The sequence below is a fragment of the candidate division TA06 bacterium genome (genome assembly GCA_004376575.1).
Taxonomy (GTDB): domain Bacteria; phylum Hydrothermota; class DG-26; order E44-bin18; family E44-bin18; genus E44-bin18.
This window is the reverse complement of sequence record SOJN01000142.1, coordinates 1-57,671: the sequence shown is the minus strand read 5'-3', so window position 1 is coordinate 57,671 and position 57,671 is coordinate 1. Positions and strand designations below refer to the sequence as shown.

Below are 57,671 nucleotides of genomic sequence, written 5' to 3'. Positions count from 1 at the left end.
TAGGGTACCAGTACAATCTAACATTCTCGTCACCTGTAATGCTGTGCACTCCAGTAGGTACTGCAGGTGGTGTGTAGTCAGGCTCATGGACCTCCCAGCAGCACCCGCCCACAAGAAGAGCAATTGTCAGTATTAAGATTGAGACTCTCATTTTTCCTCCTTTGTGCTCCATCCGTTCTCTTTCTCCCCTCCCAACGTCAGATAGAACAAGTTTCGTGCCAGACCGGTGGGCTAGAAGTAACTGTTTGTTATGCAATACGTTAGCTCCATGACCCGTCCTCGACACTGACGCTGTCTGCACAATTGATGTGAAAAGTCCAATCGATGAGCACTAAAAGTGTGAAAATCCCGGTGTTTGTTCACTCCGGGGTCAGATCTTACACGTGCCGTACGCTGTACGCAAAACATAAACCCGGGACACTATAGGGGCTCGGCCTGCCCGGGGCGTTCCACGGCCTCCTCCGAAGCCGCCTACGCTTCTCGACCACCCAATCCCAACAACCAGCTTCGGCCGCCAGGGCCAGAGCCCATCGGAGCCACCCGGGCGGAGATGGGCCACCTGTCCGTCAGCGCCGAAGTCAGAAAAGGCGAAGCCAGTCGTAGCTGAAAAAGATCCACACTGTCGGTAGACAGGGCAGGATATTTTTCATCCTGAGGGAACCCGAAGGATCCCCTCCACGCCTGTCCCACACAACCACATTGAGCGAAAACTGGGCGAAGAAGGGCAAGCACGTCTTGCTTGCATAGAAGGGTGCATGGGGACAACCCTAGATTTTCGCCTTTCGACCTCGCTCGGGCCTCAGGGCTCTTTACAACGACCTGTGTAGGGGCAAGGGTTCCCCTGCCCAGAAAGATGGGCGCGGCAACCGCGCCCCTACAAAAACAGATTATCAACTAACATACTTCAAATGAAAATGCAAAGTGCAAAAATCAAAAAGTCTAAAGGAAAACCCATCGGGAGATTGCTTCTTCGCCCTGACGGGCTCATCGCAATGACAGGAGGGGGGCGTCCTTCGTAATAGGTGGATTGCTTCGTCGCCCCTGCCTGCCCCGTTTCTCACGGAGTGAGATACACGGGGCCTGCTTGCCCGGGCCGTTCCACGGGGGCATCACCAATTGCTGGATTTTTTGGGCAAATAGACTTGACACGCCCATATGATTAGAGTATAAATGTATTTCCCTATCTTATCATTTGACAAGAATCGATTCCTGAAGAGCTCCGGACACATTCAGTTCCGGGTGTTTTCACCGCAGGAAGCAAACAGATGAACTCAGCGGACGTTACAGCAATACTGAAAAAACACGAAGGGAAGCGGGGTGAGCTCATCTCAATTCTGGAAGACATCCAGAAAAAATATGGCTACCTTCCCGAAGCTGCATTGAGAGCAGTGTCCGAAAGAACAGGTCGTTCCCTTACGGAAATATATGGGGTCGCCACATTCTACAGATCCTTCAGTCTGCAACCCAGGGGCAAACACATCATATCGGTGTGTCTGGGTACCGCCTGCCATGTCCGCGGCGGACCCATGATAGCTGAAGAATTCCAACGCCAGTTGGGGATCTCTGCCGGCGAAACCACCAGAGACAAGGAGTTCACACTGGAGACAGTCAACTGTCTTGGCGCGTGTGCCCTCGGACCTATCGTTGTCATCGACGGTCACTACTTCTCCAATGTTGGCAGGGCTAAGGTTAAGCGAATACTGAAGAAAGCTCGGGTCGGCTTGGACAAGGTCCAGGTAGCGACTGACCGACGAGTTTTCCCGATCGAAGTCAGTTGCGCAAGATGCAACCACAGCCTGATGGATCCGACTCACCCTATCGACGGTCACCCGTCAATAAGAGTCACCGTCTCTTTTGGACAAAAACACGGCTGGCTCAGGCTGTCTTCCCTGTATGGCAGCTACGCCATCGAATCCGAGTACGAAATCCCGATGGATACGGTGCTTAACTTTTTCTGTCCGCATTGCCATACTGAGCTTGTTGGTGCTTGGAACTGCCCGGATTGTGGTGCGCCCATGATACCGATGATTGTTCGAGGGGGCGGTATGATACAGGTCTGCTCCCGGCGTGGGTGCAAAAGTCACATGCTGGACATAGCAGAAACTGATTCGCAATCCTATGGTGATGACTCCACTTCTTCGGACAAATAGCTGATCAGACAGACAAGGAACTGGCCGTCTATGGAAAGACTCAGCTCTATCGATGACCTCAAAGCGCTCAGAGCACTTCTTGTGGCCGGGCGAGACCCGAGCATCCCCGTCATAGTCATTTCTGCTGGGACCTGTGGACAGGCGAGCGGTGCAAATGATCTAATCCGCATAGCAAAAAGGGAACTTCTGGCGAAGAAGCTGACCGAAAAAATCCATCTTCGAATCACTGGCTGCCACGGCTTCTGCGAAACAGAACCCTCGGCGCTCATCGAACCGAGAAGGACTTTCTACCCGAACATAGATTCCGATGACATGGGGCGGATTGTCAAAGCTGTCGCTGCCGGAGATGTAATCGAGGACCTGTTGTACAAGGACCCGGAGACGGGCAATCCGGTAGAGAAACAGGACGACATCCCCTTTTACAAGCGGCAGGTGCGGACCATACTTTCTCGCAATGAGAAAGTCGACCCGATCCGCATCTACAACTATTTTGAGAACGGGGGCTATTCTGCACTGAGCAAAGCCCTTACCAAAGGGAGCCCCGAATGGGTGCTCAATCAAGTCAAGGTGTCGAAACTACGGGGCCGAGGTGGTGCTGGTTTTCCTACCGGCTTGAAGTGGGAGCTACTGGCCCAAGCTCGAAACGGTGCGCGCAAGTTCTTGGTATGCAACGCAGATGAGGGTGACCCCGGGGCCTATATGGACAGGAGCGTGCTTGAGGCCAACCCGCACAGCGTGATAGAAGGAATGTTGATAGGCGCATACGGGACCCGTGCTACGGAAGGCGTGATATACGTCCGCAACGAGTATCCTCTGGCAATCAAGCATCTCGTAATCGCGCTCCGCCAAGCGTGTGACCTGGGCCTTTTGGGTGAGAACATACTTGGGACACAGTTCTCTTTCAACATAAGGCTTGTCAAAGGAGCTGGTGCCTTCGTCTGCGGCGAAGAGACTGCCTTGATGAGATCTATAGAAGGAGTCAGGCCTGAGCCGCGGCAAAGACCTCCCTACCCCGTCGAGAAAGGCATCGATAGCAAACCCACTGTGATCAATAATGTGGAAACATGGGCCAACATCCCACTGATAATATCGAATGGTGCAAAGCAGTTCGCCAAGGTAGGAACTGAGAACAACACGGGCACCAAGATTTTCAGCCTGGTCGGCAAGATCAGAAATACCGGTCTCGCCGAGGTTCCAATGGGAATTACCATCGGAGAGATCATATACGATATAGGTGGTGGTCCCTCTGGTAAAGCCAAAATCAAGGCGGTCCAGACAGGCGGCCCATCTGGTGGCTGCATCCCGGCAAGCAGGTTCGACCTACCAATAGACTATGACAGCCTTACAGAGGCAGGGTCGATCATGGGGTCCGGTGGCATGATTGCCATGGATGAGAACACGTGTATGGTCGATGTCACGAAATACTTCATGAGCTTCCTGAAGGATGAATCATGTGGCAAATGCTTCACCTGTCGCAAGGGGACACAGAGGATGTACGAGATTCTCGATGACATATCAAAAGGAAATGCAACCGTTGAGAAACTCGATCTTCTAGAGGAACTTGCTCAGGCTGTGAAGGACACATCCATGTGCGGGCTGGGGCAATCAGCCTGCAATCCAGTGTTGTCAACGCTCCACTACTTTCGGGACGAATACATTGAGCATATCAAAGACAAGCGCTGCTCGGCGGCCGTGTGCAAAGAGCTGGTGGGGGCCCCATGCCAGTCCACATGCCCCGTGGGCACTGAGGCCTGGCGTTACATTGCTCATATACAGCGTGGCGAATATGAAGAAGCCTACCGGGTTATCAGAGAGCCAAATCCTTTCCCTTCTGTCTGTGCGCGGGTCTGCCACCATCCTTGCGAAGATAAGTGCCGCGCGGGCACCAGCGGAGGACAGGCCATCGCGATTCGTGCTCTGAAACGCCTTGTCACTGACCGGATTGACCCTGCCACGTACAAGCCAAAAAAGCTGACCAAGACTGAACAGAAGATGCCGCAGGTAGCCGTAGTGGGCTCAGGTCCAGCCGGTCTCAGCACCGCCCACTACCTTTCTCTCCGCGGATACAAGGTGACTGTCTTCGAGGCAGAGGACCGGCCAGGCGGCATGCTGCTTAGCGGTATCCCGGGGTACCGTCTTCCCCGGGAAGTCTTGCGTAAGGAGATCGATTCACTAATCGACGAAAACGTGACCCTGAAGGCTGGTACTGCCCTGGGTCGCGACATGACTATTGACAGCCTCTTCGACGACGGCTTCAAGGCAATCTTTCTGGCCCTGGGCGCACATAAGAGCCGGCGGATGGATATCCAAGGCGAAGATCTCGAGGGTGTCTATCCAGCCATGCAGTTCCTGAAAGCATTCAACCTCCGCGGCAAGAAACTGGCCAAGGGACGCGTGGGAGTAATTGGAGGCGGCAACTCCGCGATAGATGCGGCTAGGGTGGCGCTCCGGCAGGAAGGTGTCGAAAGTGTCACCGTTATTTACCGGCGAACACCTGAAGAAATGCCTGCCTTCGAAGAGGAGGTCGAGGCTGCCCAGGACGAAGGAATCGAATTAAAGACCCTGCTCTCTCCCACCAGGATTTGCACCAAGAATGGCCATCTGAGCGGAATGGAATGCATCAGGAATGAACTGGGCAAGATCGATTCAAGCGGGAGAAGAAGACCTGTTCCTGTGCCAGGAACAGAACACACCATTTACTTAGATACCCTTATCGTAGCTATCGGCGAACAACCTGATGTTCAGTTCATATCTGCCATGGGTGTTGAGATAAACAAACGGGGGACGCTTCATGCCGATCCCGAGACCCTCGCCACGAGCCGGCCGGGGGTATTCGCTGGCGGAGACGTGGTTACCGGGCCGAATACTGTCATTGATGCAATCGCCGCTGGAAAAAAGGCTGCTGTAGTGATTGACAGATACCTCCGGGGTGAGGAGCTGAGGGTACCTCCGAAGGTTCACCTTCCGGAGTTCTACCTGGAGCCAGCCACAATCACCGAGGACGAATTGGCTCAGGCCAGAAGGGCAAAGCCCTCCACTCTCCCAGCAGAATCGCGGAGGCAGAGCTTCGAGGAAGTAGAAAAAACACTTTCAATTGAAGATGGACTCAAGGAGGCAAGAAGATGCCTCAGGTGCGATCTGGAGTTCACACAGCAAGAAGAGGAAACAGAGGGCCTGACAGGAGGAGAAGAACAGGCTTGATCACCCTAAAAATAAATGGATTGGATGTTTCAGTCGAAAAAGGGGCAACCCTCCTGGAAGCGGCTAAATTCCTGGGTTTTCCCATACCTACTCTATGCTACATGGAAGGGCTTTCACCCTACGGTGCATGCCGCCTCTGTGTGGTGGAGATTGGAGAAGGGCCTAAGGCTAAGCTCGTGTCGTCTTGCACTTACCCGGCTGAGGAGGGGCTCAAGGTTCGGACTGCCTCGGTACGAGTCCTGAAAGCTCGCAAGATGGTCCTTGAACTCCTTCTGGCATCGTGCCCGCAGTCGAAGACAATACAGGACCTGGCTTCGGCCCACAACGTGCGCCAGCAGCGCTTCAGGCAGGAGCACGAAGACTGCATCCTTTGCGGACTTTGCGTGAGGATGTGCGAAGAACAGATGATGGGGAAGGCCATCGGCTTTCGTGGGCGTGGTGAAAACAGAGACATAGGTACGCCTTTCGATGTCCGGTCAGAGGAATGTCGACTCTGCGGTGGATGTATGTATGTCTGTCCAGCCTGCCAGCTCAGGTGCACCTTTACGGACCCAGAAAAAGCCATATGCGGGGCTTGTGCCAATCTGAGCCCGCCATGCGTGGAAAAGGAACAGTTCGACGATATGATGTGCTACATGGACCCATGTGTAGCCTGCGAGATAAAGAAAACTGAATCAAAGGAAAGGAGTTGACCACCATGTCACTGTCCAGGATAAACTCTTCGGCCGCAACTCTCACAAAGAACAGGACAGAGGATTCAATAACGCCCATATCCGGGATGTGCGTAACCTGCGTGGATGGCTGTATAGGCATGTGCGAGATAGGTAAATCCGCATACAGGGGCCACGAGGTAATCTATCCGCAGCCGTTTGGCGTGATTACTACAGCCTCGGAGAAGGTGTATCCAGTTGACTACTCCCATTTCAACATAATGGGCACTGCTGTTGGAGCACACGGTATTGAAGCTGACAGTGACAAGGCAATCTTCCCGGCAGTCAATCTCGAGGTAGCATTCGGTCACGACAAGGGGATTAAGTTCCGTCTCCCATGGGTCATCCCCGGTCTCGGCTCCACCAATATCGCAAAGAGCAACTGGGATGGATTGGCAATTGGGTCAGCGCTTGCAGGCACAGGGCTAACCATAGGTGAAAACGTGGTGGGTATGGACCCCGAGTCAGTGATTAAGAAGGGCCGTGTTGTGGATACGGTCGATCTGAAGTACCGTGTGAAGCTCTACAAGGACCATCAGCGCGATGGCTACGGAGCAATCATCTTGCAGGCCAATGTCGAGGATACACGACTTGGCGTGCAGGAATATGGCATCCAGAAGCTCAAGGTTGAGTGCATAGAACTGAAGTGGGGTCAGGGCGCCAAAGATATCGGTGGCGAGGTAAAGATAACCAACCTGGAAAAAGCTCAGATGCTCTATGAACGGGGCTACGTGGTCCTGCCTAATCCCACTGACCCGGATGTGATCAAGGCATTCGAGCGCGGAGCGTTCAAAGAGTTCGAGCGGCATTCACGCGTGGGCATGGTCTCCGAAGAGTCCTTCGCAAAAAGGGTGGAAGAACTTCGCGAGGCAGGAGCAAAGTATATCTTCCTGAAGACTGGCGCTTATCGACCGGCTGACCTGGCAAGGGCTGTCAAGTTCGCATCCAAGTACAAGATCGACCTCTTGACCGTTGATGGTGCAGGCGGCGGCACAGGTATGAGCCCGTGGCGGATGATGAATGAGTGGGGAGTGCCGCCAGTCGAGATACATTCGCTCGTGTACCAGTATACCAAGAAGCTCGCTGATAAGGGTGAGTACGTGCCCGCACTGGCAGTGGCCGGTGGATTCACCTTTGAGGACCTGATCTTCAAGGGGCTGGCCATGGGTGCACCGTTTGTGAAACTCGTTGGCATGGCTCGTTCCCCCATTGCAGCGGCAATGGTAGGCAAGACAATTGGGCAAACCATCGAGCAGAATCTGGTTCCAGTCTACATAGAACGTTTTGGCAACACCAAGGATGAGATTTTCGTTACCGCCAGTTCCCTGCGCAAGGAACTGGGAGATAAAGAGTTCGAGAAGATTCCTACGGGTGCACTCGGCCTGTACACATACTACGAACGTCTGGCTCAAGGACTCCGCCAGCTTATGTGTGGCAGCAGAAAATTCGCCCTGGAGCACATATCGCGCGATGATATTGCGGCGCTGACCCGGGAAGCTTCTGAGATAAGCGGTATCCCATACGTCATGGACCTCGACAAAGGGGAAGTCGAGAAGATACTTGGCAAGTAGCTTTTTCTCATAGCCCTTCCTGATACTACACAGTGAACAGGCAGGCCCCACAAACTCTATAGTGTTGCCATCTACGGCACCGTGCTATTTTCGTAGCTTCCCGTGGAGCGAATGGGCTCAAGTACCCGGTACTTGACATAATCAAGATGATTGGTGAATATGTACATGCTTGGAGGGTATACTCTCACAGGAGGAGATTATGGAAAAGAAGAGTAGCCTTTATGAAAATGTAGTACAGCAATTCAATAAAGCCGCGGACTTGATGGGACTTGATAGAGATATCTGCAAGATCCTCTCAAAGACCACCAATGAGATAACCGTCAACTTCCCGGTGAGAATGGACGATGGTCGTATCGACATGTTCACAGGCTACAGGGTACAGCACAATGCCGCACTCGGTCCCTTCAAGGGCGGCCTGCGGTACCATCCTTCCGTCAACATAGATGAGGTGAGGGCCCTGGCCACGTGGATGACGTGGAAAGGAGCGCTGACCAACATACCGTTCGGCGGAGCAAAAGGTGGCATCCAGTTTGACCCATCGAAGTGCTCACAAACAGAACTTGAGCGGATAACCCGGCGGTTTACCTTCGCCTTGGGTAGCAATATCGGCCCAGAGTACGATATTCCAGCACCGGACGTCAACACGAATGCCCAGATCATGGCCTGGATACTGGACACATATCTATCGACAATGCCTCCGCTTGAGCGGAACCGTTCTGCCCACGTGGTCACCGGCAAGCCAGTTGAATCGGGTGGAAGTCTCGGTCGTGACAAGGCGACCGGCCAAGGCATCGTGTTTCTAATAGAGCAGTGGGCAGAAGACCACGGACTGAAGCTGGATGGTACTACCTACATACTTCAGGGTTTCGGAAACGTGGGCTCATGGGTAGCCCGGCTCATGAAGCCACACGGCTCAAAGCTCGTTGCTGTCGAAGACTCCAGTGGTGCGATATCCAATGCGGATGGGATTGACCCTGACAGGCTCTTTGAATATGCCTGCAGGAGTAACCAACTTGTCGCAGGCTGCCCTGAGGTTGAACCTTTAGACCACAAGACTTTCATCAGCACGAAAGCCGATATCTTCATACCTGCTGCGCTGGAGAATCAGATTACATCTGAAACAGCACCACTATTAAACGTCAAACTGGTCGCTGAAGGAGCCAACGGTCCGACTGATCCAGATGGTGACAGGGTACTGCAGGACAAGGGAATAGCGTTGATACCAGACATCCTCTGCAACTCTGGAGGCGTTATCGTCAGCTACTTCGAGTGGTTGCAGAACAAGCGTAGTGAATTCTGGGAGTTGGGAGACGTAGATAGTAAGCTGCACAGAATAATCATAAATGCCTACGAACGGGTCCGTGATAGGGCGGAGAAGCTCGACACTGACTGGCGTACAGCCGCCTATGTCGTTGCCCTTTCGCGCCTGGAGACTGCCTACAAGAAGCGCGGGATCTTCCCCTGATGCTGTTCGGATGCAATCAATCGACTCCTTGTTTTCGTATGCTGAAGCAAACAGAGGGACCGGCACTCCCGGTTGAGCACCAGGGAGAATGTTACTTTTTGCCGTTGACTAGTCACAGTCAGGCTGATAACCTATTGTCAGGAAGATGTTTCCCAAGGGATTGAGTACCCACTGGTGCGAAGTGAGATGAGTCACCAGAAATATCTTGATCTGGAATGAGAAAAAAGCACTCAAAGTTGGTTCCTACAAAACCCGCAGGCAATAAGACCACTGAGGACTTCAGAGCTCTATCCCATCAGATACTCCACTATGCAAGCCGGGGTGTCCCCAGGATCAACTTTCTCGAGGGTGTCTCAAAAATGCTTAAGGACTTCTCCGGGTGTGATGCCGTTGAGATCCGCCTGAAGGATAATGAAGATCCGATCCGTTTTGAATTCATGCGGCGGACAAACCGGTCGTTCAACTTCGAGATCATGCGCTGCGTACAGCATGAAGATGGCACAATCACCTGCCCGGTCGAGGGCGGGTCAAACGACTCTGAGCGTCTGTGCGGAGACATTATGTGTGGACGTGTTAAGCCCTCGCTCCCGTTTTTCACAGATAAGGGCAGTTTCTGGTCGGGCGAAAACGGGCTTTCTTCGACTTCTCGTCGAAACCACGGACCAGAACTCGGTGGAAGTTACAGCTCGATCACCATTATCCCCCTTTCGGTGGCCGATGAAAATATCGGGCTTCTGCAATTGAAAAGCAAGAAGCCGAACTACTTCATACAATCTGAGATAGAAGCCTATGAGCGAGTTGCGCGAAACCTTGGAGTAGCGCTCATCTACCAGCGTGCCCAGGCAGCACTGCGCGAACGTGTCAAGGAGCTGACCTGTCTTCATGGTATCGCCCAGGTGTCTGCCCAGCCTGATATATCGCTCCACGAGATTCTCGAGAGAATCGTCCAGCTCCTTCCTCCTGCGTGGCAATATCCTGAAATCACTTCCGCAAGGATAACCGTTCATGGCCGCTCGTACTCAACATCTAGTTTTAAGGATTACCCTCAGAAAGAGACAGCAGATATCATTGTACAAGGCGAAAAAAGGGGTGTGGTGGAAATCGTCTATTCGCAGAAGAAGCCCGAACTAGATGAGGGACCATTTCTCAGAGAGGAACGGAGACTCATCGACGCCGTGGCGAAGCAGGTTGCGTTGATCGTCGAGCGCAAAAAGGCAGAGGAGGATAGAGTACATCTTCAGGATCAACTCAGGCATGCTGACCGTCTGGCAACAATTGGACAGCTCGCAGCCGGTATTGCGCATGAACTAAACGAGCCACTGGGGACAATTCTTGGGTTCGCTCAACTCACAAAGAAGTCGTCTGGACTATCCGAACAGACCAGACAGGACATTGAAAGAATAGAGATGGCCTCTCTACACGCCCGGGAGGTCATAAGAAAACTGATGATGTTTGCACGACAGATGCCATCGAAAAGAACAAAGGTGAATTTGAACAGTCTTGTGGAGGACGGCCTGTACTTTCTGGAGTCGCGGTGCGTGAAGGAAGGAATTAAATTCGTACGTGTGCTTTCACCCGGGCTCCCTGACGTGACTGTCGACCCAGCGCAACTGCACCAGGTTCTGGTGAATCTTGCTGTCAATGCAATACATGCTATGCCGGATGGTGGCAAGCTTATAGTGCAGACAGCAAGTTCTGAGGATTACGTGTCGCTCATAATAGAAGACACAGGCACAGGCATGACTAAAGAAGTACTCAAACAGATATTCATCCCGTTCTTCACGACCAAAGACGTAGGTCAGGGAACGGGTCTGGGCCTTCCTGTAGTCCACGGCATTGTAACCTCGCATGGCGGTTCTATCAAAGTTGAAAGCAAGCCGGGCCAAGGTGCACGATTTGAGGTTCAGCTGCCAGTTGCTGAACTGGAAGACACTGAGGAGAGTGACCAAAATGACGACCGCTGCTGAAAAAGAACGTTTGCTGGTCGTTGATGACGCCAAGGACACCCTGGAAGTACTCAGAAGGAACCTGGAATCACAGGGTTATCAGGTCTTCACTGCACCGGGCGTGGCTGAAGCACTCAAGATCCTGGAAGGCACGCATATCAACCTGGTCATCACAGACCTCAAGATGCCTAAGGTAAGTGGTCTTGATCTGGTAAGGCATGTCAGGGAGAACCTGAGAAACACCGAAGTGATGATGATAACGGGTTATGCGACAGTGGAAGGGGCAGTCGAGGCTGTCAAAACCGGAGCTGAAGAGTATCTACCCAAACCTTTCACAGAAGAAGAGCTTTTTTCAGCAGTCCGCCGAGCGCTGGACAAACTGCACGCCCGAATGGCCGGAGAGAAGGATGCGCGACAGGCCCGGCCTGCCCGCCACGGCCTGATTGGAGAGTCAGAAGTAATGCTTAAGGTTCTCAAGGCTGTTGAAAAAGCTGCATCAACAATAGCCACTGTACTCATAACAGGCGAAAGCGGCACAGGCAAGGAGCTTATTGCCAGAGCCATACACTATGGCAGTTCAAGGGCATCCGCTCCGTTCGTGCCTGTCAACTGCGGCGGCATTCCTGAGGGTTTGCTGGAGAGCGAGCTTTTTGGTCATGTTAAAGGCGCATTCACAGGCGCAACCGAAACTCGCGCGGGTTTCTTTCAGACCGCCGACGGTGGCACCATCTTTTTGGATGAGATCAGCGACACCAGTCCTTCAATGCAGGTGAAACTTCTCAGGGTGCTCGAAGACAAAGAAGTCTGCATGGTAGGTTCAAGCAAGCTGAGATTCGCGGACGTGAGGATAGTGGCAGCAACAAACAAGGATCTGTTGGGCCTCGTAGACAAGGGAGTATTCCGAGAAGATCTCTTCTACCGTCTAAATGTGATAACAATCGCCATGCCTCCGCTCCGTAAGAGGGGTGACGACATTCTGCAGTTGATCAAGTATTTCACGGGCAAGTTCGCCGCCGAATCGGGTAAGCCCGCACCCGAGTTTTCTGACAATGCCCTGGTAGTACTGAGGAACTACCAGTGGCCGGGAAATGTGAGAGAATTGCAGAACGTCATCCAACGTCTTGTAGTTATGACGGAGGGGGATTTGATAGAAGTTCCTGACCTACCCTCTCTTATGCGCTTTTCGGCTCTGCGCGGTTCCGGGCTTGACAGGACCTTAACTGAGGTAGAAGCTGAGCACATTCAGAACGTGTTGGCGAGCGTCGAAGGAAACAAGACTCGGGCTGCAGAAATCCTCGGAATCGATCGAAAGACACTGCGTGAGAAATTGAAAGCCCCGAAGAATTCATTGGATTGAGCTGTCTCCAACTGGAGAGATTCTCTCCAGTGGTTCAGATTTCCCCAGCAAGACTACATGCTTGGCACGCATCATCTAAGTGCCGGACCAAATCATAGGAAAGACCCCCTTTCAATAAGACCTTACACTCCATTGGTTTAAGATGGAGCCTCTACTCATCATTGTGTCTTCCGACGGATAGTAGAACCATCCCCATCGGGTTGGCACGGAATTCGCATAACGTCGGAGTGGGTATGTTCTCCAGGGTAAACCGAAAGGAGGTAGGTATCATGGCTAAGACCGTGAAAACAAAGAAGAGGGCAGGGGCTGGCAGACAAGCAAAGAAGGCGAGTAAGACCTCGCTCCCCGTCAGCCCGCCGAGGATGAGGCAGCGAAGAAAACCGGTCGCGAAGCATGTCGAACCCAAGGTTGAAGAGATACGTCCGCTCTCAAAGACAAAGGAATGGAAACTGTTGTACCAACCATACCCCTTTAGCGGCGACATGCTAATAAGCACACCGCTGGCTCTAAAGCCCGAACCGGAAACTGAGAAGATGGCTGCTGATAGGGTCCGAGGTCTCTGTGCCAATTGTGCACAGGACGAAATCTGTAACCTTCCGCGGCCTGAGGGTGGAGTATGGCACTGCTCGGATTATGAGCAAAAGCCGGGGACGAAAACGAGGGTTGTAACTGAAGGACTGAAGAAGAGCGTGTATGCAGGTGTGCTCGAGCAGTTCAACAAGGCTGCGGACATTATGAATCTAGAGCCAAACGTTCGCGAGATTCTGGCAAATACGATGAATGAAATAACGGTTCACTTTCCGGTAGTGATGGACAACGGCCGGATCAAGATTTTCACAGGCTACAGAGTGCAGCATAACGATATACTCGGCCCATTTAAGGGCGGACTCCGCTTTCACCCAGGAGTTGACGTCGATGAGGTTAGATCCCTAGCCGCGTGGATGAGTTGGAAGTCGGCGATTGTGGACATACCATTCGGTGGAGCCAAAGGGGGAATCAAGTTCGATCCATCAAAACATTCAATCGGTGAACTCCAAAGGATCACCAGACGTTTCACGTACTCATTGGGAAACACCATCGGACCCGAATACGACATACCTGCACCCGACGTGAACACGAATTCACAGATCATGGCGTGGATTTTAGATACATACCTTTCAACTATGCCCGCGCACGAACGGAATCGGTGCATTCACGTGGTCACCGGGAAGCCAATTGAATCAGGCGGCAGCCTGGGCAGAGACAAGGCAACGGGTCAGGGCGTTGTATATCTTATAGAAGAGTGGGCGAAGGACCGGAGGTTCGACCTGGACGGCGCGACGTATATCGTACAGGGATTCGGTAATGTAGGTTCTTGGGCTTCCCGTCTGCTGAAGTCACACGGTGCCAGACTTACTGCCGTAGAAGATGTGAGCGGAGCCATTATCAATACAAGGGGGATCGACCCCGACAACCTCCTGGAATATGTCAATAGCAATCATGAAGTAATAGCAGGGTATCCGAAAGCGAAACCGCTTGGCCACAAAGCCTTCCTCAAAACAGAAGCAGACATATTCATACCTGCGGCCCTCGAGAACCAGATTACGGCTGAGACTGCTCCATGGCTGAAAGTGATGCTTGTTGCTGAGGGAGCCAATGGACCGACAAACCCTGACGGCGACAGAATCCTGGAAGAAAAAGGCATTGACATGCTCCCAGACATATTGTGCAACGCTGGCGGTGTCATCGTCAGCTACTTCGAGTGGCTTCAGAACAAGAGAAGCGAATTCTGGGAACTCGAAGAGGTGGATTCCAAGCTCCACAAAAAGATGGTCTCCGCCTATAGAAAGGTTCGCGATACAGCCAAGCAATTCAGTGTAGATTGGCGCACTGCTGCCTACATCGTTGCACTCTCTCGTCTGGAGACCGCGTACATGAGACGGGGGATTTTCCCATGATGTTGTCAGAGATCCGGTTGCAGACCTGAAATGAGTGGCAGAAGCGATGAAGCTACGCGGGTGGGTGTAACTTAAAGCTGTACGCTACACAATCAAGGACGAAAGACGAAATTGGTATCTAGCTGTAAGTTCTTGGCTTTCATGTTCTTAGCTTAGAGCTTACAGCTTTTCTTACTCTTGGCACTGCGGACAGTCCCTTCGGTAATGCTCCCCTCGACTTCGTGCTTCGACGATGCCCGGCACCTCGCTCGGGACAGGCAGGATACATATGGATTTTTGGTCTTCTGACAGCACAGAAATGGGCGCGGAAACCCTCCTTCGCCCTTCGTGGCTTCGGAGGACACGCCGCGCCCCTACAACTCAAAAACTGATGGCTCTTGTTTTCGTACAGCGTATAGCTATCAGTTATCTCTGTTTCTTAATAAACGCCTCGTCGATATACTGGCGCCAGTTCGGATCGAAAAACTCATCTTCTGTACTCGAGTAAACCAGCTCGTACTTGCCTATTCCAGAGATGTCGGAGAAGATGAACTGTATGCCACCTTCCCTGTAGTAGAACCAATCCTCGTGTGCCGGATAATCCGGGTCTGTTGGATATGATTCTGTATCATCGGGCTTCCCGTATTTGATGTATATCTTGCCCCGATCTGAGGCAATTCCCCTCTCAAGACCTGAGCGGAACATCTCGTCAGCTTCTTTCACTCTTGCAGCGAAGGCGTCAAAGAATTCATTCTGAGGAGTTCCTGGCGTAGGATCTCTCCTGAGCCAGAAGTCAATCAGAAACTGCTCCTGACCATTGGGACTCAGGCTTCTCATGAATCTGAAGGTGTCCTGGCCCGCCAGCAGGTCTATCCTGTCAAAGTACTCCTCTGCCCAGCCACCCATCAGGGGTCTTCTGGGCTTCAGCCGTGCCACCTCAAACGAAGAAGTGGCCTTCGCACTCTGACCGGTGGATGAATCCTTTATCTCAACCTGCAGCAGGTATCTCCCTGGTAACAGACCCAGAACATTAACTGCACTCGCCCCCACACCTGTATGCCCTAGCTTCTCACTCTGTGTAGGCGGAAGGGTGGTGACGACCTCGCCCTGCTCATTCAGAATTGAGTAGGTCGTGGAATACGTGCCCGGATTTGCAGCGTCGAACTTCATATTGTATATCTCAAAATGCGGGTAGAGGAATCGGAGGTTATCACCGAATACACGCTTCGGGTTCGGAATCACTTTTATGTTTCCCCGGGTGAAGTTTGAACCAATAGTGTCAACTGTTATGGACGTGGCAAGTTGTACATCGCTGAGGGCGAGGACACTTCCGAGCTCCGGGAATTCAATTCTTCCAACAGCCGATCCGCTCCTCTTCGAATTAAGATCTTTAATCGTCAGGCTCAATTCATAGACTCCACCCTTCAGTTCAATTTCGAACTGGTCAACGCCTGACAGTTTCTTCCTCAAGGCTTCTTCCTTGCTTCTCACCTGACTTGATGATGTCCAGGAGCTTTTCTGTACATTTCCTGTGGACGTGCTTTTCACCTCAACATCAATCTGGAATTCCACGGCGTATCCACTCTCTTTCTTCTCGCCAAGTGAAAGCTGACCATAGGGCAGGTCGTAGAAAACCTGCAGAAGATTAATGCCAGCGGGATTCCTGAATCGCACCGCGTCCACGACAAAATCCAGGTCTCCCTTGCTCTCTGCCGGAAAATGCTGAGGCGGCTGCGAAGCATAGGCACAGAAAGAGAACAGTAGAATTAACCAAAGAACAAGAACCAGTGTAATAGTTTTCATATCTATCTTCTCCCCCACCGTTTCAATTCATACTTTCCCAGGTTGTGCTCATCAACAAACAAGAACTCAAGTCCTGAGGAGTAGTAGTACCAAACCTCAGATGAAGGTTGATCGATCTCAAACGGATGTTTTTCAATATCGTCTGGCCTCCCATAGAGTATGTATACCATCCCTCTATCTGTCTTCCAACCTGGAGTAAGACCTCCGAAATGCTGATTCGCATAGTTGACTCGGCCGAGGTACTCCTCCTCAGCCTCGTTCCTCTCTGTCGAGGGGGTAGGGTCCTTTTTCTTCCAGAACTCTCTGTAGGCTGTTATCCTCTCTTTTGAAGCTGCTTCCTTCAGTTTTCTCAACTCATCCTTGCTGGCGATGTATTGCATTGCATCTACCCGTTCAAGATATTCCTCAGCATCCAAGAAGAAGGGCACCCGGACCAAAAGGGGCCACCTGGCGCGGGTGGTGTCGGCAAGGGTGATCACAAATAAGTAACTATCTGCTGGTAAGGTATCCACTGAGAATACAACCGTCTTCGTCTGTTTGGGTCTGTCCTTCAACATGACCACACCGCTGTTCCAAACCTTTCCTCTGGAATCGACCAGTGATGTCTCCAATGGAAAGGAATCGACACCGGAAGAACTGTATATCTCGAACCGGACTCCAATCCTCGTGGCTCCATAATATTCGGCCGAGGGGTTGGGAATTCTGAGAGTGTCAGAAAAGAAGTGCAGGAATATGGGATCACTCACCTCCAGGTCGCTCTCGCCAAATGATCGCACCAGGACGTCTTTCTGTATCTGGCCAGATCTTGCAGACGAAAGGTCTTCAAGTTTAACTTCCATCCTGTATAGTCCAGAGAGTATCCGGAACTCTACGTAGGAGGCAAAACGCATGCTGGAAGACTTGGTTTCTTCGAAGTTCGCTGCAGTTACCTGATCGCGCCATATGTCCCCGCCCACCTGCTCCCCAGCAGTGTCATAGAAGACCACACTGATGTCGAAAGAGGCCGCGTAGATGCTGTCCCTTTTTAGAAAACTGAGCTGGTCATACCGAAAATCATAGTATATGACGAATTTGGTCTTTGGTTTCCCCTCATAGAACGAAGAACCACGCACTTTGAATGCGATTTCTCCTTTCCTCTTCTCTTCCGCCTGCGGGAAAACCCAGACAGAGAATAGGACAAGGAGATTGATGAGCAGAATGGCCGCCAACCACGTGCTCGAGCGTTTATGGATTGCTTTTCTCACCCGTATTACCCCCATCAGCATACTATCCCCACCTTATGGCCTTTGCAAGGGAAAAACAGCTTGAATCAGCTGTACGCTATACGCTGTACGCACTAAACAAGCTGTCAGCTCTTAGCTACCAACTTCAAAACACTTTCCAGACAATGACAGGAGGTGGTGTCATTGCGATCCCGACGCAGCCATGCGTCAGCCTGACGCGAAGCCCGACGGAGCTAGAGAGATAGCGGAGTCAGGAAGAGCGAAGGCGGGCGAAGCAATCTGACACAAGCAGATCCGGAGTTTATCCTACCCTGTCTATCGACAGTATGGCTCTTTTTCAACTGGACCTATTTCGTTTTCGATTTTCGACTGGGTAGGCAAGCGTCATCAGGGACGGTAAGCAGTTTCTGCCTGGAGCTTGCTCCTCTAATGATTTTTATGCTTTTCTTGGGAACGCCTGATGCTTTGGCAAGAAGCTCGATTAAACGCCTGTTCGCTTTCCCGTTAGCTGGTGGTGCGGATACTCTCACCACCAGCACTCCGTCGCTGTCATAGCCGACGATTTCATCTTTCAGGGCCCTTGGCTTTATCCTGACCCTGATTTTCTTCAAACCTTACTACTCCGGATTTGCTGCTTTCCTAGTATCACCCGACTCTGCTTCGAGGAACAGATTGCCCAGACTGCTGTAGTCGCTGGTTCTCCCACCTTGAGGCTCGGGGTCTGGTGCCGCACCACCAGAAGTCATTACAGGGGACGGTTTGACTATTGCTGGCCTTCTTTTTCCCAGAGAGTGGGCTTCGAGCAGCCTCTGCTGCACTTCAATCATGCTCTTGAACTTGGCCACAAACACTTCCCTCTGCCCTTCCAGAGCAGAAACCTCGGCCTGCAAGTCTGTAACCTTCGCCCTCGCCTCCTCTACAAGGCGGGTGGCTCTCATCTTTGCATTTCTTACGATCAGTTCAGCTTCTTTTCCAGCATTCTTCTTAAGGTCGTCAGCAGTCCTCTGCGCACTCGTAAGAGTCCCCTGGAGCGTCTTCTCCATGTTCCTGTAGTCATCAATCTTAAGGTCCAGCTCTCTCAGCCGTTCAGTCAATACGCTATTCTCTCTCAGGAGTTCCTCCATTTCCTTGGCCACCATCTCTAGAAATGCGTCAACTTCATGGACATCGTAACCACGCATCGCCCTCTTGAACTCCTGTTTTCTCAAGTCCAGCGGCGTTATCTTCACCTCATACCTCCCTGCTCTAAACTAGCTGTACTAAGTTCGAACCTCCTAACCACAGATTATCACAGATTTTCACAAGATTCTTCATTTATGGTTTTGTTCATAGTTCATTGGTTCTTCTGTGTTAATCTCGTGTAATCTTGTGGTTTCAGGTTCGACCTTCGGGTTCAAGTTCGTGGTCCGAAGATGGCGGTCCCTATTCTCACCATGTTGGACCCCTCTTCTATGGCAGTTTCAAAATCGTTACTCATACCCATGGACAGAAGTTTCATTCGGGCAGTTTCTCTGAACTGATCGATACAACGCATTTTCAATTCTCTCAATACCCGAAAACATGGTTGAACACGCTCAGGGTCATTTGAAAAAACACCAATCGTCATCAGCCCTACAATCTTCAAGTAAGGAATGCTCATGGCTTCCCCCAGAACCTCGATGAGATTCTCGGGTTCAACCCCAAACTTCGTCGGCTCGCCAGACGTGTTCACCTCTATCAGCACTTCCGTCTCTTTTCCCAACTGTTCTGCTCGTCGGCTGATCTCCCTTGCCAGGCGCAATGAATCGACAGACTGTATTGTGCTGAATATATCCAAGGCCTTCTTCACCTTATTAGTCTGGAGATGACCAATCATATGCCAGTCTGCCTTCAGTGAGACTTTGCTGAATTTCGTCAGAGCTTCTTGAACTCTGTTCTCTCCCACAATACTAACGCCGCAGGCTATAGCCTCCTCCACCCTCTCCGCCTCAATTCCCTTAGCTGCGGCTACAAGTACAACCGATTCCGGCTTCCTGCCAGATCTAATTGCTGCTTCTGCTATCCTTTCTTTTACCAGCCTTACATTATCAGTGACCGTACTCAAGGCGATTTTCGTAACTCAAAGTTGTCTATTCACCAGACCAACCCCGGGACTGAAGATTGTGGTGGAGGCGGCGGGAATCGAACCCGCGTCCAAAAGCAGATTGAAAGAGACCACTACGCGCGTATCCTCATAACTAGTCTCGTTCTACAGATCTCCATGAGGCGGGATATCTATAGAACCAGCCCTGACAGCTTTCACCACCCCCTCCGGGCGGAGAAGGATGGCTATCCTACGATTGACGTCGCCCTTCCAATGGCCTCGCAGGAAGAGCCAGAGGAGGACGTGACCGCATTAAGCGGCCAGAGCGTAGTTGCTATTGGCAACTATTGTTTTTCCGCCATTTTACGAGACGACGGAACCTCGGCACGCAGTCTCAGTCTCCTTGCCCCCGTCGAGACCGGATCGCCCCCCGTGACGATAATACAGCCAAAATCAAAGAACGTCAACGTCAAGCTTGAGAGACAAGGCCGCCAAGAACTCAGAAGGCGGCCCGTCAGGTATCAAGAATTATTCACCAGTCCGATTACTCTATTCTCCTCAGTATGTGTGGAGTGATGAAGAAAATTATCTCTCTCCGAGTTACAGCTTTGCTGGTGGATTTGAAAAGATTACCTAGGAGAGGGATGCTTCTCAGGATTGGAATCCCACTCTCTGATGTCGACTCACTCTCCCGTATGAACCCACCAAGAACGACCGTCTCGCCGTCCTTGACCAGCTGCCTGGTGGTTGCCTCACTGGTGGTAATGATGGGTGCTCTCTGCAGGACCGAAGTCTCACTTACATTGGATAGCTCGGCATGGATATCTAAGGTTATCTCATCAAGAGAGTTTATGTGGGGCGTGGTTCTCAGAAGCGTTCCCACGGTATAAAGCTGAGTTATTGGATTTCCTCTCTGGTCGAGTGCAATGATCGTGAACTTTTTGCCTTCGAGAATCATCGCCTCCCGATTGTTAACAGCCACCACTCTCGGACTAGCTATGGTCTTCAGCTTGTCTTCTTTTTCGAATATTCTAAGCTTAGCATCAAGCAGCGCAAAATTTCTGAGGGTGGCGATGTGAACTTGGTGGCCCTCTTCAATGGGCTCACCAATTGTAAGGTCGCCGGTTATGTTGTACTTCTTGCTCGTCAGATTTTCCGTAGTCCACTGAAGGCCGAGGTCTCTCGAGAAATCATAATTCATCTCCACGACCTTCACAGCAATCTCAACCTGCGGCGTGGGAGAATCGAGAATTCCTATCAGTTTCGCGACCTTCCGCTGGCTCTCAGCGATGTCACTGACGACAAGGGAGTTTGTCCTGACATCCGATTCCACACGTCCCCTCTTCGAGAGGGACCTCGACACGACCGTGGAAATTTCCCTTACTTCGGCAAACTCTATCTTATAGACCCTGTCAACCAACGGAGCCGCTTTTTCCCGTTCGTCCCTCTCCCTTCCCAGACTACTGGGAGTGGCAATCCTTATTATTCCGCCTTCCTCAACATAGGCATAACCAGTAGCCTTGAGAATGATTTTGAGGGCTTGCTGCCAGGGGACGTCGCGCAGAGACACTGTTACCGTACCCTTGACGCCCTTTCCAGCAACCATGTTCCTGCCGCTGTATTCTGCCAGAGCCCTCAACACAGTCAAGAGATCAGCCCCCTCAAGGTCCATCGAAACCAGCTTTCCCAAACGCCTTGTTTGAGGCTGGGCCACCTTCTTGGTCGAAACAGTCTTTGTCGTCGGTGGAGATACGGTCGCTGGCTTGACCTGCTCCCTGGGAGGTTTGTAAACAACCGCCTCTGATCTGCTGGCACGCCATTCGGAAAAACCGGGAACACCAGTGCCTGTTTCCAGCGTTACTATGACGGTGTTGGCGGAGCCTACAACAGCGTAATCGACTGGGAGCGCCGTCTGGATGATGACTCTCCCGAAATCCGCCTGTTCAAATCGTGAGATGGATATACTTGAAACTCCGCCCCTGTTGATGCCAGAGTAATTCTGACCCTTGATGTTGTTTTGCAGGCCGGCACACTCCAGAACTATCCGAGAAGGGCCGGCAAGCCTGTAGTGTCTGAACGAAGTGGGAGAATCGCAGACCAGAATCACCTGCGTGCCCTGTGAAGACCTGGTGACTACAATGTCGTTCAGGCCCGCACCCAGTGCAACAGAAAACAAGAGAATTAACAGGGGTGGAATCATCAGTGGCACCTTACTTGCACTCTTAATCATCTCGACCTCCTCACCTCCGGCCTTGACCCTTAAGGGTAAGTGTATACTCAGACACAACTCCAAATTCTTCCAGGACAAACGTTATTGAATCCGTGGTGATACGCCCTACACTGCCGCCGGCAACCTCATCTCTTTCTCTCATCACGTAGCCCACGCCTCCCCTCTCCTTGATCACAGCCACTTTGCCGGCATACCCCCAGATGATACCCATAAGCACAAGATTGTTGATGCTCGGGACCGTCACGTCTTCCTTGGGGACCAAGGGTAGAAAAGGATCTCTTCTTCCAATCTTGTCGTAGTGATAGAACTCTCTTTCAAAGGGAAGTTCAACCTCGAGCGATTCATCCAAAGCAGTCGACAACGTGGATTCCGACGGCGTCTCTTCGCCGGACTCCTGACACAGAAGTGCTGATCCAGAACCAAAAATAAGAACAGCAATTAGAATGAAGATTCGTCTCATCGTGCCTCCCAGAACATAGGTCAGATGCTAGTCCTCTCCAAGTTCTGTGGGTGAAGGTTCGCGCCTTCTGCTCTGCCCGGGTGTCGCTCTGGGCTTCCTTCTGGTCGCTACCCTTGTCTTGGCTTCTGAAAGTACATAGGTCGTGAGCAGGAAATCCGCTGTCACACTTACATTTTCTCCTTTACTCCCAACCAGTTTCAGGCCGCTCACCCTCACGATTCTGGGTAGGTTGCCGATGGCACTCAAAAACCCACCCAAATCGTGGTAAGTAGCCGAGACGGCGACTCTTACGGGAACGGACACGTATATGTCTTCCGGTTTCATCGGATTTGGCTGAAAGAGCCGGAAAGAAACGTTGTTCTTTGCTCCGACCCGAGTTATCGAAGTCAACAGATCGGGGATCTCTTTCTCCCTGGGAAGCATCTCAGTGGCCTTCTCCCACTGGAGCTCCGCGATGCGGAGCCTTCTTTTCATTTCATCCAGCCGTTCTGCGACAGTCCTCGCTTTGTTGACCGAATCGATATAGGCCGCATGCTTCTCTTCAAGATCGTGTATCTTAATCTTGTTCTCTGCCAGGCCGTATTTATAGAACAGCCCGCTTGCTGCGATTCCCAGGACCGCAATAATTATCACCAAAAGTCTTTTGCGCATGTACTCTCCTCAAGCCTTAACTGCCAACTAACTCTCGCTTCTTCTCGCTCTACCCCCCAGTCGTCCGCAACGGCTTCGGGGAGGTGAGGTTTGTCGTAAGCTTAAACTTCATCAGCTCGTAGCCACCAACCTTGTCCCTGCTTACAACCGAGAGATTAACATTCTGGAAATACTGGGAAGCCTCAAGCTTCTTCATAAAATCTGCGACTATGAAATTAGAGAACGACATTCCCTCTATGGCCACAGATAGCTTTTTCTCAACAACAGATAGTATCCAACAATTTTCAGGCACGAGTCTACTCAGTTCATCCAACATGTGTGCAATCAAGAACCTATCCTTGTTCAGCTTGCCTATGATCTCAAGCTTAACCTTGATCGCACGCTCTTTCTCCTCCAGGTCCTTTACCAGTCGTACGGCCTCTTTCAGCCTTTTCAGTTCAGCCTGCATTGAAGCTATCTCATCGTCAAGCCGGGCGATTTCTCTTTTCTGCGCGGCAAACATGAAATACATCAATCCCAGAATGACCACAAAGATTACCACCACAATGGCAGTATCTGCACCCACGGGGATTCTTATTTTGACGGGCGCCCTGGCTGCTCTCGGTGCACGAGCCCTCGGCGCCAGTGTGGGTTTTCTCTTCCTTTCTTCTTTTGGAAGTAAATCAATCCTAATCATCTCAAGCACCTATCTTCATCCCCGCAGCGCCAGACCAACAGCCTGACTCAACGCGGGGGCCACCTTTTCGACGTCATCAGCGCCGAAAAGGGCCGGGTCATATGATATCTTCTTTATAGGATTAAGAATCTCCACCGGGACACCGAATTTCTCCGAGAGAAATGATGCTAGGCCGGGGATCGTTGCGCCACCGCCGGCAAGCACAATTCTATCCATCTTCTCAGTTCCTCCCGGGAGATAAGGAAGGACTCTCTCTATCCCCACGGAGAGGTCCTCGCTGAAGGACTGAAAAACAGACTGAAGAACATCATCGTCAATGTCCTTCGGCCTCTCTCCCTTGAGTACATCCATGGCCTGGTCAGTGCTCAGGCCGAGGTTTTTCTGAATTCTCTGAGAGCAATCGTTGCCAGCCTGTGTTATGTCTCTCGTGAAATGGCTTGTGTTATCTTGAACGAAGTTGATGTTGGTGACCTCAGACCCAATGTTGACGATGGCAATGAGCTCGCCAGGCTTGGCTTCATAGTTTGCCACGAAAGCATTCTGGACAGCGAAACAGGCCACATCCACGGCGACTGGATTCAAGCCTGCCTCTCTGAGCAGGGTGATGCGGGAACTAACGACCTCAGATTTCGCCGCCACAAGGAGGACCTCCATTTGCCCGCCTTCTGCATCAGGGTTTACTATTTCGAAGTCGAGCGACACGTCGTTTATGTCAAATGGAATGTGCTGCTCCGCCTCCCATCTTATCTGCTCCTGGGCTTCAGACTCTTTCATTTTCGCCATAGTTATCTTCTTCACTATGACTCCGCGGCCGGAGACGGCGACAACAACATCCTTGTTCTTTTCTCCCCTTGTATCAAAAAGGGTCTTGACAGTGTCGATGACAACTTCCCTATCCATAACCTCGCCGTCAACGATAGCGTCAGGAAGGAGTCTGCAAATTCCATAGTTTGCCAGACTGGGAGCTTTTGGTAGCCCCTGGATTTCTACAAACTTAACCAGGCAGCTACCAATGTCGAGCCCAACTGCAGACTTTTTCTTACCCAGCATCTTCTACCCCTTGCCTAGACAGCACTTGGCCTATATCTCGATGAATCTTCGAATCATTGATCCCCTAATGTGCCACTTTCTGCCGATCTTCCTGCCGGTCAGTTTCCTGTCCCTGAGATGTTTTCTGACAGTTTGCCCGCTCACTGAAAGAAAGGTGGCAGTCTCCTCGACTGTATAAAGTTTGTTTGGATCTATTTCCTTTGGTGCCAGTGGCATTGTTGCCTCCGAAAGCATCTATTTCTGCTATAGGTAACGATTATAGTGTGATGCCAACTATTTGTCAAGCGAAAAAATTAACTTTTGTTATTTTTTACTTGACATAACTATACTTAAGTAGTAGTATCTCTGCATGGTAGAGAAAACAAGATGGCGTTCGTTGGAAAATAGGTGTATCAAGGGAATCCGGCCCTTGACATTTTCCTTTAATTGGACTATCATAATCCATTGAGGAAAAGGAGGCTACGATGAAGATAGTCCCAGTAATTCTTGCTATTGTTGCCATTGTGGCCATGGGCTGCGGCCAGGTGAGCCAGATGCTGCCTACGCCTGAGGTGGTTATAGTTTGGGTCAATCCGCTGACAGGTGTGATAGACCAGGCGTCTGGAGATACCACCATCGCCGCCGACACCATCAGGTTTCAGGTGGCCAACTATGTCGACGCCGTGGTCACCAACCTTGAAATCAAATATTTCGACTCACACGGAGATAGTGAAATAGCGCCAGCGCTGCCACCCATCAACATGCATTTCGTTCTTCCAGGAGACACTACCACCGTCGACCTCTTGCATCTTCCCGTTCCGATAAGCCAGACCCTGGTCGACTACATTTACAATGGTAATGACTATGCTATTGCCAGATTGCGCTTTAATGGTGAAGACGCCTATGGACTCAATAAGGAATTCTATGTTGAGATGGATTGGGGAATCTGGAGAACGGATTACCCTTAGAAGAGTAGAAATCTGCTAGATCACTGCTATACAATTGAAGAAGCCCTGTACGAGGTCCGGTACAGGGCTTCTTCACTCGCCGCCACGTACTACGGTCTCACCTCACGCCAAGAGAGCACCGTACTCACATATTTCTTTTCAGGCTCAACAAACTCGAACACACCGTTGAGCCTCTTGTCCAGGATTATAGCACACTCACCACTGATCTCAGCATCGCCGCGGATTATGACCGCGCCCAGAATCACAGCCTGCTTGGAGATGGTAAGATCTCCTTTTTTTGCATAAAGTAGTGCCTTGACTATCACATTGGCCATATCCCCACCTACGCCAATATCCTCCCCGGCCAGAAAAGCTATTGCCTTCGCATCGTCGTCCTCATAGGTTACGTCGTTGCTGATATAGATGCTGAAAGGGGTAATGATTTTCACATCACCAAGTGGATCAAAGATGCTGTCGATAATTACATTGTCGTCAGAAAAGAAATAAGTTCCAGAGTCCATCTGCGCTGTAGCCCCACCCTTCCAGTGGTACCCCAGAGTGTCCAGCTCCCAGTTTGCTGGAACACTGCTCGGGTGCAGTCTGTCTATTATCTCGGCGCCGTGGTACTTCCAGTAATCATGAGACATGTTTATGAGAGGGACGGGAAAAGGATCCTCGCCTTCACTGTATCCTCCGTGAATATATGTTGTGTCAGATGGATCGTAGTTGACCAATGTGCCCGTAAGCCAAGTCTGACCAAACTTGGGAATGAAGGTGTCAATCGTATCTAACCTAATATCTCCATTAGCGAAGATCAAACCGGTACTGTCAAGATGGCCCAGGTCAGGGTTCGGAGGGGGTGTATGAGGTGGAGGATACCCTGTAAACACGTTTCTCATCTGCATAAGATCGTAGGAAGAAGAGGGGTTCCATTCCCCGCCGAAGAAGTTCACTTCCGTATCCATGTCGTACGACTCACTACCGTCCATATCTATGTATATCGTATCCCCGTCATTGTGTCTCAGAATCGATATCTCATCGCTGTATGCGGAAAACGTGGACAATCTCCCTGCTTTTGACGAAGATATCGCTCTGAAATAGATATCTCCTCCTGTATGAAGCGCGTAATAAAAATCCTCATAGTCGAGTGTGCTTACTATGAACTCAGTGATAGCTTTTCTCCTTACCGGATAGACCCCTCCATGCGCTGTGCCCGTTGCTTCGGCCACATGTATGGGGACGGCGCCCAGAGGCGGAGGCATGTCTGTCACGCGTTCCTTGGTGTCGGGATCATAGTAGATGACATCGCCGTCTCTGTTTTTCAAGTAGTGGACTGTGACGGGCGCAGTCGGATCTGCATAATTCAGTACGCCGCATCCAGGGAGCGTCAGGAAGCGCAGTGTATCGCCAGCGCCCGCAGGCGGACCTGAGGCGTAAATCTCCGACTGCCAGTCCGGATTGACAAAGTCCGCAGGGTCTCCAACATAGCTAGCGTCTGAGGTAATCCTGGTGAGAACTTCCTGAATGCCGGCATCAGCGACAAAAAGGGCCTTGTTGTCCCTCATCTGATGGCTGGCAATCTTTACGTCAGTGGTCGCCAGCATGAGAAGGGTGGAACCCATCACGAACAGCACAAGCAGAAGCATTATGGCGAGGACAAGGGCCATTCCTTTTTCATCGCGGCGTGTCATCCCTCCTGCAACTCCTTCTTTAGAAAACAAAACGGGCAGTCCCCTCAGAAGCTTACTACTCGACATACGCTGGCGTTATGAGATACGAAATACTTGGTCCACTATAATAGAAATAGATAGTAGCTTCAGACGCCTCGTCGTCCATCCTTTTTGTCTTAACCCTCAACATCAACTTTTCACAGTCAACAACGTCATCGTAGGTAGTATACTCGATTTTAACAAGGGACCGACCAGGTGCCTTGACAAGGTTGGTAGTTATGGCCAGTGAATCGGCGCTGAAAACGAGAGAGTCGTTACTACCGTCATTATCGCAGCAATAGATCTCCGGGACAAACTTGATATCGCAGTCCACATCTGACTCATAGTTACCCCAGAAATAGAATCTCCACAGACCCGATTCGACCATATTACCTTCGGGGATATCGTATTCGGTTATCCAGCGAGCGCTATCAGCATAGACCTTACTCGAGTCACCCGTTTCCCCCTCAACCTCCACCGTATCCTGCTGCCAGTAGATTATCAGGTCATATATGCCCATACTATCCGCAACCGCCATTGCCGTATCTTCTTCAAGAGTATCAGTATACCACACCACCCCACTGGGCAGGTACAGCGAGTCGCCTTGAGTGTTCCTCATAGGCATCACCTGAAGACCCTCAACATGAAGGGTGTCGAAATTCGGTGGCTGTCTGTCAGCCCATCGAGTACCAGGAACCCTATCGCGGACCGCGAACACCCCTTCCCGGCCGAGCCATGGGATATTTATCTTCATCGGATCCGACACCGTTACACAGGTCTTATTGAGCGTATCAGGGTCGTCCACTTTTAACCTAAGAAGAAGCTTGGGTTCCGTCATCATCATTTGAGGTACAAACCACATAAAACTGGCCAAACCTGTGCTGTCGAGACCCGTAGTATCGGGCATGACAGTATCGGGACCTTCGGTATACCTGAGAGTCTCCCACGTCCCCGGTGCTCCCAGGTCCAGGGAATACTCCAGGGTACTGGTCAATGAGTCCCACGGGGTGTCTGGATCATACACTACCCACTCAATGCGGATGAGGTTCCCACCCAGCTGATACGCTGCCAGCTCCGGCAGGGAGCAGCTCGGCATTAAGGACACCCTGATCAAAGGAACATCGTATCGAAAATCAAAATCGCACTCATCAGGCATTCCAGCATCATGGCCGGCTATGAAGATGAAAGGATTCGGGCGGCTACCACTCGTATACGTCGTACAGTACCAAGAATAATCATAGTCCCGCTTGAAGAACTCATAAAAAGCGTATTCAGAATCCGGGGGCACAATTTTGAAAGTGTCTGTACTGAGACTACCCCCTTCTACCACCCAAATACCCCATCCAAGGCGTGCAGTGTCTCCATACACAGTATCAATGAGAACGTCATCTTCCGACCAGAGACTGTCTTTATCTTTATCCCAAAAAACAGAACCATGGACCGTTCCATACGGTGAGTCAATGAAATAATCGACGTCAGTCACACTGGATTCGGTAACATCGACAGTCTGTATTGCGCCGCCAATGGTAAAATGCCACGGGTCCACCACGTCTTTCAATTCGACCTGGTAAGCTCCTGGAGCAACTTCAAAAGAGTAACTGCCGTCAGTGGCGCTTATATCATAAATGGCCGGACTCAACTCCACTCTCCAACCCTGAATTCCTGTCTGAGTTCCGCCGCAGTCACGGAAAACCGTGCCCGCTATCTCCCTGCGTTCAATTACAAAGGTCTTGGGTATGGTCACATCAGAGGTCACCCTGATCTGTCTGTAGCCGTTGTTGTCCGTGTAGTTCTTGTCCTTTTCAGGCATCTCTCCTATGGCAGTAACGGTTATCCTCGCAATCTGCCTCAATGTAGCAGCATCATCCGGCCAAATCAAAGGTGTTAGCGCTGCTATCTCGCTCTCATTCAATTCACCTTCAGGAGCTTCGGTGTCACCATAAAGCGAATCAGCAATACCGTCCCTGTCCGTATCGAGCCAGTAAAGGAAGAGGGGCTCAACAACCACGCCTGCGGGTATAGGCCCGCGAACCAGGGCGAGCTCGTCAAAAGTGACGGTGTTCTGTCCCAGGGCGCTGTTATAGCCATAAACCCGGCGTATCAGCATCATGTCGTAAGGATTGTAGGTCTCTGCTGTCGGACGATTTGCTGCAACATCATCCTGATCTATGTCCCCGTCCTCGTCGGCATCCAGGGTGTATACTATTGTTTCCGCGCCTGTGGTGTCATTAGGGCCTGTGGCGGACCTGAGCGAATGGGGCGGCAAGTTGGCACCCCCCCAATCGAGAGCCTGCGGGTCTCCCCTGGGGTCAGAAGTATCAGGATAGGGTTGCATGTTTGAGTTGTACATAATTTCAAAGGGGCCAGCATACTGCACTACTGGCTGGTAATTAAGCACGTCAACTCCATATCCAGCCATCCTCACATCACGGGAGAGAACATCAACAGCCACTCTCGCGTTTTGCTGAGCTTCAATCAGGTTAGCGGTAACTCGCGCACTCTGTTGGTTTCTTATCAGAATCGTAAAAAGAACAGCGGCTATAATTGTGAATATGGCCAGAGAAATAATCACTTCGACAAGGGTAAAACCGCTTGTTCTCCTCATCTTGGTCATCTACCTCCCTCCGGAGATCTTGGGTGATACATAAGTCGTCAGTCCCACCTTCCTGTATCCTCCGCCCGGCGTAATATACGTTACAGTGTCTGTAACTATTTTGAGCGCATCGTACGTACCAGGACCCCACTTGAGCGTACTTATACACCACTTGACTCTGTACGCTCGTATAACTGTGGAATCACATCCATCTTCAAGATTGTCATAGCCCAGCTCTACAAGCTGTTCCATCCTCTGCTGTGCCAGCTCAATCGCTTTGGTGATCCCCTCTCCCCTCATTCTGGCTCTGGACCCCAAGGGGAAAAGCGCAGAGATTGAGAGAAGCCCCAGGGCTATGACAACCATGGCCACCAGGAGCTCGATCATGCTAAATCCACTTTCGTTTCTCAGACCCATCTTCTTGCCTACCTCACTTCAGCCGAAGCCTTGTGAATCCCGCAATAGACACGTAAAGCTCAAACTCCTCTTGTATCGCAGTACTGCTAAACACTATTCTGCCGCTGGTACTCGCCTTTCCATCGGGGCTGAAAGAGAGAAAATCTTCAGTCCAGCCTTCCCCCTTGGCCATGTCTACCCGAAGGCCGAGAGGAATCCATGGTCCATCGTCTATCTTGTAAGCCTCATTATCCCAGGAGAAATAGATGGTGCGTGGCCTGGCTTCGGCTACTGCGGCCGCCCTGGCCAATCTCACCGATGCAAGGACTTTGTTGCTTGCCTGGTTGAGTAAGAGTTTTGGTCTGTATCCAATATAGAAAGGTATACTTATGGCCGTCATCACTCCTATTATGCCAATGACCACCATGAGTTCAATCATTGTGAAGCCTCGCGAACCTCTAACCATCGACCTTCCCTCCTTGTTGAGACACTACGCAAGAAGCGTGCCATCGAATCACGGCGTCATGTCAGAACTGTCTAAGTCTTTATACAACAAAAACATGCATCCAAGAACTCTCTGGAGAGGGCAGGATTTCTCGCTCTCCATTATGTATTTCATTACATAGTCACTATGAAGCTAAATACACAATCCTTATCCTAACCCATACTCCCTCACCTTTGCCAGTAGGGTTTTGTAGCTCACTTCTAGTCTTCTGGCCACCTGGCTCTTGTTCCCCCCAGCTTCCTGGAGAGCCTTGCTAATCAGTTCCTTTTCGGCCATCCTCCTGCCCCACGCCCCTGCAGCTTTAAGGTTTTCTTGCGGCATACCAGCAAGAGAGCTGAGCAGTTCAGGTTCACTCATCCCCCCTTCTAAGTGTTTGAGCAAAATCTTATCTGTATCTCCGAGGGCGACAGACCTTTCAATTACGTTCTCCAGTTGCCTCACATTCCCAGGCCAGTCGCTCCTGACCAGAAACTCCATAGCTTCTTTTTCAAACCCCAGTACCCTCTTTTTCATTTTTGCGGAGTACAGCTTGAGAAAATGTTCTGCCAGAAGCGGAATGTCTTTTCTCCGCTCCCGCAGGGGCGGTACGGATATGGCAATTACGTTCAGCCTGTAGAAGAGGTCTTCCCTGAACCTTCCAGCCTTAACCTCATCGGCCAGTCTCTTGTTGGTAGCGCAGAGCACCCTCACATCAACACTTCTGTACTGAGTATCACCAACTCTTCTTATCTCGCCCTCTTCAAGGACTCTAAGCAACTTCGCCTGGACAGAAAGGGGAGCGTCTCCAATCTCATCCAGAAAGATGGTTCCGCCGTCAGCTTCTTCAATCAGACCTCTTTCGTCCCTGATCGCTCCCGTAAAAGAACCCCTTTTGTGACCGAAGAGTTCGGACTCGAGGAGCGGTTCAGGAAGTGCGCTGCAAACGACTGCAATGAACTTCCTGGAATGCCTGTTGCTGGCATAGTGTATTGACCTGGCCACCAGTTCCTTACCGGTACCGGTCTCACCCTCAACGAGGATGTTCGAATCCGACTTGGAGATTCTCTCTATCAGTTCGTAGAGTTTCAGCATCTGCTCAGAAGCACCAACAAGGTTTCTGTAGGAGTACTTTCTTCTTACCTCACTTTTCAGATATATGTTCTCCTTGACCAGCTTGCCCTCCTCAATCGCCCTCTTGATCAGTATTATCAGGTGATCAGTATCAAAGGGCTTTGCAATGAAATCGTATGCGCCCTCCTTCATCGCCTTCACTGCCGTCTCCACACTGCCGTAGGCGGTCATCATTATGACAGGAAGAGTGGCATCCTCTTTCTTCAAATCCCTCAAGACATGTATTCCATCTTTCCCTGGAAGCCTCAAATCAACCAGCGCTACGTCAAACCTTGAAGCACCTGTCTCTACCTTTGCAGATTTTCCATCGCCCACGGCCACAACTTCAAACTCTTCGCCAACCAGCGTCTCCTTCAGCATGTCCCTGAAGCTCTCTTTGTCATCGACTATCAAAACCCTATCCATTTGCTCCCTCTTCTTTGGGAAGATGGACGGTCACAGTTGTACCCACCCCTTCTTCGCTTTCAATCTCAATACTTCCACGGTGTGAAGTAATTATCTTGTGGGCTATGGGTAATCCAAGCCCAACTCCCCCCTGGGTCAGACTGAAGAAAGGTGTAAATACCTGTGAAATCTTCTCCTTTGGAATTCCACGACCGGTATCCCTTATCTTAACCACTGCCATCTGCCCGTTCTGGACAGAGTCGATGCTAAGACTGCCGCCGTCAGGCATTGCGTCAATACCATTCCTGAGAAGATTTGCAAAGGCCTGCTTGAGGAGTACAGCGTCACCTACTATATTCAGTGAACTTACACCGAAGGAAACATTCCTGTCTATGCCTCTGTTCCTCATCTCCTCGTGCAAAGGTTCGAGAATCTCCTCAATAAGAGCTCCGAGGTCCACTACGGACGGATTAACCTCTGCAGGCCTCGCAAAACTCAAGAAAGACTCTACCACATCATTCAACATCATAGACTCTTTTATAATCTTGTCAATGGTCTGAATAGATGATCCTTTCTTCTTCAACAGATTGGCAAAACCGATTATGGATCCGACCGAGTTCTTGAACTGGTGAGCGATTCCTGCGGACATCTCGCCCAGAGAGGCAAGTTTCTCCTTCAATAGAATATTCTCCTGAAGCCTTTTCAACTCAGTGATATCGGTCAAGAGCAACGCTGCGCCCAGTATTTCTCCTCTGGCTCCCCTCAGCACAGAGGAGCTAAGCCTCAACGTGGACTGAACGTTCCCCCTGGCCACTTCGATTTCGACATCCTTGCGGATTCTGCCACTGTTCAATGCGCCCTTTAGCATCTCCGTCAAGGTCCGATGGAGCAACACTTTCAGGTATGGACGCCCAACAGCTCCCTCAGTCTCTATGCCCAGCATCTCGCCGGCTGCTCTATTGAATGTCACCAGACTGCCGCCTGAGTCTGCGCTGATCACCCCTCCAGACATGCTGGACAGAATATACCTATTATATTCTTCAAGACTCTCTGCCTTGCTTTTCTGTTCGGCGTAGAGCCTTCCCAGTTCAGCCTCCTTCTTCCTCAGATCTTCAATCACCCTCTGAAAGGTCGATATTATGAATTCGCTGTCCTCTTCTCCGTCGGCCTCATGTCTGATCACCTCAGCGGTCTCCTTCAACCTCCTGAAGGGTCTCAACACAGAGACGACGAAAAAGAGGGCGACTCCTACCACAGAGACCATGCCCAGAATTCTTACCACCATGTAGCTTCTAGCCATTCTCAGAAGACGCCTGTGAAGCGAGAAGTCCGAGCCTATTGCCAGCACGGCATACACCTTTTGACCATCTGAAAGAGGGGAAAACAGATACCTTGTCCAGAGGGGGCCTTCGCTTTTCACGTTCGCGAAAAGATCTTCGCCTGACCAGACGGGATCCAGATCCGGAAAGTCCTCTTCAACCAGTTTCACAGTTGCGGGGTGTTCAATAATGCGTGAGTCGAGGAGAACCCGGTATTCTTTGTCGATTATCGTAGCTCTTAGTAGTCTGCTCCTGAGCGCCGCACTTCTCAGGCTCTTTCTGAGAAGCCTCGCGGGTTCCTCGCCACCCTTGCCTTGCAGAAGAGCTCTCAGAGAACTGATCTCAAGCCTTTCTTTGACCATTACAGATGAAACTAGAAGCCTTCTGTCGAACTCATCGACCATAACATTTTCAAGTCTGGAAAGCGCATAGTAGAGACCGACGTCCACCAGCAGAAGAAAAACTACGAGCAACAGGACAAAAAGCCTCGTGCTGGCTTCAAATCCTATCCCTACACTACCAGGTCTCCTCATTCTTCCGCCTTCCTGACAGGGCAGGCCTTGACACAGATCCCACAGATGTACACCCCTATGCCCGGCCTTCTGGCGAATGTCTTCAACTGGGAAAGGCATTTGCTCATGTCGTAGCCGGATTCGCTTATTGCACCTGCCGGGCATAGCTCAATGCATCGCGCGCACTTCCCGCATCCATTCTCTATCAGACCTCCTATCTCTACTGGCAGGTCTGTTAGAATCGAAGCGAACCTGATCCTCGCGCCGTGCTTCTTGTTCACCACCAGCCCTGACTTGCCTATCCAGCCCAGACCCGAGGCAACAGCAACCGCCTTGTGCGACATGTGCCCGACCTGTCTCTCCCAGTCAACAGTCTGAGAAGCAGGAATTGCCAGAGCCCTCCTCCCTGACGATTCGATCAAGCGGGCTACCCTGGCTGCGCACTGATCGAGTATCCAGTTGACCGTCTTATAGTGCTGTTTGTACAAGAGCGTCGGGCTGTCTTTTATGTTTTCGACTACGGAGTCTGAGAGCCTGTACCCCAACGAGATCCCGTACTGCAGACTGGAAACAGACCCCTTGAGCGACTCGTGCACCAGACTTTCCATCCCATTCACGCTGGCAAACCCAATAATATCCACCCCGGAATCCGCAGCAAGCTTAGCGAGCCTCCTCGTCCAATCATCAAACTCAGTCAGTGACATCGCTTCAGTCAACTCTGCTCCGAAAGGAGAATATCGACAAACGACGTGTGTATGTTCCCCTGCAGGAACTCTTCGTTCTCGATTATTCTCTGATGAAAGGGGATTGTTGTCTTGACTCCCTCAATCACAAATTCAGAAAGTCCTCTGCTCAGCCTGGCAATCGCTTCTGTCCTGGTATTGCCAAAGGCTATCAACTTTGCCAGCATTGAGTCGTAGAATGGAGGGATTTCATACCCAGCATACACATGCGTATCAACCCTGATTCCTGGCCCCCCTGGGACGTGGAATCCCAGAACCTTGCCCGGACTCGGGATGAACCCTCTCTCAGGGTCTTCCGCGTTTATCCTGCACTCGATTGCGTGGCCAGCCAATTTGATGTTTTCCTGCTTCAATGACAATTTCTCGCCTGACGCGACCCTGATCTGCTCTTTTATCAGGTCTACCCCGGTTACCAGCTCTGTGACCGGGTGTTCGACCTGAATTCTCGCGTTCGTTTCCATGAAGTACATTTTCGATTTGGACTCCATGAGAAACTCCATAGTTCCTGCACTGTCATATCCAACAGACTTCGCACCTTCTACTACCAGTTCTCCCATCTTTTTCCTGCACTTTTCATCTACTGCGACAGAAGGCGCTTCCTCAACAAGTTTCTGGTGCCTCCGCTGAATCGAGCACTCCCTCTCTCCGAAGTGAAGAACGTTCCCATCTCCGTCTGCGAGAATCTGAAACTCGATGTGACGTGGTTTGCTCAGGTATTTCTCGAGATAGAGCCTCCGATCACCGAAGGCTGCCATCGCCTCAGCCTGGGCGATCCTGAAACCGCTTTCCAACCCCTTTCTGTCAGAAGCCAGTCTCATCCCCTTTCCGCCGCCACCCGCTGCAGCTTTGAGAATAACTGAATAACCTATCTTCTCAGCAATTGCCGCGGCTTCCTCAATGGAAACGACGGCATCTTCGCTTCCGGGAACCACAGGAATTCCCAACTTGCGCATCGCACTCCTGGCTGCTATTTTGTCTCCCATAGCCGACAACACTGAAGAAGATGGGCCTACAAGCCGTATTCCGCAGCTTTCGCAAACATCGGCAAACTCTGGATTCTCAGCAAGGAAGCCATACCCGGGATGTATGGCATCGGCGTTGGTGACCTCGGCCGAACTGATTATTCTCGGAATGTTCAGATAACTCTTGGCACTCTCGGGAGGGCCTATGCATAGGGCTTCGTCAGCAAATCTCACATGGAGTGAATCCTTGTCTGCTTCGGAAAAGACTGCTACTGTGGCTATCCCCAGTTCCCTGCAGGCGCGAATGATTCTAAGGGCGATTTCGCCCCTGTTTGCTATGAGCATTTTCTTGAACATATTCCGGCTTGGGGAGGAAAAGACCGCGGGGACCTATTTGTTCTCGAAAGAACCCCATCCACGGTCGGCAGTGGCTTCAATACCTCTCAGGCGCAGATTGAACTCATCCGGATTGGTCACATTTTCTATGGCTGCATCATAGGTGATCATACCATCCACGTACAGACGCATAACTGACTGGTCGAAGGATTGCATGCTGTATTGGGCCATGCCTTCTTCAATCGCTGACGGAATGAGCATAGTTTTAACCGGGTCCAGAAGATACTCCCTTATCGTAGCCGTAGAAATCATTATCTCCACAGCAGGAATTCTTCCCTTCCCATCTGCTCTTGGCATTAGCCTTAGACAGACCACACCTGAAAGGGTGGTTGCCAGCAAGACCCTGATATGCTGCTGCTGGTGAGTGGGATAGAACGATATGATTCTATTTATCGTTTCTGTGGCATTCATGGTGTGCAGCGTGGCCATAACAAGATGACCAGTGTCTGCAGCCTTGATGCCCGTATCAATTGTAGCCTTATCTCTGATCTCTCCAATCAGGATAACATCTGGATCCTGTCTCATCACATGCTTGAGTGCAGACGCGAAGGAATGTGTATCTGTTCCGAGCTCCCTTTGATTAATCACGCTTTTATCATCTCTAAAGACAAATTCGATGGGATCTTCTATTGTGATGATATTCTTGGCAATGGTCATATTTATGTGTTCAATCATTGCAGCCAGCGTGGTTGACTTGCCGCTTCCTGTCGTTCCCGTACAGAGTATGAGCCCTCTGGGTTTCATACAGAGATCTTTCAGTACCGGCGGGAGGTTCAGTTGATCCAGGTGCTTCACCGACAGGGGGACTGTCCTCATCGCAATGGCAATAGAGCCCCTCTGCATATAGGCGTTTACCCTGAAACGGCAAAGATCCTGAATACCTATTGAGAAGTCCAGCTCTTTGTCCCTTTGAAACCTACGCTGCTGGTCCTCAGTCATCAACTGAATCGCAATCTTCCGCAGGTGGTCCGGGCTCAGTATCTTTTCGTTGGCAGGAACCAGTTTGCCATCTATCCTCAGTATGGGCCGTGCCCCTGCCTTCAAATGCAAATCAGACGCATCATCTTTGACCATCTGTTCAAGTAGAGGCTTTAGATCCATGTTTCACCTCCGCAAATATTATCAAGTCGGCTCAATAAGGAAGAGTTCTTCCCCGTATCCCACAGGTTGCTCATTCTTGACAAGAACCTCCACGACCCGACCCTCGAATTCAGATTCTATTTCGTTCATGAGCTTCATCGCCTCAATGATGCAGAGAACCTGGTTTTTCTTCACATAGTCTCCCACTTCGATGTAGGAAGGAGCGTCCGGTGCCGGAGCCCTGAAAAAGGTCCCCACCATTGGAGCAACCGCTGCGACAAGCCCCTCTTTGCGCTGCTTGCTCGGCCTTCCCACCTCTTGAGTCGGTGCGGGACTGACCGCCTCGACAACGGCCGGACCCTTAGCCGAACCACTGTTCTTGCTTATTCTCACTCTGGTACCAAATCTTCCCACCTCGAGTTCTGAGATCCTGCTTTCCTCCACAAGCTTGATAAGCTTCTTTATTGTAGACATTCTCATGCTGGCCAACCCTCCATCCCTTTCACTTCCCTTTCTCTTGTTTTCCCACCCGTTCTACATATTCCTTGGTTCTCGTGTCAACCCTGACCACATCACCCTCGTTCACAAAAAGTGGTACTGCAATGACAGGACCTGTTTCAAGAGTTGCCGGCTTGCTCCCCCCGCTTGCTGTATCACCTTTGAGACCAGGGTCAGTGGTTGTCACCACCAGATCGCAGAAGGTGGGGAGTATCACTCCCACAAGTTCTTCACCTGCATACAGCACGGTTGTCAGAGTACCTTCTTTAAGAAAAGAAAGTTTGTCCTTGAGGTAGTCTTCTGGGACAAGTATCTGTTCGAAGGTCCCCTTGTCCATGAACACGTATGAATCACCATCCTTATATATGTACTCCATCGACCGCCTCTCCAGTCTCACCTCAGTGACCTTCTCACCTGCCCTATAGGTCTTTTCTGTCACAGCACCAGTTCTCACGTTCTTCAGCTTGCTCCTCACAAATGCGCCACCTTTACCCGGCTTTACATGAAGAAATTCTACTATTTCAAGGATATCTCCATCCACTCTCAATGTCATCCCATTTCTGAAATCAGCAGTTGTGGCCATCAGTGCCTTTCAGAGTTCCAGCAGATCCTTGGGAGATCCCGTGAGTATCTCACACCCTTCTTTTCGCACGACAACCGTATCCTCAATCCTCACTCCCCACCTTTTGGCCAGATATACGCCTGGTTCCACTGTAAACACCGTGTTTGTTTCCACTGGACTGTCATTCTGAGACGACAGGCTTGGTTCTTCATGAACGTCGAGCCCAACACCGTGCCCCAGCCTGTGTCCGAAGTTTTCGCCATAGCCGGCCTGCTCTATCTTTCCTCTTGCGGCCTTATCAAGATCCGAGCACTTGACACCAGATTTTATCAGGTCCACCGCCTTCTGCTGCGCATCAAGAACCAGATGGTATATGTTTCTCTGGGAATCGTCTGCTTTTCCCACAACCACCGTTCGAGTCATATCAGAACAGTAACCTTCAAACACTGCCCCCATGTCAAAAGTGACCATGTCTCCTTTCTCCAGCTCCCGGCTCCCCGCTCTGGCATGTGGCATGGAAGATCTCGGCCCGGAGGCCACGATTGTATCAAAAGCCGGACCGGACGAACCTCTTTTCCTGAACTGGTAGTCAATCTCAGCTGCAAGGTCCGCTTCGCACACCCCCGGCTTAACCTGCTTCAAGATCTCAGAAAAGACCTCATCACCTATCTCACACGCGTGTCTGATCTTTCCTATTTCAAAGGAATCTTTCACAACCCGCAGTTCCTGAACAAGATTCTCGCATGGTACAAGATCTGTACCGGGCAGGGCCTCTTTCAACTTTCCGAAATCAAAACAGCTCACGGACTTCGCCTCAAAACCAAATCTCCCCTTAAAGCCATTCCGCACTTTGGCAGCCTCAAGAAAAGGGAGTTCCTTTGTTATCCGAATATCGAACCCGGAGGTCTCCTCCTCCACCTGCTCTGCGTATCTGAAATCTGTGATCAAAATCGCATCGGCCGAATCAACCAGGAGCGCCCCCCACGACCCAGTAAATCCGGTTATATACCTGAGGTTCTTTGGATCGACAACGAGAAAACGATCGACACCGTTTGCTTTCATTTGCTTTCTTAGACGAACAAGCCTTGGATGCATAGAAAACCCTTATTTTTCCAGACCATCCAGCCAATTCTGGAAGGATTCAAACCCTTCCCTGGACTCCTCGCCTTCTTTTGGTTTAGCCTTTTCTTTCCCCTCCATCATAGAAGGATGCACAGTTTCTTTCGGCCTGACGGGTTCTGAGGTCACTTCTTCATCTTTGAAAAGTTCGTTCAGAGAAATAGTTTCGGTAGCCGAAGGTTTCTCAAGTTCTGAGTCATCTGGTGGCTGCACCTCTGGAGTTGGCTCGGGTTGAGCAATAGGGGCTGAAGATTCAGATATAGGCTCGAGGATTTCGCTGGGGAAGACACTTTCCTCTCTGACGATAGGCTCAAGGCCTTCTCTCAGTTCCGCCAACCTCCTCTTGTACTCCTCGTTAGAGGGTTCCGTTTCAAGGAGCCTTTCATAGGTCTCGATTGCTTTATCTATTGCTCCCTGCGCAGCATAGAGTTCAGCAAGTCCCTTGTCGGCCTCAGGAATCTGACGACTCTCTTCACTCGGCAGTTCCGCATATGTGTCCGCTGCGCCAGACCCTTCCTCGCCATCAGGCAGCTGCTCGCCCTCCACGTCAGGCTCTGCTATACCTCCGAGGTCCAGCGGTTTTCTCACAGTGCCTCTTTCACCAACAACTGTTGGCTCAAGGAATGCGGGAGGCACATCCTCGGTCCTCTCGATTTTGTCAGGCTCCCTGGCAGCAGCGTCAGGTATAGTCCCAAAATCAAACGGACTTCTACGACTTTCCTCCGCGCCTCCAGCCACTGGCGTTGAGGATTCTCCACCAAACACTGCCTCCAAATCCGGTTTCGTCTCGCGACCGGCTTCAGGGGAGATACCGCTTGCGTCTGGCGCACCCGCAGCCTGCTTCTTCTCCTCTATACTTCCGATATCGAACACGCTGGGATCGGCATTGCTGCTCAGTTCTTCCGGCACCGGCTCTGCGTCCCCCGCTCCCAACTCTTCGAGCGATCTTTCTACGTCTGCATTGCCGGGGTCAGTCTCCAGAAGCTGTTTGAACCTTTTGATAGCTTCCTCTTTCTGCCCAAGCGAAACAAGCATGCTCGCGTATAGCTTTGCAGCAACAAAGTTCTCAGGCGCAACTTCAAGAGCCTTTTCAAACTCAGCACGAGCAAGTTCATACATCTTCTGGTCCTGATAGCATCTTCCCAGAACAATATATGCACTCGCATAGCCAGGATGCTTGTCCAGACCTTTCTTCACAATGTCTATCGCTTCCTCAATCAGGCCGCTCCTTCTGTAAGAGTCAGCAAGGGGAGCAAAGACCATCGAATTGGGATCTTTGGACAGTTTCTCCGTCAGCCGTTCTATCTCCGGGTCCAGAAAATCTGGGTCGGCCATTTCTTAGAAACCCCCTTTGGAAAGCACCTCCACTGTATCGGAATCCTCTTCCGCCAAATTCATATTTTAATGACCCTTACCACAAATGTCAAGTCCAAAACAGGAGCTAAGCGGCCAGCAAATGAGGCATTTCAACAAAAACACTGAGAAGGACGAAGCATAAACTGCAAGCTGCCGAGGATTCTGCCTGCCCGGGGCGTTTCACGGTCCCCCGTTTCTCGCGAAGCGAGATACACGGGGCCTGTCCTGCTTGCCCTGCGCGTAGCCCGACGCGAAGTCCCACGGAGCCACGGAGGGAGAAGTCGAGGGAGATTAAGGAGAGGGTGAAGCGATCTTCGTGTTCGTGAGTGAGCGAAGCAAGGCAAGTTTCGCTTGAAACATACATGGATTTTATGGCAAACTCCAAAGACCAAAGTTCAGGAACCGCCTGAATCAGATGGACAAAGAGAATGGTCAATGACAGATGCACGCGAAGAGTCTGGAAGGAGCGAGATGAATTACAGATACGCTGTACTGGGAGCTGGAAGACAGGGTGTGGCAGCAGCATACGATCTTGCCAGATTTGGAAACGCTCAAGAAGTCGTTCTCCTTGATATTAACTCCAAGGCTGCTACAGCCGGGGCTCAGCATATCAACAAGCTTCTGGACCGAGAAGTCGTAAGACCGATTCAGGAGGATGCCCGCAACGCCGCTCAACTGATTCCGGTTCTGGACGGCATGACCACCCTCATAAGCAGCATGCATTACCCGCTGAATCCGGCGATCACGGAGATCGCAATTCGAGTTCGCGCGAACATGTGTGACATGGGAGGTAATACAGATATCGTTCGCAAGCAACTGCAATTTGATGCCAGGGCCAGGGACGCGGGCGTAACCATAGTTCCTGATTGTGGCATGGGACCGGGAATGAACATATCCCTGGCCGTGTACGCGATGTCCCTTCTTGATGAGCCACGCGAGGTGTACATCTGGGATGGTGGGCTGCCCCAAAATCCAGAGCCGCCGTGGAATTACCTCCTGACATTCAACATCGGCGGGCTCACCAATGAATACTACGGCAGCGCATATTTCCTTCGCGATGGCAAAATAACAGAAGTGCCTTGCTTCGAGGGCTTCGAGGAACTCGACTTTCCACAACCACTTGGCCGGCTAGAAGCGGCAGTAACATCGGGTGGACTTTCAACAGCACCATGGACTTTTGAGGGAAGACTTGAACGCCTGGAAAACAAGACTCTCAGATATCCCGGCCATTGGGCACAGTTCAAGGCTTTTGCGCAGCTAGGTCTACTTGGACTCGAACCGATCCAAGTAGGCGGGGACAAGGTTGTTCCACGCGACGTGCTTCACGCGCTGCTCGAGCCGAAGATAGTACAGCCTGAAATCCGTGACGTGGGTGTGATACGCGTCGAGTGTATCGGAGAAAAGGACGGCAAACAAGCTGAAGCTCTCGTTGAGCTTATCGACTATTTTGATTACAAAACTGGCTTCACAGCGATGCAGAGGCTGACAGGCTGGCATACCTCCATTGTCGCCATACTTGCCGCACAGGGGAAAATAGAGCGCGGCGCCATTCCAGTCGAACTCGCAGTCCCTGGCCCCACCATGGTCGAAGAAGCCAAAAAGCGCGGATTCAACATTACGCAAGATGTAAGACCACGAAAAACGAAAATAGAAAATCGTCGGAGATCCTGAGCTTGTCGAAGGGAAAATAGAAAAGAAAACCAATAACCACGAGATTAACACAGGTAATCACAAGAACCAGATGTAAGAATTAGGACATAGGTTGTAAGATAGCTGTCAGCCGCTGGCCTTGGGGACGGTGCCCTCCGATCAGTCGAAGGATTTTCAACTTGACATTTGACATTTTGCCTTCTTCCCTGTTTCTCCTACCTTTCTTTCCCCTTGTAACGTAATGACTTATGCGTCATGCTTGGGGACGGTGCCCTCCGACGGAGTTTATGCTTGGCGAAGCCGAGCGCGAAGGATCTACGACCCTCCGACCAGTCGAAGGATTTTCAACTTGACATTTGACAAAAGTCGTGTGAGCAGCAGATTCTCCTCCGTCGGCCTATGCCGACGAAGGACGAAATATCCCTCACGCCCTCTTCGATGGCGTCGCCCTATTTCGTTCCGTCGCCCGTCGCCCTTTGTCCTTCTGTAACCTAGCCTCCCACTCCTACGAAAATATAAAATCGATGATAGAGACCATGAACACGAAGAGACAAGGAAGGGCGGGTCGTAATCGGTAATTCGTAATCTGTAATTCTCCTTTGTACTCTGTCCTTCTTAACGGTATATCTTAAACGTCTGCGCTATCCACTCCATCTGAGCCACGATCGGCCACTTCTTTTCAGCGGGAGCAAAAATATTGTAGTCAACCATGTAGTATGTTCCTGAGATGGTATCTTGAAAACAGTACGCCACAAACGGCCCTCCCATAATCTTCTTCTTGTTCTCCCAGTGTCCTGTAAGCTTAACAGCCTTATGTCCTCTGAAGGTGGTCGATATTTCTCTGTATCTATCTCTATGAACTATGTCCCCCTGCAGATACCTGGCCCCCATCTCGTCTCTGATATCGACCCAGGATTTCCTCTCCTTGTCAAAACCCCAGTAGACTGATATGACTCTTTCAGGGACATGTTTGATGAACGAAACCAGGTGGCCAATTGAGTCCTCGGCTGCAGGAATGTAAGCCTTGGGCAGGTCAATACTCCACCCATGTCTTTCCTTCATTTGAGCTTTCAGTCCTTCTTCGATTCCGCTGCTGTATATCCTTCTTCTTATCCTCTCCCGGCACTCCTCCCTGAAATACTTGAAGGCTGATCGAGCGGTGGACCTAGTAATCTCGCCAAGGGATTTATCCTCCGACGAAACCGTCATAACCAGTATCTGGTTATTCGCCCAAGCATCAAGGCTCCCGAACATGTAAGATTCCCCGGAGCTGACCATCACCTTTGCATCCTCGCTAAGAACTCCTTTCATCAGGTCTGAGTGGATACTCCCCATTAATAGAAGGTTCTTACGGTATCGATACATATCCATATCTTTTGCAGGCACACGCTTCAACTCGAAAATCCTCTGTCCTTCAAGAGTCTTCTCCTTCACCGAGAAGGCTTTCTCCAGAGCAGGACCCGCGTCACTCCAGTCATCATCACTGCAAACAACAACAACCATTGTCTCCTTCCCGCCCGCCTCTTCCTGTATCCTGCATCCGGAGATGACCATGCACAGGAAGAAGATGGTCGCCAAAGTAATTGCTACTCTCATCCTACCCTCGCGAGTTCCAGACTTTCTTTGTACTTGGACATGAACACTTTTCTTATGACTCTGTTCTTCTCCATGAGAAGGTCCGTGTCTTCATTCACAATTCTGAATGCCTCATCCCTTGCGCCTACCAGAAGCTTTGAATCAGCAACCAAATCCGCGACCTTCATCTCTGGCAAACCATGCTGTCTCGTGCCAAAGAATTCTCCAGGTCCCCTCAATCGAAGGTCCATCTCCGCAATCTCGAATCCGTCAGTCGTCTTTGCCATTGCATTCAACCTTTCTCTTGCCTCTCGGGAGAGCTGTCTCCCGCACATGAGCACGCAAACCGATCTTTCAGCTCCTCTTCCAATCCGACCTCTGAGCTGATGCAGCTGAGCCAACCCGAACCTCTCTGCATGCTCAACTATCATCACTGTAGCATTTGGCACATCAACACCCACTTCTATTACTGTCGTGGAAACCAGAATATGGGTTTTCCCCGCCCTGAATTCCCGCATCGTCTTCTCTTTCTCGTCCGGCTTCATCCTACCGTGCAACAGCCCAACATTCAGGTCCTCAAAAATGTCATTTTTCAGCCGCTTGTGAACCTCCTGGGCAGCTTTCAAATCGAGTTTCTCCGACTCCTCTATTAACGGGCAGACAACATAGCACTGTCTTCCCTTCGCCATCTCATCTCTAACAAAACCATGAACCTTCTCCCTCTTATTCTCACCCACCACCCTGGTTGTGACCTTCTTCCTTCCAGGCGGAAGTTCATCTATGATGGAGATGTCCAGATCTCCATACAGTGTCAAAGACAGGGTCCTCGGAATGGGAGTGGCAGTCATCACCAGGAAGTCAGGGCAGAAACCTTTTCTTCTGAACTTCGCCCTCTGCACCACACCGAACCTGTGCTGTTCATCCACCACGACCAGACCGAGTGATTTGAAATGTACCCCTTCTTCAATAAGAGCGTGAGTTCCAATTACAATTGAGGCTTCACCGGACTCCATCAGGCAGTAAGCCTCTTCCTTCTCTTTCTTTGACATCTTTCCGAGCAACAGGATAACCTCCAAGTCGATTCCCTGCAGAAGCTCTTTCATCACCAGATAGTGCTGTTCAGCAAGTATCTCTGTGGGAGCCATGATAGCCGACTGGTATCCAGATTCTACTGCTATCAGCAATGCCATAACGGCTACAATCGTCTTTCCGCTTCCCACATCTCCCTGCAGCAGACGGTTCATTACCCGTCCTCCACGCATATCCTCCTTTATCTCAGAGAGAACTTTCTTCTGCGCTTTCGTAAGTTCGAATTTCAGTCCTTCTAGAAGCATGCGACAGAGACGTTCTCCTTTGTCAAACCTTATCCCTGTCCGTGGCGTCAGCATCCTTTTTTTCCTGATAGCAAGCAGAAGCTGGAGATAGAAAAGCTCATCGAAGGCCATCCTTCTTCTGGCCTCCTCTCCCTGTTCCGGTATCTCAGGAAAGTGGACCTGCGATACCGCTTCCTTGCGGGCGAGCAATCCTTTTCTTCTCACCATATCTTCCGGGAGAGTTTCTTCCACGCACGGAAGACCCAGATCCAGTGCATTTCTGACGATTTTCCTCATCTGTTTCTGGCCGATACCTTCAGACAGCGGATAGATAGGAACCACCCTCCCTGTGTGAAGTAGCTGTTCAGCATCGGATGCCCTTTCATATTCAGGATGTATGGTCTGGAGTCCCCTGTAGTAATTTATGTCACCACTGACAATGAACTCATCGCCCACCTTGAAAGTGTTTGTAAGATAGGGCTGGTTGAACCACTTGCAGGTTATTATCTCCGTGCCATCTGTCAGGGCCAGACTGAAGACGGGCTCGCCTGATTTGGTTCTACGCAGGCCTTTGGTCACGACCTTTCCAAGAAAGGTTTCATGCTCACCTATCCTCAAGTCCCGAATCTTTCTTATCGTGCTTCTATCCACGTAGCGCCTGGGAACATGATATAGAAGGTCTTCAACATTTTCTATCCCCAGTCGAGCCAGAATGGTAGCTCTTCTGGGGCCCACACCCTTAACATATTGAACAGGCGTCTCTAGCGGCGAGCGGCTTCTCTTGACTGAACTCATACTCTATTACCAATGAATGAGCGTCTGTTTGCCAGGCCCATTACTGCCAGGAGGAAAACGAGAATGCCCACACCTCTAAGCGTAATTCTCACCGAGCTGAAGTTGGCAATCAAACTCATCACCACAGCCGAAAGCATGAATAAACCGTTGAGAGTCCACTCTCTGGTACCGAATATCCTCCCTCTTATCTCCTCCGGAACGATCTCGTGCAGTAGTGTGTCCTGGGTGATCACAATGGGCGCAAGAATCATTCCCGATATGATGAGCAGACCGCTTGTTACCAGGAAAGATCTGAGCATCGAAAAGACAATCATGAAGGTACCGATAATCCCAAAACCTGCAATTATCACGGTACTCTTTCTCATCCTATGACCGAAGTTGCCATACAAGAATGAACCTATGACCATACCCACTGCCATAATCGCCCCAAGTGTTCCATAACTGAATGCACCCCTCTCGAGTTCGGATTGTATGATAGGAACCGCCAGCACATAAACGGAGCCACCCACGAATGTCAAAACCACCACGGAAGCCATGACGAACGTTATCTCTCTTTTCGCCATTATGAGCTTGAACCCCTCTCTCACATCGACAAGCGTCCTCCGGAACATCCTCACGAAAGTCTGATTCTTCAAGCCCGGCTTGTCAGCGTCTGTGGATCTCCTGAACACGACAGTTATCATGGTGAGGGCAACTGCTGAAATGAAGAAAGTCAGGCCATCAAGGTAAAAACCTGCCTGCCAGCCTTCAATTCGGAGCCTGTTCCAACCCTTCCAGTGGACTATTAGGTCGCCAAGAAAGAAAGCGGCAACCGTGGCTATCCTCCCTATAAGAGTGGCGGCAGAATTTGCAGCGAGAAGCTGATCTTGTCCAACCATGTTGGGGATTATTGACATTTTTGCATTATTGAAAAAGAGTCCCATAAAAAAGACAGCAAAGACTATCAGATACATAGACCACAGACTGCCACTCAGAAATACTACCGGGGGTATCAATATGACCAGCAGTCCCCTGAATGCGTCACAAGTAACCATCACTTTCTTTCTGCTCCATCTATCGACCAGCGCACCTGATACTGGTCCAAAAATGAGAACTGGTAGAGTGAAGAAAACTGCCAGCTCTGCCAGGGCAGTAGAGGAACTTCCGGCCATGACACCAATCACAGCTATCAAGGCGACGTGGTCGAGTTTGTCACCAAACTGTGATACTGCCTGGGACAGAGAAAAGACCCGGAAGTTCCGATTGCGGAAGATTGAGAAAAGACCCGTCCTCTTCACTTGCGGGACACCCTTTCTATAACTTCGACATAGTACTGCTCAATGGTCTTGGTGACTCTTTCCCATGAATAGAACTCCGCCTTCTTAAGACCATTCTCCCTGAACTTCATCCTCAGGGATCTGTCACTCAGAAGTTTGACTATACCATCTGCCAAGGCTTCAGAATCCGTCGGTGGAACCAGAATCCCATCATCCATGTGGCTGATCACGCGTCTGTATCCGTCAATGCCAGACGCTACCAGGGGTGTGCCTGCGGCCATCGCTTCCAGAAGTATGATACCGAAGCTTTCCGCTCCGGTTGCAGGTGAACAGAAAACATCACAGGTAGTATAGTATCTAGGTAGAAGCTCGGGTTCGACGTAGCCAACAAACACCACCGATTCTCTGAATTCTGCGTCAAGAAACCTCCTGTAATAGCTTTCCAAAAACCCCTTGCCCACGACGAGCAGCCTTGCCTCTGGAACCGATTTCAGTATCCTGGGCATTGCCATCAAAAGATACTTCAACCCCTTCCTCGGGTCAAATCTTCCCACGAAAAGTATGTTAGGCCTTCCGTCGGCATATGTCTCAATTGGCTCAAGATCAGGATTGAACCTCTTTATGTCTATACCATTTGGAATAATCCTATAGTCCCCGGGGAAGTACCTGTCCATAGACTCTTTGGCCACTTCGGAAACAGCGATGAGGCCACTCAGCTTATCGAAGTAGTGACGCAGAATGGGAGAGAAAATCTTATACCCCAGGGAGCTAGAATGGGCAGCATGGAAAGTGGCAATGTTGACAGCCTTAGAATGCTTGATAGCCAACATCGGCAAGACTGGTGCCAGAGGTCCGTGGGTGTGAACAATGTCAAAATCACCCTCACGAAGTACCTGTCTTACCCTTTCTGAGAGCCGCCAGCCCACTGGAACAAGACAGAAAGATCTATTGACTGGAATGACAACACCCCGTCCCACACGAATAACCTGAGGGCTCCCGAAACTGCGGTTGTCGCCATAGGAAGCTGTCAGAATCTTGACTTCGTGACCGAGCTCTCTCAACTCCAAAGACGCGTGATGGATGTGCTCGGCTATCCCACCAGGATAGGGATAGTAGTTATCTGACACCATCAGGATGCGCATGGTGTTCCTCCCATGGTGGCTGAAAGACATACCACTGATCGGGAAATCTCATTACCTGGTTTGCAATCCTATCGGCAATCATCTGCGTGAGCGACCGCACATCCTCAGACAGACGGCCACTCCTTTTGAATTCTATCATAGGATCAACAACGACCCGATAGGGTTTTTCTCCTCTCTCACCCCTGAGCAGATAACCGCATATGATGGGTGCACCACTCCTCAAAGCCAACACGGCAGGCCCCTGCGGAAAAGAAACGGTGCTGTCAAAGAAACGGACCCTGATACCTGATTCCGATAGGTCTCTGTCGCCCACCAAAACGACAATTCCTTTCTGGTCAAGAACGCCCAGCAGCCTATGAACCAACCCCTTCTCCTCCAGGGCGACGATCTTCATCCCCATATGTTGGCGATAGTGAAGATAGAATTCGAAGATCTTCTCACCTGGTCCCTTTGACTCTGCCACAGCAGTAATAGGGTAAGAAAAAGAGGCCAGATAGCAACCAGCTAATTCCCAGTTTCCCAGATGAGCCGTTACCACGATCACACCTCTTCCTTTCGCATGAGCCCGATCCAGATTTTCCATCCCTTCGTCACGCACCATGCCTGGGAGCTCATCTCTTTTCATAGAGGGTATACTCAGGAAATCTACAGTAGCTCTTGCGAAATTCTGCAATGTCTTTCTCGCGAGAAACGTACGCCTGTCAGTTTCTCCACGGCAGATGTGATGCAGATTAGTGAACAGAGCCTTTTTCCTCTTGCCAAGAAGAAAATAAGCAAAATGCGCCAAAAGGCCAGCGATGAGATAGGACAAGAACCTGGGAAAAACCAACGCCACTAACGTCCCGAATTTGATCAACCAGATTTTCATTTCGCAAGAAAGCTCTCACAAGCTCTGAAGACGTCATCAACACTGATAGAATCCATAGCCCTGCACTGATTGTAATACCTCAGACGAAGCCCCCACAAAAGCCACATATGACCGACCGGATGGAAGCAAGGGGCACACTCCATCTCAGGTGTTATAACAATTGCCTTGTCGGTCAGGGGCCTGAAAGCACTCGGGTTCGAGGAGCCAAAAATGGCCACAATTGGCGTACCTGTGGCGCCAACAATGTGTGTCGGCCCTGTATCGTTTCCTATATAGAGATCGCACTTCGAAACGACAGCTGCTGTCTCAGTGAGCGAGAGCTTGGCCGCGAGGTCGAGGGTCCGCGCCTCAGTCTGTTTCGCAATTGACTGACTCATATGAGAATCATCCTCACCGCCAACAAGAATGAATCGAACCGAGAACTGACGATGCAACTTATTCATGAGCGCCACTAATTTCTCCATGCCCCATCTTTTGTTCTTGTTGCAGCGAGCACCAGGGTGTACAACAGCAATTGGACTATCCGTGTGCTCCCACTCAGCAAGTATTCTCTGCGCCGTCCCAAGTTCACCCTTGGTCAATTTGAGATCGTAGCCTTTACCGTCCCGGTAGGGAACCCCGTCGATTCGGTCTATGGCTCTGATAAAATGATCCGTTGCATGCGTGTTCCGATCCTTCCCTTCACGGTTGGGAACCAACCACCAGAAAGGTCCAGGGCCAAAGCCCACTCTCTTTCTTATGCCCAGCAGATAAAACAACCAATGAATCGGGAAGGAGAGTTGAACCGCCAGGTCGTATTTCTCAGATCTGAGCTTTTTCCAGAAAGCGTAGCACCTGATCGGGGAAAGAAATTCCCTCGGATTCATGAAGATGAGTCGATCCACATAGGGGTTGTGCGCCAGAAGTGGCCTTCCCACCTTTCCCCAGAGGCTCATGGCTGTAATGTTGGCTTCAGGGAACTTGTGCCTGAGGGCTCTCAAGGCAGGGGTCGCAAACATGATGTCGCCCAGTCCCGGCCAGAGTGACACCAGTATCTTTTCCTTCTTTTCTGCGTTGTCAGGTGATACCATCCCTCGGCGCGGCCTCACTTATCTTGGTTCTTCTTGTTGTACTCCTGTACACCCTCAAGCAAAATGTCCATTGCTACTTTGAGATCTTCCTCGTTGAGCACATATGCTATTCTCACCTCATCCACCCCTTTGCCAGGAGTTGCATAGAACCCTTCAGCCGGTGCGACCATAGTTGTTTTCCCGTCAACATCGAAATCGCTGAGCATCCATTTGGCAAACTCTTCTGATGAATCCACGGGAAGTTTGGCAACGACATAGAAGGCTCCCTCTGGTTTTTGATAGACCGCCCCGTCCAGAGCAAGAAGTCTCTCGTAGACCACATCCCTTCTGCGTTGGTATTCGGCTATCATCTCTTTGATGAAGTGCTTCATGTTTCTGAAACATTCGGCAGCACCCACCTGTTCCAATGTAGGTGGACAGAGCCTGGCCTGACCGAACTTGAGTATGGACTCCATCAACTCTCTGTTCCGTGAAACCACAAACCCCACTCTGGCACCGCAGGCACTGAATCTCTTCGATATGCTGTCCACAATTATCGCCTGCTCGCCGAGTTTTTCGATTTGAAATACAGATGTATGTTTTTTGCCATCGAAGACAAATTCCCGGTAAACCTCATCTGCAATCAGATAGATGTCGTGCTCCAGGACTACATCTGCGAGAGCCTCTAGTTCTTCCCTGGTATACACTGTGCCAGTAGGATTATTTGGCGAGCAAACTACGAGACCCCTCGTCTTTGACGTTATCTTGTTCTTCACATCTCCCGCACCGGGAGGCCTGAAACCCGTTTCCACCCTCGTCGCCAGAGGAATTACCCTGACACCGGCCATACTTGCAAAACCATTGTAGTTGGTATAGAAAGGCTCCGGAATCAAAATCTCATCGTCGTAATCACAGATGGCCGCCAGGGTGAAGAGGATTGCTTCGCTTCCGCCGGTGGTTATCCAGATTTCATCGGCGCTCACTTCTATTCCGGCTGCCACAAGATAGTCAGCAATGGCGAACCTGAGGTCCGCAGTACCTCCAGATGGGCCATACGCGAGCACGTTCTCTGAATAGCTATGGATAGCATCCCAGAAATAGTGGGGTGTCTCGATATCCGGTTGCCCGATGTTCAAGTGGTAGACCTTGATCCCTCTCTTCTTGGCCCTATCAGAATAGGGAAAGAGCTTTCTGATGGGTGATGCCTGAACGTTTCTTGCTCTTCTACTGATCAATGGGGACCTCTGTGTAATCGTTATCGAACCAGAGACTTCACTTCTGATCTGGAGATCGGTCCGACCACACCCAGAGACATCTTCGAGGGTTGCAGCAGTTTCGACGCCATTTCCATTACATCCGACTCTCTGACAGAATCGAACTGGTTTAGAGTATGATCCACAGACACGCGACGCCCGAGATAAATCTCTATGTTGGCAAGCCTTGACATCCTGTTTGAGGTATTCTCAAGAGATATGACTAATGCGCTCTTCGATTCTGACTTGGCGTTCTCAAGTTCCTTTCTTGTCACTCCTTCTTTCAGCATTTTCTCACTTTCACCGTAAAAAGCATCCATTGCCCTGGACGCATTCTTGGGGTGCACCGCCAGATATCCACCGAATAACCCAACGTCACGGTAGGGCAGCACGAACGTGAATACGCTGTACGCCAACCCCATTTCCTCCCTCAGCTTCTGAAATAAGCGTGAGCCCATCCCGTCCCCGAAGAGAGTGTTGAAGACCTTAAGGACATATCTCTTGGACCCCGAGTACGGTTCGCACTTGCATCCTACGCAGAGGTGAACCTGGCTAATACCCATTTTCCTCTTTGACCTGACTCTCGAGCTGCTATCGACCAGCGCAGGTTTGGGAAGATACTTGTTGGATCTGGGAAAATCGAAAGCCTTCTTCACCAACGAAACTAACTGATCGTGTCTTACACCGCCCGCTGCGGCAACCAATGTGCGTCCACTGGTGTAGTGCTTCCTCAAGGTCCTTCTTATTTCCTTACGACCCAGTCCTGCTAGAGAGTTAGATGTGCCCAGAATTGAGTTGGAAAGAGGATGCGAGCCAAGAGCCGCCTTTGCCATAAGGTCAAACGCAACTTCATCCGGAGAGTCCAGATATCCCTTGATCTCCTCCGCAATTATGCGCTTCTCCGTTCTAAGGTCGGCATCATTAAATGTCGAGTTGTGGAGCATGTCGGCAACAATGTGCACCGCACGGTCCAGGTCAGTATCTAAGACTCTAGCTGAGTAGCACGTCAACTCCTTGAGTGTGTACGCGTTGAAGTTCCCGCCGAGAGTCTGCATGTCGACGGCAAGCTGTCTGGCGGTTCTCGTCTTTGTGCCCTTGAACACCATGTGTTCAATAAGGTGACTTATACCCCTCTCATCCGAGGACTCGTCTCGAGAGCCGGTAAGAAACCATACTCCCAGAGAGACTGAGCGCACGTTGCCGATGCGCTCAGTCAGTATCCTCATATGGTTTGGTAGAACAGTCTTTCTGCAAGTCTCTCTGGCCACTGCCTATCTCTTCTTCCCGTACCGTCGAGTATTTTGATCCCTGGGTCTATGTCTTTCCTGGTCCCCTCCGGCCATCAAAACCTTTCTAGAAAGATTTATTCTTCCCTGTTCATCTACGCCAACGACTTTGACTGTAACCTCTTCACCTTCACTCACTTCGTCGGTAACCTTCCCCACTCTGTGTGGAGCCAGTTGGGAGATATGAACCAAGCCTTCTTTGCCGGGAAGAATCTCAACGAAAGCCCCAAAATTCATAATCCTGGTGACCTTGCCAACATAGGTCTTCCCAACCTCTACTTCCTCAACTATTGCCTCTATCTTCTTCATGGCCAGTTCCGCTGATCCCTCACCATGCGACACGACCGTGACTTTGCCATCATCTTTGATTTCTATCTCCGCTCCAGTTTCTTCAATCAAAGATCTTATCACTCTCCCACCAGGACCAATCACCTCGCCAATCTTGCTCTTCGGTATTTCCATCCTCAGGACCACCGGAGCGTAGGAAGAGATACTACCCCTGGGTTTCTCTATGGTCTTGCTCATAACCTCCAGAATTTGCAGTCTGTTCTCTCGTGCCTGCTCCAGCGCCTTCTCCACGGTGTCTAGAGTTATCCCTTCCACTTTGGTGTCAAGTTGAATTGCTGTAATACCCTCGGCTGTCCCAGCCACTTTGAAATCCATGTCTCCATAATGGTCCTCTGCGCCAGCAATATCTGTGAGTATCACCTGCTTCTCACCCTCAACCACCAACCCCATAGCTACACCGGCCACCGCAGACTTTATGGGTACTCCCGCATCCATAAGACAAAGAGAGCCACCGCACACCGCGGCCATCGAAGATGAACCATTCGACTCCAGAATATCTGAGACTATTCTGATTGTGTAAGGGAATACATCTTCACTGGGTATCACAGACTGGAGAGCCTTCTCCGCTAAGGCTCCATGTCCCACTTCCCTTCTCCGAGGTCCTCTTATGGGAATCACTTCTCCAACACTGAAGGGGGGAAAATTGTAATGAAGCATGAAGCTTTTGAAAGATTCGCCAGCAAGATTTTCAATCTTCTGTTCATCCACTGTCGTTCCAAGAGTCGCAGCGCAAAGGCTCTGAGTCTGGCCTCGGGTAAACAGGGCAGAACCGTGTGCTCGCGGCAAGATACCCACCTCGCAACTTATGGAACGCAAACCATCCATCTGCCTGTTATCGAGTCTCTTCCCTTCTTCTATTACTCTTCTCCTCATGTCTCTGGATATGAGTTCCTCGAGGACGAAACCAATCTTGGCCTCTGAGTCCGGATACTTCTCACTCAGCTGTTCCACAAGCTCCTTCTTTATCTTTTCGATAGCGACAAACCGCTCATCTATGTCCTGTAGCGAATTGGCAATGACGACCCGACCTACGGCCAGATCTACAACCGTCTCCCTCAATTCCGGGGAGACTTCAATCTTGTGCAACTCCCTTTTGGGCCTACCGTACAGAGAGCGCAGTTCCTTCTGCAGCTCAACAAGCTTCCCTATCTCTCCAAGGGCGAGTTCCAGAGCGTTGACAATCTCTTTCTCCTTGACTGCCTGTCCGTGAACCTCTATTGTAGTTATCCTCTGCTCATTCCCCGCGACCACGAGATTCAAGGAGGCATTCTCTAATTCTGGAAAGGTTGGATTTATCACAAAAGACCCGTCAACCATCCCAACGCGCACTATTCCAATCGGCCCGTCGAAAGGTACATCCGAGACGGCCAGCGCTGAGCTCGCCCCTATCGAGCCAAGAATATCTGAATCATTTTCTCTGTCTGAAGAAAGAACCGTCGCCACTATCTGAATGTCGTCAATAACACCCTTCTGGAAGAGCGGCCTGATAGGCCTATCAATAAGTCGAGCGCTCAGAATCTCTTTCTCGGTCGGCCTCCCCTCTCTTTTGAAAAAACCGCCCGGTATTTTACCCGCAGCGTAGGTCTTCTCTCTGTAATCAACCATAAGAGGCAAATAATCGATCCCCTCTCTCGGTTCCTCAGACGCACAGACAGTTATCAGGACAATCGTGTCACCGTATCTTACCGTGACAGCACCATCTGCCTGCTTGGCCATCTTCCCACACTCAATAATGAGCGGTCTTCCTCCCAGATCCGTTTCAACCTTATGTATCATTAGTCCTCCCGACTACTTTCTGAGGCCAAGCTTCTCCACCATTGCCTTGTATTTCTTCATGTCTTTCTTCATCAGATAGTTAAGAAGCCTTCTCCGTCTTCCCACAAGCCTGAGCAGACCTGCCCTGGAATGAAGGTCTTTCTTGAACTTCTTCAGGTGCTCGGTTATCTCCTTGATTCTTTCGGTCAGAATGGCTATCTGTACTTCAGGCGAACCCGAGTCGTTCTCGTGTATCCTGAACTGAGAAACCAGCTCTTCCTTCTTTTCCTTTGCAAGAGCCAACGTATCACCTCCTCTCTCCAGATAATCTTAGGATATTACTATCCCATTTGCTCTATGTCAATGAAAATCAAACCCTTCTGAAAGCTGTAAGCTGTAAGATATAGGCTATAAGACGGCTATACGCTATACGCTGTACGCACGGAAGTACAAGGGACAAAGAGCAAAGTACAAAGTGCAAGAAACCGTGTACGAGGTGTTTAGTGCCTCGTACTTAGCAATTCGTACATCCTACTTGAAATAGCATGGTGCCTAGCACGCAGATTTGCAGATTTGACGTCGCAGCCGGTGAACCAGCCGTTAGCGAAAATCTGCCGCCCTCACAGGCGGCAGATTTATCGTACCCGCGGCTTATGCTGCTATTTCAGCAAGACAATTTTCTGGGCAAGGGCGAAACCTTCGCCGCTCAGCCTGCAAATGTAGACGCCGTCTGAAACCGCCTTACCTGAGACTGTGCCATCCCAGAGTACGGTGTGGGTTCCGGCGTTCACCTCTCCATTGACCAGATTGCAAACAAGCCTGCCGGCTATGTCATAAATGTCGATTGCGACAGGACCCCTGGCAGCTATCTGATAGCTGATCAATGTACGAGAGGAGAATGGATTCGGCCTGTTCTGCAGAAGGACAGCCTGACGAATACTTCTGTGAGCTGTACCTTCGACCACACCCGTCACCCCTTCTTCAATGTCAACATACCCACCGCCAAAAATTGCACGATTCTCCACATAACCACTGGGCCATCTGATTACAATGTCAGCACCGCCGTGGGGTCCTAGACCAAACTCGAGCTGAAGGCTGCTCATGGAGCACACTCCAGAGCCTCCAGTCACTTCTCTCACCTGAGTACCAGCAGGAGTGGTGAGGTAGACCCTTGCGCCAATCGCACTCCTATTGGATAGGCTTCCGTGTAACCTGAGTACCATCCAGTTGTTGGCGGCAAGGAGACTGGTCTCTGTATCGTTTCTGAACAGGGTGTTTCTCTTATGGTTCCCGCAGTAAATATCCACGTCTCCATCACCATCAAGGTCACCGGCAGTGATGCCTACGCCAGTTCTGTTGGTACCGGCGTCCCCAACACCTGCATCAGCTGTCACGTCAGTGAACGATCCCGTTCCGTCATTTTCAAACATGTAGTTCTCATCAAGGAAGCGGCCAACATATAGATCCAGATCACCATCTGAGTCAAAGTCTTCGAACGCGCAGCCAGTACCGGCACCAGACATGGATACCCCGGCAGAGTCGGTGATGTCGGTGAAGGTCCCATCCCCATCATTCTCATACAGAGCACTTGCACCTCCAAACCTTGCGACAAAGAGATCCAGATCACCGTCTCCATCAATATCTCCCGCCACACATCCGAAGGTGCTGTCGTCGTGTGCCAATCCAGCAGAATCACCCACTTCGGTGAACGTGCTGTCACCATCGTTCCTGTAGAGGTGGTCAGGTTTCCCCGAATACCTGCCAACGAACAGGTCTGGGTCTCCATCATCATCATAGTCAAGCCAGAGCGCACCGGTCCCGTAGTCGGAGTCGATCCCTGCGTCAGAAGTCACATCCGAGAAGGTCCCGTCGCCCTGATTCCGGTAAAGTATTGACGGACCATCAAGGTTGGCAACGAAGAGGTCAACGTAACCGTCGCCATCATAGTCTGCCCATACAACACTCATCCCGTGCACGGAATCGTCAACTGCGTAGTTGGCAGAGTCTGTGTAATCAATGAAAGTTCCATCACCATTGTTTCTGTAGAATGAATCCCTTCCCCATCCTGTGAGTGCCAGATCCAGGTCGCCATCGTTATCATAGTCGGCCATGGAAGACCCTTTTGCCTCGACAACCCCTTCAAATCCAGCAGAGTCAGTAACGTCGGTGAAGTCCATATCTCCCTCGTTCCGGAACAGCTTAGAAGGGAGTATGAGATTCCCAACAAATATATCGAGCTTGTCATCATCATTGTAGTCGCCCAGAGATATGCCGTACGCATGTGCCGTATCACCGAGTGTAGTACTGTCTGTTATGTCGGTAAATGACATGCTTGTTGTTGCCGCAGACGAAAGCGGCAGACAAATAGCAGCGGCTAGCAGAAGAGCAACTCTTAACATGTTCACCTCCTCTCCCACAAATATTTCTTGATTGCTGTTCCTTTGAAGAACAAATATTCGCAAGAGGCGTGCCTGACGGATGGAAAAACGTAAGTATCTGCATTCCATTACTTTACAGGCCATGAAACCCACCAGCGCACCCCTTTACCCACGAAGAATCTTCGCGCCCCACGAAACTTTTTCGCAGTGCCCTCAAGCAAACTCGAAATCGCGAAAATCGAAAACGAAATAGGCCCAGTTGAAAAAGAGCCATACTGTCGATAGACAGGGTAGGGTATTTTTCATCCTGCCTGCCCCGTTCCACGGCATAAGTGTTAAGTTAAGCGGCCATTTCGGCCTCG

The 57,671-nt window shown here is 50.7% G+C and carries 45 protein-coding genes and 1 other RNA gene (1 of these 46 running past the window's edge); 10 read left to right on the top strand and 36 right to left on the bottom strand.

The genetic code is table 11. From position 1 onward, the window contains the following. On the bottom strand, nucleotides 1–151 hold the 5' portion of the coding sequence (locus E3J62_11690) for a hypothetical protein (protein TET43998.1). It extends 611 nt beyond the left edge of the window; the window shows 151 of its 762 coding nt (coding positions 1–151); it begins with the start codon at nucleotides 149–151; its stop codon lies off the left edge, out of view. A 1,114-nt stretch (nucleotides 152–1,265) separates the two neighbouring features. Between E3J62_11690 and nuoE the strand changes: the two genes are divergently transcribed. From nuoE to E3J62_11650, 8 genes are all read left to right on the top strand, one after another. Further along, a complete protein-coding gene (nuoE, locus tag E3J62_11685; GenBank protein TET43997.1) occupies nucleotides 1,266–2,150 on the top strand; it encodes an NADH-quinone oxidoreductase subunit NuoE in 885 nt (294 codons plus the stop codon). A gap of 81 nt (nucleotides 2,151–2,231) precedes the next feature. Further along, nucleotides 2,232–5,351 carry an FAD-dependent oxidoreductase gene (locus tag E3J62_11680; GenBank protein ID TET44018.1) on the top strand — a complete coding sequence of 1,040 codons (3,120 nt, stop codon included), beginning with the start codon at nucleotides 2,232–2,234 and terminating at the stop codon, nucleotides 5,349–5,351. Next, complete coding sequence (locus E3J62_11675; protein TET44017.1) at nucleotides 5,348–6,043, top strand: hypothetical protein; 696 nt, start codon at nucleotides 5,348–5,350, stop codon at nucleotides 6,041–6,043. The genes E3J62_11680 and E3J62_11675 overlap by 4 nt, the downstream gene beginning before the upstream one ends. A 5-nt stretch (nucleotides 6,044–6,048) precedes the next feature. Then, nucleotides 6,049–7,632, top strand: coding sequence for an FMN-binding glutamate synthase family protein (locus E3J62_11670; GenBank protein TET43996.1), 1,584 nt, complete (start codon nucleotides 6,049–6,051; stop codon nucleotides 7,630–7,632). A gap of 199 nt (nucleotides 7,633–7,831) precedes the next feature. Beyond that, nucleotides 7,832–9,097, top strand: coding sequence for a Glu/Leu/Phe/Val dehydrogenase (locus tag E3J62_11665; protein ID TET43995.1), 1,266 nt, complete (start codon nucleotides 7,832–7,834; stop codon nucleotides 9,095–9,097). A 215-nt stretch (nucleotides 9,098–9,312) separates the two neighbouring features. After that, nucleotides 9,313–11,064 carry a hypothetical protein gene (locus E3J62_11660; protein ID TET43994.1) on the top strand — a complete coding sequence of 584 codons (1,752 nt, stop codon included), beginning with the start codon at nucleotides 9,313–9,315 and terminating at the stop codon, nucleotides 11,062–11,064. Then, nucleotides 11,048–12,400 (top strand): sigma-54-dependent Fis family transcriptional regulator, encoded by a 1,353-nt coding sequence (locus E3J62_11655; protein ID TET43993.1) that lies wholly within the window; start codon nucleotides 11,048–11,050, stop codon nucleotides 12,398–12,400. The genes E3J62_11660 and E3J62_11655 overlap by 17 nt, the downstream gene beginning before the upstream one ends. Nucleotides 12,401–12,933: 533 nt before the next feature. Continuing rightward, the gene (locus E3J62_11650; protein ID TET44016.1) at nucleotides 12,934–14,337 is read left to right on the top strand and encodes a Glu/Leu/Phe/Val dehydrogenase; all 1,404 of its coding nucleotides are present in this window, start codon (nucleotides 12,934–12,936) and stop codon (nucleotides 14,335–14,337) included. Nucleotides 14,338–14,742: 405 nt separating this feature from the next. Here the strand turns inward: E3J62_11650 and E3J62_11645 are convergent, their stop codons facing one another. The 12 genes from E3J62_11645 to E3J62_11590 form a co-directional block, all read right to left on the bottom strand. Next, nucleotides 14,743–16,119: a GWxTD domain-containing protein gene (locus tag E3J62_11645; GenBank protein TET43992.1), complete on the bottom strand. Its 1,377-nt coding sequence runs from the start codon at nucleotides 16,117–16,119 to the stop codon at nucleotides 14,743–14,745. A 2-nt stretch (nucleotides 16,120–16,121) separates the two neighbouring features. Next, on the bottom strand, nucleotides 16,122–17,384 hold the full coding sequence (locus E3J62_11640; GenBank protein TET43991.1) for a GWxTD domain-containing protein: 1,263 nt from the start codon (nucleotides 17,382–17,384) through the stop codon (nucleotides 16,122–16,124). Between the two features lie 305 nt (nucleotides 17,385–17,689). Next, the gene (locus tag E3J62_11635) at nucleotides 17,690–17,953 is read right to left on the bottom strand and encodes a DUF167 domain-containing protein (protein TET43990.1); all 264 of its coding nucleotides are present in this window, start codon (nucleotides 17,951–17,953) and stop codon (nucleotides 17,690–17,692) included. 6 nt (nucleotides 17,954–17,959) lie between these two features. Beyond that, the gene (locus tag E3J62_11630; protein TET43989.1) at nucleotides 17,960–18,571 is read right to left on the bottom strand and encodes a DivIVA domain-containing protein; all 612 of its coding nucleotides are present in this window, start codon (nucleotides 18,569–18,571) and stop codon (nucleotides 17,960–17,962) included. A gap of 164 nt (nucleotides 18,572–18,735) precedes the next feature. Then, nucleotides 18,736–19,425 carry a YggS family pyridoxal phosphate-dependent enzyme gene (locus E3J62_11625; protein ID TET43988.1) on the bottom strand — a complete coding sequence of 230 codons (690 nt, stop codon included), beginning with the start codon at nucleotides 19,423–19,425 and terminating at the stop codon, nucleotides 18,736–18,738. 59 nt (nucleotides 19,426–19,484) lie between these two features. Continuing rightward, nucleotides 19,485–19,835: a transfer-messenger RNA gene (gene ssrA, locus E3J62_11620) on the bottom strand. Nucleotides 19,836–19,948: 113 nt separating this feature from the next. Beyond that, nucleotides 19,949–21,634 (bottom strand): type IV pilus secretin family protein, encoded by a 1,686-nt coding sequence (locus tag E3J62_11615; GenBank protein TET43987.1) that lies wholly within the window; start codon nucleotides 21,632–21,634, stop codon nucleotides 19,949–19,951. A gap of 10 nt (nucleotides 21,635–21,644) precedes the next feature. Further along, on the bottom strand, nucleotides 21,645–22,094 hold the full coding sequence (locus E3J62_11610) for a hypothetical protein (GenBank protein TET43986.1): 450 nt from the start codon (nucleotides 22,092–22,094) through the stop codon (nucleotides 21,645–21,647). A gap of 27 nt (nucleotides 22,095–22,121) precedes the next feature. Beyond that, complete coding sequence (locus E3J62_11605; protein ID TET43985.1) at nucleotides 22,122–22,745, bottom strand: hypothetical protein; 624 nt, start codon at nucleotides 22,743–22,745, stop codon at nucleotides 22,122–22,124. A 49-nt stretch (nucleotides 22,746–22,794) separates the two neighbouring features. Continuing rightward, nucleotides 22,795–23,421 (bottom strand): hypothetical protein, encoded by a 627-nt coding sequence (locus E3J62_11600; protein ID TET43984.1) that lies wholly within the window; start codon nucleotides 23,419–23,421, stop codon nucleotides 22,795–22,797. Nucleotides 23,422–23,436: 15 nt separating this feature from the next. Continuing rightward, nucleotides 23,437–24,471 (bottom strand): type IV pilus assembly protein PilM, encoded by a 1,035-nt coding sequence (gene pilM, locus E3J62_11595; protein TET43983.1) that lies wholly within the window; start codon nucleotides 24,469–24,471, stop codon nucleotides 23,437–23,439. 30 nt (nucleotides 24,472–24,501) lie between these two features. Further along, nucleotides 24,502–24,705, bottom strand: coding sequence for a DNA-binding protein (locus tag E3J62_11590; GenBank protein TET43982.1), 204 nt, complete (start codon nucleotides 24,703–24,705; stop codon nucleotides 24,502–24,504). 230 nt (nucleotides 24,706–24,935) lie between these two features. On the opposite strand from E3J62_11590, the gene E3J62_11585 reads away from it, so the two are divergent. Then, nucleotides 24,936–25,418 (top strand): hypothetical protein, encoded by a 483-nt coding sequence (locus E3J62_11585; GenBank protein TET43981.1) that lies wholly within the window; start codon nucleotides 24,936–24,938, stop codon nucleotides 25,416–25,418. A gap of 89 nt (nucleotides 25,419–25,507) precedes the next feature. On the opposite strand, the gene E3J62_11580 is transcribed toward E3J62_11585, so the two are convergent. The 12 genes from E3J62_11580 to E3J62_11525 form a co-directional block, all read right to left on the bottom strand. After that, nucleotides 25,508–27,154 carry a hypothetical protein gene (locus E3J62_11580; GenBank protein ID TET43980.1) on the bottom strand — a complete coding sequence of 549 codons (1,647 nt, stop codon included), beginning with the start codon at nucleotides 27,152–27,154 and terminating at the stop codon, nucleotides 25,508–25,510. Then, nucleotides 27,144–29,720 carry a type II secretion system protein gene (locus E3J62_11575; GenBank protein ID TET43979.1) on the bottom strand — a complete coding sequence of 859 codons (2,577 nt, stop codon included), beginning with the start codon at nucleotides 29,718–29,720 and terminating at the stop codon, nucleotides 27,144–27,146. The genes E3J62_11580 and E3J62_11575 overlap by 11 nt, the downstream gene beginning before the upstream one ends. Beyond that, nucleotides 29,721–30,116, bottom strand: coding sequence for a prepilin-type N-terminal cleavage/methylation domain-containing protein (locus E3J62_11570; GenBank protein ID TET43978.1), 396 nt, complete (start codon nucleotides 30,114–30,116; stop codon nucleotides 29,721–29,723). Between the two features lie 13 nt (nucleotides 30,117–30,129). Next, nucleotides 30,130–30,561 (bottom strand): prepilin-type N-terminal cleavage/methylation domain-containing protein, encoded by a 432-nt coding sequence (locus E3J62_11565; GenBank protein TET43977.1) that lies wholly within the window; start codon nucleotides 30,559–30,561, stop codon nucleotides 30,130–30,132. 186 nt (nucleotides 30,562–30,747) lie between these two features. Continuing rightward, entirely contained in the window at nucleotides 30,748–32,115 is a 1,368-nt protein-coding gene (locus E3J62_11560; protein TET43976.1) for a sigma-54-dependent Fis family transcriptional regulator, read from the bottom strand. Next, nucleotides 32,108–34,090 (bottom strand): PAS domain S-box protein, encoded by a 1,983-nt coding sequence (locus tag E3J62_11555; GenBank protein TET43975.1) that lies wholly within the window; start codon nucleotides 34,088–34,090, stop codon nucleotides 32,108–32,110. Before E3J62_11555 ends, E3J62_11560 begins: the two co-directional genes overlap by 8 nt. Before the next feature lie 547 nt (nucleotides 34,091–34,637). Next, complete coding sequence (accC, locus tag E3J62_11550) at nucleotides 34,638–35,987, bottom strand: acetyl-CoA carboxylase biotin carboxylase subunit (GenBank protein ID TET43974.1); 1,350 nt, start codon at nucleotides 35,985–35,987, stop codon at nucleotides 34,638–34,640. A gap of 33 nt (nucleotides 35,988–36,020) precedes the next feature. Then, nucleotides 36,021–37,127 carry a type IV pilus twitching motility protein PilT gene (locus E3J62_11545; GenBank protein TET43973.1) on the bottom strand — a complete coding sequence of 369 codons (1,107 nt, stop codon included), beginning with the start codon at nucleotides 37,125–37,127 and terminating at the stop codon, nucleotides 36,021–36,023. 21 nt (nucleotides 37,128–37,148) lie between these two features. Further along, the gene (accB, locus tag E3J62_11540; protein ID TET43972.1) at nucleotides 37,149–37,586 is read right to left on the bottom strand and encodes an acetyl-CoA carboxylase biotin carboxyl carrier protein; all 438 of its coding nucleotides are present in this window, start codon (nucleotides 37,584–37,586) and stop codon (nucleotides 37,149–37,151) included. A gap of 22 nt (nucleotides 37,587–37,608) precedes the next feature. Then, nucleotides 37,609–38,187 carry an elongation factor P gene (gene efp / locus E3J62_11535; GenBank protein TET43971.1) on the bottom strand — a complete coding sequence of 193 codons (579 nt, stop codon included), beginning with the start codon at nucleotides 38,185–38,187 and terminating at the stop codon, nucleotides 37,609–37,611. A 9-nt stretch (nucleotides 38,188–38,196) separates the two neighbouring features. Continuing rightward, nucleotides 38,197–39,261 carry an aminopeptidase P family protein gene (locus E3J62_11530; protein ID TET43970.1) on the bottom strand — a complete coding sequence of 355 codons (1,065 nt, stop codon included), beginning with the start codon at nucleotides 39,259–39,261 and terminating at the stop codon, nucleotides 38,197–38,199. Between the two features lie 9 nt (nucleotides 39,262–39,270). Further along, a complete protein-coding gene (locus E3J62_11525; GenBank protein ID TET43969.1) occupies nucleotides 39,271–40,620 on the bottom strand; it encodes a tetratricopeptide repeat protein in 1,350 nt (449 codons plus the stop codon). Nucleotides 40,621–41,076: 456 nt separating this feature from the next. Between E3J62_11525 and E3J62_11520 the strand changes: the two genes are divergently transcribed. Further along, nucleotides 41,077–42,312, top strand: a complete 1,236-nt coding sequence (locus tag E3J62_11520; GenBank protein TET43968.1) for a hypothetical protein — start codon at nucleotides 41,077–41,079, stop codon at nucleotides 42,310–42,312. 594 nt (nucleotides 42,313–42,906) lie between these two features. Here E3J62_11520 and E3J62_11515 read toward each other — a convergent pair. From E3J62_11515 to E3J62_11465, 11 genes are all read right to left on the bottom strand, one after another. Next, nucleotides 42,907–43,887, bottom strand: coding sequence for a DUF4837 family protein (locus E3J62_11515; GenBank protein ID TET43967.1), 981 nt, complete (start codon nucleotides 43,885–43,887; stop codon nucleotides 42,907–42,909). Next, entirely contained in the window at nucleotides 43,884–45,974 is a 2,091-nt protein-coding gene (gene recG / locus E3J62_11510; GenBank protein TET43966.1) for an ATP-dependent DNA helicase RecG, read from the bottom strand. The genes E3J62_11515 and recG overlap by 4 nt, the downstream gene beginning before the upstream one ends. Beyond that, nucleotides 45,971–47,251, bottom strand: a complete 1,281-nt coding sequence (locus E3J62_11505; GenBank protein TET43965.1) for an MFS transporter — start codon at nucleotides 47,249–47,251, stop codon at nucleotides 45,971–45,973. Before E3J62_11505 ends, recG begins: the two co-directional genes overlap by 4 nt. Next, nucleotides 47,248–48,402, bottom strand: a complete 1,155-nt coding sequence (locus E3J62_11500; GenBank protein TET43964.1) for a glycosyltransferase family 1 protein — start codon at nucleotides 48,400–48,402, stop codon at nucleotides 47,248–47,250. The genes E3J62_11505 and E3J62_11500 overlap by 4 nt, the downstream gene beginning before the upstream one ends. Next, the gene (locus E3J62_11495; GenBank protein ID TET43963.1) at nucleotides 48,347–49,240 is read right to left on the bottom strand and encodes a hypothetical protein; all 894 of its coding nucleotides are present in this window, start codon (nucleotides 49,238–49,240) and stop codon (nucleotides 48,347–48,349) included. Before E3J62_11495 ends, E3J62_11500 begins: the two co-directional genes overlap by 56 nt. Beyond that, nucleotides 49,237–50,310 carry a glycosyltransferase family 9 protein gene (locus E3J62_11490; protein ID TET43962.1) on the bottom strand — a complete coding sequence of 358 codons (1,074 nt, stop codon included), beginning with the start codon at nucleotides 50,308–50,310 and terminating at the stop codon, nucleotides 49,237–49,239. The genes E3J62_11495 and E3J62_11490 overlap by 4 nt, the downstream gene beginning before the upstream one ends. Nucleotides 50,311–50,324: 14 nt before the next feature. Then, nucleotides 50,325–51,524: a pyridoxal phosphate-dependent aminotransferase gene (locus E3J62_11485; GenBank protein ID TET43961.1), complete on the bottom strand. Its 1,200-nt coding sequence runs from the start codon at nucleotides 51,522–51,524 to the stop codon at nucleotides 50,325–50,327. A 20-nt stretch (nucleotides 51,525–51,544) separates the two neighbouring features. After that, nucleotides 51,545–52,810: an insulinase family protein gene (locus E3J62_11480; GenBank protein ID TET43960.1), complete on the bottom strand. Its 1,266-nt coding sequence runs from the start codon at nucleotides 52,808–52,810 to the stop codon at nucleotides 51,545–51,547. Nucleotides 52,811–52,813: 3 nt separating this feature from the next. After that, nucleotides 52,814–54,952, bottom strand: a complete 2,139-nt coding sequence (gene pnp, locus E3J62_11475; GenBank protein ID TET43959.1) for a polyribonucleotide nucleotidyltransferase — start codon at nucleotides 54,950–54,952, stop codon at nucleotides 52,814–52,816. 12 nt (nucleotides 54,953–54,964) lie between these two features. Beyond that, on the bottom strand, nucleotides 54,965–55,234 hold the full coding sequence (rpsO, locus tag E3J62_11470) for a 30S ribosomal protein S15 (protein TET43958.1): 270 nt from the start codon (nucleotides 55,232–55,234) through the stop codon (nucleotides 54,965–54,967). Nucleotides 55,235–55,590: 356 nt separating this feature from the next. Next, nucleotides 55,591–57,453: a T9SS type A sorting domain-containing protein gene (locus tag E3J62_11465; GenBank protein ID TET43957.1), complete on the bottom strand. Its 1,863-nt coding sequence runs from the start codon at nucleotides 57,451–57,453 to the stop codon at nucleotides 55,591–55,593. Between the last annotated feature and the right edge of the window lie 218 nt (nucleotides 57,454–57,671).

Coding starts and splice junctions, on each gene's coding strand:
- E3J62_11570 (TET43978.1), bottom strand. CDS start 30,116: ATGGGTCTGAGAAACGAAAGTGGATTTAGCATGATCGAGCTCCTGGTG.
- E3J62_11465 (TET43957.1), bottom strand. CDS start 57,453: ATGGCCTGTAAAGTAATGGAATGCAGATACTTACGTTTTTCCATCCGT.
- E3J62_11520 (TET43968.1), top strand. CDS start 41,077: ATGACAGATGCACGCGAAGAGTCTGGAAGGAGCGAGATGAATTACAGA.
- E3J62_11590 (TET43982.1), bottom strand. CDS start 24,705: ATGCTTTCGGAGGCAACAATGCCACTGGCACCAAAGGAAATAGATCCA.
- accB (TET43972.1), bottom strand. CDS start 37,586: ATGAGAATGTCTACAATAAAGAAGCTTATCAAGCTTGTGGAGGAAAGC.
- E3J62_11560 (TET43976.1), bottom strand. CDS start 32,115: ATGGATAGGGTTTTGATAGTCGATGACAAAGAGAGCTTCAGGGACATG.
- recG (TET43966.1), bottom strand. CDS start 45,974: ATGAGTTCAGTCAAGAGAAGCCGCTCGCCGCTAGAGACGCCTGTTCAA.
- E3J62_11660 (TET43994.1), top strand. CDS start 9,313: ATGAGAAAAAAGCACTCAAAGTTGGTTCCTACAAAACCCGCAGGCAAT.
- E3J62_11530 (TET43970.1), bottom strand. CDS start 39,261: ATGCATCCAAGGCTTGTTCGTCTAAGAAAGCAAATGAAAGCAAACGGT.
- E3J62_11605 (TET43985.1), bottom strand. CDS start 22,745: ATGCGCAAAAGACTTTTGGTGATAATTATTGCGGTCCTGGGAATCGCA.
- efp (TET43971.1), bottom strand. CDS start 38,187: ATGGCCACAACTGCTGATTTCAGAAATGGGATGACATTGAGAGTGGAT.
- E3J62_11585 (TET43981.1), top strand. CDS start 24,936: ATGAAGATAGTCCCAGTAATTCTTGCTATTGTTGCCATTGTGGCCATG.
- E3J62_11495 (TET43963.1), bottom strand. CDS start 49,240: ATGAAAATCTGGTTGATCAAATTCGGGACGTTAGTGGCGTTGGTTTTT.
- E3J62_11650 (TET44016.1), top strand. CDS start 12,934: ATGGCTGCTGATAGGGTCCGAGGTCTCTGTGCCAATTGTGCACAGGAC.
- E3J62_11655 (TET43993.1), top strand. CDS start 11,048: ATGACGACCGCTGCTGAAAAAGAACGTTTGCTGGTCGTTGATGACGCC.
- E3J62_11615 (TET43987.1), bottom strand. CDS start 21,634: ATGATTAAGAGTGCAAGTAAGGTGCCACTGATGATTCCACCCCTGTTA.
- E3J62_11565 (TET43977.1), bottom strand. CDS start 30,561: ATGGTTAGAGGTTCGCGAGGCTTCACAATGATTGAACTCATGGTGGTC.
- E3J62_11500 (TET43964.1), bottom strand. CDS start 48,402: ATGTCTTTCAGCCACCATGGGAGGAACACCATGCGCATCCTGATGGTG.
- E3J62_11525 (TET43969.1), bottom strand. CDS start 40,620: ATGGCCGACCCAGATTTTCTGGACCCGGAGATAGAACGGCTGACGGAG.
- E3J62_11575 (TET43979.1), bottom strand. CDS start 29,720: ATGACCAAGATGAGGAGAACAAGCGGTTTTACCCTTGTCGAAGTGATT.
- accC (TET43974.1), bottom strand. CDS start 35,987: ATGTTCAAGAAAATGCTCATAGCAAACAGGGGCGAAATCGCCCTTAGA.
- pilM (TET43983.1), bottom strand. CDS start 24,471: ATGCTGGGTAAGAAAAAGTCTGCAGTTGGGCTCGACATTGGTAGCTGC.
- E3J62_11580 (TET43980.1), bottom strand. CDS start 27,154: ATGTCGAGTAGTAAGCTTCTGAGGGGACTGCCCGTTTTGTTTTCTAAA.
- E3J62_11600 (TET43984.1), bottom strand. CDS start 23,421: ATGATTAGGATTGATTTACTTCCAAAAGAAGAAAGGAAGAGAAAACCC.
- E3J62_11640 (TET43991.1), bottom strand. CDS start 17,384: ATGCTGATGGGGGTAATACGGGTGAGAAAAGCAATCCATAAACGCTCG.
- E3J62_11665 (TET43995.1), top strand. CDS start 7,832: ATGGAAAAGAAGAGTAGCCTTTATGAAAATGTAGTACAGCAATTCAAT.
- E3J62_11555 (TET43975.1), bottom strand. CDS start 34,090: ATGCCCGGCAGGTGCAATAAGCGAATCCGGCTACGACATGAGCAAATG.
- E3J62_11610 (TET43986.1), bottom strand. CDS start 22,094: ATGAGACGAATCTTCATTCTAATTGCTGTTCTTATTTTTGGTTCTGGA.
- pnp (TET43959.1), bottom strand. CDS start 54,952: ATGATACATAAGGTTGAAACGGATCTGGGAGGAAGACCGCTCATTATT.
- E3J62_11515 (TET43967.1), bottom strand. CDS start 43,887: ATGAGAGTAGCAATTACTTTGGCGACCATCTTCTTCCTGTGCATGGTC.
- nuoE (TET43997.1), top strand. CDS start 1,266: ATGAACTCAGCGGACGTTACAGCAATACTGAAAAAACACGAAGGGAAG.
- E3J62_11490 (TET43962.1), bottom strand. CDS start 50,310: ATGGTATCACCTGACAACGCAGAAAAGAAGGAAAAGATACTGGTGTCA.
- E3J62_11670 (TET43996.1), top strand. CDS start 6,049: ATGTCACTGTCCAGGATAAACTCTTCGGCCGCAACTCTCACAAAGAAC.
- E3J62_11645 (TET43992.1), bottom strand. CDS start 16,119: ATGAAAACTATTACACTGGTTCTTGTTCTTTGGTTAATTCTACTGTTC.
- E3J62_11545 (TET43973.1), bottom strand. CDS start 37,127: ATGGATCTAAAGCCTCTACTTGAACAGATGGTCAAAGATGATGCGTCT.